The organism is Thioalkalivibrio sp. ALMg3 (genome assembly GCF_000381225.1).
GTDB classification, from domain to species: Bacteria; Pseudomonadota; Gammaproteobacteria; order Ectothiorhodospirales; family Ectothiorhodospiraceae; genus Thioalkalivibrio; species Thioalkalivibrio versutus.
Genome location: NZ_KB906224.1, coordinates 114,286 through 170,611 on the forward strand (window position 1 = coordinate 114,286; position 56,326 = coordinate 170,611).

A 56,326-nucleotide genomic window follows, 5' to 3' on the forward strand; every position below is an offset into this window, starting at 1 on the left:
ATTTTCGGTCTACATCCGCATCGGGCGGGTTCAGGCTGCGCAGGAGAGAATCGACTACCAGGGCGCGGTCCTCCACGGGTAGGGACTCGGCTTCGTCGATGAGGTCTTTGATCTTCATGTCATCATCCTCGTGACATCGCTGTGGGCGATGGCCGGAGCAAGGTGTCTGCTCATACTGGCATGGTAGTGCGAGAGGGCGCCATTGTGGCCGGCATGAAGCAGGTGGTTCCCGCTCCTGGGAGGTGATGATGCGACAGACACTGGCGTTCGATGTGTACGGGACGCTGATCGATACGCAGGGGATTGTGGCGACGCTCGAAGGCTGGATCGGCGAGCGGGCACCTGTGCTGGCGCGTGCCTGGCGCGAGAAGCAGCTCGAATACACCTTCCGGCGTGGGCTGATGGGGGCGTATGCGGACTTCGATACCTGTACCGAGCAGGCGCTGCGCTATTGCTGCCAGGCGTTGGATATCGAGCTCGACCCTGAGCAGGAGGTGGCGTTGTTGCTGCGCTATCGCCAGCTCCCCGCCTTTACCGATGCGGCTCCGGCCCTGGATCGCCTGCGCGCGGACGGCCACCGCCTGTTCGCATTCAGCAACGGCAGGGCCGAGACGGTGGATGAGCTGCTGCGCCACGCCGGTCTGGACGATCGCTTCGAGGATGTCGTCAGCGTGGACGAGATCGGCTGTTTCAAGCCCGATCCACGGGTGTACCGGCATTTCCTCCAGCGGGCGAATGTATTGCCGATGGCTGCCTGGCTGATCTCGGGCAACCCGTTTGACGTGATCGGCGCGCAGGCCGCGGGTATGCGCACGGCCTGGCTCGACCGGGCGGGGCAGGGGCTGTTCGATCCCTGGGGCGGGGAACCCACCGCTACCATCCGGGGCCTGGACGAGCTGGCCGGCGCGCTGGGTTTGTAGCGGCCGCGACCTCGGCAAGCATTCCCGTTGCAACGCGCTATTCGCACGCGGTGGTTGCGCTACGATGGAGATCGGGCAGCCGCCGGGAGAGGAGCGTGAGCCAGCACGTCAAGCAACGGGTCGCGCCCGCAACGGAATCGCCCCTGATCCGTGCGGCTACGCTGGAGGATCTGGAGGCGCTGGTGGCGCTGGAACAGGCGGCGTTCGAGGTCGATCGCATCTCGCGGCGGCAGTTTCGCTACCTCCTCACGCGCGGGCATGCGGCCACGCTGGTGGCGGAGGGGCCCGGCGGTGAGGGGCTGCTCGGCTACGTGATGCTGCTGTTCAGCCGGGGTACGTCGCTGGCGCGGCTGTACTCCATCGCGGTCAGCGAGCGGGCACGTGGGCAAGGGCTCGGGCGGCGCCTGGTGGAGGCGGCGGAGGATGTGGCGCGGGAGCACGGCCGGACCGATCTGCGCCTGGAAGTGCGCCGTGACAACGCGGCCAGTCAGGCGTTGTTCCGGGGGCTGGGGTATCGCGATTTCGGCACCATCGACGACTACTACGAGGACCACATGGATGCGCTGCGGCTGCAGAAGTCGCTGGCGCCCGGTCCCGATCCGGCGCTGGTGCGCGCACCGTACTACGCGCAGACGCTGGAGTTCACCTGCGGCCCGGCCGCGCTGATGATGGCGATGCGCGCCATCGACCCGGACCTGAAGCTGGACCGGCGCCTGGAGCTGCGCCTGTGGCGCGATGCCACCACCATATTCATGACCTCCGGCCACGGCGGTTGCGGTCCCTACGGGCTGGCGCTGGCGGCCGCCCATCGCGGGTTCGAGGTGGAACTGCTGGTGCGCGATCGCGGCGTGGCGTTTGCCGATTCGGTGCGCAGCGTGGAGAAAAAGGAAGTCATGCAACTGGTGCAGGAAGAGATGATCGAGGAGCTGGAGCAGCTCGGGGTCCCCGTGGTGCATGGTCCGGTGAACGTGGCCCAGCTGGCGGCACGCTCTGCCGAGGGCGGGGTGCCGGTGGTGTTGATCAGCAGCGTGCGGCTGTACGCCGAGCGCTTCCCGCACTGGGTCACGGTCACCGGGTTCGACGAGCGCTTTGTCTACGTGCACGACCCGTTCGTGGATACCGAGCAGGGCGGGCGCGCGCTGGATTCGGTCAACATGCCGATCGCCCGCGCGGCCTTCGAGCGCATGGCGCGCTATGGACGCGCGGGGTTGCAGGCGGCGGTGATCGTCGGCCCACGCAAGACGCCAGGGGTGGCGCATGCCTGAGCACCGCATCCTGGTCGAGCGCCGGGCGGACTGGAAGCCGCACTTCCCCGACCTGCCGGTGATGGCCATCGACGACTACCTGCGCGGCCCGGCCGTCGACGACCCGGCCAACCTGCGGGTGATCAACCTGTGCCGCAGCCAGCGCTACCTGTCGGCGGGCTACTACGGCTCGTTGCTGGCGGAGGCGCGCGGGCATCGGGTGATCCCCAGCGTGCGCACCCTGCAGGACCTGTCGCGCAAGTCGATCTACAGCCTGGACACCGAAGAACTGGATGAACGTGTGGCGCGCGTACTGGGGCGCAGCCGCCAGGGCACGCATCCGGAACGGCTGGAACTGACCGTGCTGTTCGGCCAGTGCGCCGAGCCGGCGCTGCAGGAGATCGCCGGGCAGCTGTTCGCCCTGTTCCCCGCGCCGATGTTCCGGGTGGAGTTCCGGCTGCAGGGCCAGTGGCAGATCCATGCCCTGCGCCCGTTCGCGCTCAACGCGCTCGAGCCCGAGCAGGAGCCGGCCTTCTTTGCCGCCCTGGAGCGCTACCTCTCCAAGCCCTGGCGCCGCCGGCGCGAGGCCCGCAGCGCCCGCTACGAGCTGGCCATCCTGCACAACCCGGACGAGGCCCTGGCCCCGTCCACGCCGGCGACGCTCAAGCGCTTCGTCCGCGCTGGACAGGAGCAGGGGATGGATGTCGAGCTGATCCAGGCGCGCGACCTGCCGCGGCTGGCGGAGTTCGATGCCCTGTTCATCCGCGAGACCACCGCGATCGACCACTACACCTACCGCTTCGCGCGCAAGGCCGAGGCCGAGGGCATGGTGGTGATCGACGATGCCGACTCCATCCTGCGCTGTACCAACAAGGTCTACCTGGCCGAACGCCTGGCCGCCCATCGCGTGCCCACACCGAAGACGGTGATTCTCAACCGCGAGACCATCCTGCGCGCGGAGGAATCGATCGGCTATCCCGTGGTGCTGAAGATCCCGGACGGCAGCTTCTCGCGCGGCGTATTCAAGGCGAACGACCGCGGCGAGCTGGAATCCATCGCCCGGCGCCTGCTCAAGGAGAGCGATCTGATCCTCGCCCAGGAGTTCGTCTACACCGAATTCGACTGGCGCATCGGTGTGCTCAACCGCCAGCCGCTGTACGCCTCGCAATACCTGATGTCGCGCAAACACTGGCAGATCGTCAACCACGACGCCAAGGGCGGCGCGCGCGAGGGCGGCTTTCGCACCCAGGCCCTGGCCGACGTGCCCGCGGCGGTGGTCAAGACCGCCGTCAAGGCCGCCAACCTGATCGGCGACGGCCTCTACGGCGTCGACCTCAAGCAGACCCCGCGCGGCGTGATGGTGATCGAGGTCAACGACAACCCCAACCTTGACGCCGGCATCGAGGACAAGGTCCTCGGCGAGACGCTCTATACCACCCTGATGCAGGACTTCGTCCGCCGCCTCGACGCCGCCCGCCGCCACCGCGCCGCACCCTGATGCGGCTTTCCGGCGCGCTCGTTACGGGCGAGGGGTATCGAGCTTGCTCGGATTCCAGGTCAGGCTGCCTCGGGCGGCTCGTGTTGCGGGTCGTGGAGTTCGAGGTCGACCATCAGTTCGTTGGCCAGTGCCTCGAGGGCGTCCTGCAGGGTGTCCAGATCCAGGTCCTCGGGGACGCCGAGCTGCGCCTGCGCGTGGAACATTGGTTCGCCGGTCATTGAGCCCGGCTTGCAGGCCGTATCCAGGGTTTCCACGCTGACGCCGTGGCGCGAGAGGATGGCGGTGATGTCCTGCACGATCCCCGGCCGGTCGTGTCCGACCAGATCGAGCATCACCCGGTGCCAGGGCGGTGCCGGAAGCTCACTCCCGCGCTGGATCTGGACCTGTAGACCGTCCCCCTCCAGCTCGCGCAGTGCGGCCTCCAGCTGGTCCGCGGCATCCGCCTCGGCCTCCAGCAGCACGACCCCGGCGAACTGACCGGCCAGCTGCGCCATGCGGCTCTCCAGCCAGTTGCCGCCCGCCGCCCGCGCCCGCGCCGCCACCGCGCTGACCAGCCCCGGCCGGTCCGGCCCGATCACCGTCAGAATCACCGAAGTCTTCATGCTCTGTCTCCCTGTTCCCGTTGCGATCAGACGGGTCATGCTACGGCATGGTTCCGGTTCGCAGGTACCGCGCCACTTTGGAGCCCTTGCCGGCACTGGCGCGATTCGGCGCTAGTTCAGCCAGTAGTCAGGCCAGTAGCCAGGGATGTGCTGCCCCATCTACGCCTTGGCGTAGGCCCCTGTGTGGGAGAGGTTTGATCTGCATCAAGAACCCGGCTGTCTCTAACCGCAGGACGTATCCTTTATGCTGAATTGAGAATATTCTTTAGTTGTTATTTCTGGGTTCGCCCGATGATCGTGGTGACTGTTCGGTGACTCCTCTTTCGGCGCATAGCGGCTCATGACCAAGGACAGCACATATGAAAAAGAAACAGCTTGCCGGAGGGTTGGCCCTCCTCCTCGGTCTCGGCCTCGCGGGGACGCCGGCACTGGCCGTCGATGGCCTTGAAGGTGATCCGCAGCGCGGGGAGGGTCTGACGCAGACCTGCGTTTCCTGCCATCAGGCCGATGGCTCCGGGCAGAACGTTCCGGGAGGCGAATCCTGGCCGCGCCTGGCCGGTCTGTCCGAAGGCTATATCGCGCGGCAACTGAAGGATTACCAGGAAGGCCGCCGCCGGAACAGCACCATGGCCGCGTTCGCCAATATGCTGGATGATCAGGCTGTAGCCGATGTCGCTGCGTACTACGCCCAGCTTCCGGTTACCCAGGCCGAGGGGGGCGACGACGTGGATGACGCCACCCTGGCGCGCGGCGAGGAGCTGGCGCGGCGTGGGGACTGGAACCAGTACATCGTCAGCTGCCAGAGCTGCCACGGCCCGGGCAATGCCGGGGCCGGTGATGTGTTCCCGGGCATCGCGAGTCAGCATGCCGGCTATATCGCCGGTCAACTGCGACAGTGGCAGGAGGGCGAGCGCGACAACGATCCGCAGGGCCTGATGGCTGCGATCGCCAAGCGCATGAGCGATGAGGACATCCGGGCCGTCTCGGCCTGGCTGGCCCGTCAACGTGTCACGTCGGCACAAGGGGATACGGAATGAAGATTCGCAAGCTCACGCTGACGACGGGCGCGGCCGTCCTGCTGGCCGGTGCCGCGAGCGCTGCCTGGGACGAATACAAGCCCCTGTTCGCCCTCGGTTATGCCGAGCCGGAGGAGGGCCAGCTCGTCCATATCCCGCCGACGCTTCAGGATCTCGAGGATGCCGCCATGAGTCCCGAACTCAAGGACGTGGTCCGGCGCGGTCATGACCTGTTCGTTGATACCCAGCAACTGCGCGGCCAGCATGTGTTCAACGACATGAATTGTGCCAGCTGCCACATGGATGCCGGGCGCCAGCCGTTCAGTGCCGCTTTGTGGCCGGCCGCGATCACGCTGCCGGATTACCGCGGCAAGAACTGGCAGGTGAACAGCCTCGAGGAACGCGTGGTCGGCTGCTTCACCTACTCGATGAATGGCAATCCGCCGGAGTACGGCAGCGACACGATGCTGGCCATCACTACCTACATGCAGTGGCTGGCCAAGGGTGCACCGGTCTACCCGGACCAGGAGATCTACGGGCGTGGCTATGGATCGGTGGCCGAGCCGGAACAGGAGCCTAACTACGAGCGCGGCAAGGCGGTCTATGCCCAGAGCTGCGCGATCTGCCATGCAGAGGACGGTCAGGGGTTGAAGCAGGACGGCCAGGTGGTCTTCCCGCCGTTGTGGGGAGATGGTTCCTACAACTGGGGTGCCGGGATGTCGCGGATCAATACCTCGGCGGCCTTCATCAAGCACAACATGCCGTTGGGCCAGCCGAACTCGCTCAGCGACCAGGAGGCCTGGGATGTGGCGTTCTACATGAACAGTCACGAACGCCCGCAGGACCCGCGCTACACCGGTGATGTTCACGAGACCCGTGAAAAGCACGCCAATTTCCACGGGCGCACCCTCTACGGGACCGTGCGCGAGGTGGACGGGCACTTGCTGGGCGATCACGACAACACCGGCGAGAAGGACTTCCTGCGCCCGGAGATCCTCCGCTCGCGCACCTTCGACTGACGCGATCGCCTCCCGGCTGATTCACTGGGAGGCCGTCAACGCCCTGGAACGCGGGTCGTTCCGGGGCGTTTTCGTTTCCGCTTTTGGGCGGGGGTCAGTCGGTGTAGATCATCCGGCGGGTCATCCCGCCGTCGACGGTCCAGGTCTGGCCGGTGACGAAGCCGGCGTCCGGCCCGAGCAGGAAGGCGGTTAGGGCGGCGATGTCGGCGGGCTGGCCGACGCGCCCGGCCGGGTGCTGGGCGTGGTCCTGTGCGGACAGGGGCTCGGCCTGTTGCTGGTCGGGGCTGCGGGCGTCGATCCAGCCGGGGCGGATGGTGTTCACGCGGACATCCGGCCCGGCGCTGATGGCCAGGGCGTGGGTGAAGGCGTCGAGGCCGCCCTTGCTGGCGGCGTAGGCCTCGGTGTGTGGCTCCGACTGCAGGGCGCGAGTCGAGCTGATGTTCACGATGGCCCCATGGCGGCGGCGCAGCAGCGGCAGGGCATGCTTGCCAAGCAGGAAGGCACCGGTGAGGTTGGTGTCCAGCCAGCGCTGCCAGTCGGCGAGTTCCAGTTCTTCCAGTGGCCCGGAGTGCGGGTCGCTGATGCCGGCATTGTTGACCAGCGCATCGAGTCCGCCGTGCCATTCCTCCGTGCGCCGAATGGCTTCGCGGACCTGTTGCTCGTCGCGGACATCCAGCGTCATCGCCCGGGCCGCGGGGCCGATGCGCGCGGCGGCCTGTTCGCATTCGGCGCCGTCGAGGTCGGTCAGTACCACCTGCCAGCCATACTGCACCAGGCGCCCGGCGATGCCGAGGCCGATCCCGCGCGCGGCGCCGGTGACCAGCGCCACCCGTGGCGTCGGGTCGTTGTCCGGTGTTTCAGACACCGGCGGTTTCGGGGAGGTTATAGAAGGCGCGGGCGGTGGCGGTGGTGTGGACGGCGAGGTCTTCGCTTGGCTCGTCGCGCAGCTTGGCCACGTATTCGCCGATGTGGGGGAGGAAGGCGGGCTCGTTGCGCCGGCCGTTGCCGATCTTCTTGCCGGTGCCCTTGGGCAGGCTGCGCGGCAGGAGGTAGGGGGCGTCGGTCTCGATCATCAGGCGGCCGCGCGGGATGCGCGGGACCAGCGGGTGCAGGTGGTGGCCGCGGCGTTCGTCGCAGACCCAGCCGGTGATGCCGATGTGGCAGTCGAGGTCGAGGTATTCGGCCAGGGCGTCGGCCTCGCCGGTGAAGCAGTGCACCACGGCCGCCGGCACCTTGTCGCGCCAGCGGCGCAGGATCTGGGCGAAGTCGTGGTGGGCGTCGCGTTCGTGCAGGAACACCGGCAGGCCGAGGTCGGCGGCCAGCTCCAGCTGGGCCTCGAAGGCGCTGCGCTGCTGCGGGCGCGGCGAGTGGTCCCGGTTGTAGTCCAGACCCATCTCGCCCATGGCGACCACGTTGGCGTCCGCACGGGCGAGGTCACTGAACCGGGCGGCGATCGCGTCGGTCCACTGTTTGGCGAGATGTGGATGCACGCCCAGGGTGGCGCGGCAGCAGTCCGGGTAGCGGTCGGCGATCTCCAGGCACTTTTCGCTCTGGTGGGCGTCGGCGCCGGTGATCAGCATCCAGGAGACACCGGCCTCGCGGGCGCGTTCGAGGACCTCGTCGCGTTCCTTGTTGAACGATTCGTGGGTGAGGTTAAAGCAGATATCGATCCATTCCATGCGCGGTATGCTAACGGATTGGACGCGTGGTGCCAGTTCCCGGGGCAGTCATTGCGAGGGGCCGCCGGCGCCGTGGCACAAAAGCGCGAAGCGCGTTGAACGGCCGCAGGCCGGCCCGAAGGGCGAACGCAGCGAGTCATCTCCGTCCGAGACCACTGGAGCTCTCGAACCCGACGCTTCGCGAGCTTCAGGAGATTGTTTCGTCGCCTTCGGCGCCTCGCAATGACGGGGGTAAGGAGCGGCGTCATCGCGAGGAGCGGAGCGACGTGGCGATCTCTGTGAGGAACCCCGGCGTTGCAATGGCGGGGTTGTGGTCCGGGTTTGGGGCTGAGGCCGCGGCGGCGTGTTAAACCTTGTGCAGAGCTTTTGATTTGGAGTTTGGAATGCGTGATGCGAGCCCCCTGGCGGTTTATCTGAACGACTATCAGCCGCCGGCGTTTGTGGTGGAGAGCCTGGAGCTGGACTTTGATCTGGCGGCAGCAGCCACCGAGGTGACGACGCGCATGGCGGTGCGGCGCAACCCGGAGGCGGTGGAGCCGGATGCGCCGCTGCGCATGTATGGCGATGGCGTGGAACTGGTCTCGTTCACCGTGGACGGCGCCAAGCCGGCCGAGGGTTTGCTGGAACAGGACGCCGAGGGGCTGCTGCTCCACGGCCTGCCGGAGGCCGCGCGGCTGGAGATCGTCAGCCGCTGCCACCCGGAACAGAACACCGCGCTGGAGGGCTTGTACGCCTCCAGCGGCAACCTCTGTACCCAGTGCGAGCCGGAGGGCTTTCGCCGCATCACGTTCTTCCCCGATCGGCCGGACGTACTGACAACGTATCGCGTGCGACTGGAGGCGGACCGGGTGCAATACCCGGTACTGCTGGCGAACGGTAACCGGGTGGAAGCCGGCGAGCTGGACGGTGGCCGGCATTACGCCGTGTGGGAGGACCCGTTCCTCAAGCCGTCGTACCTGTTCGCGCTGGTCGCGGGGGATCTGGCCTGCCAGCGCGACACCTTCACCACGATGTCCGGGCGTGAGGTTCAGCTCGAGCTGTACGTGGAGGCACACAACGCCGATCGCTGCGACCACGCGCTGGCCTCGCTGAAGCGCGCGATGCGCTTTGATGAGGAGGCCTTTGGCCGCGAATACGATCTGGATGTGTACATGATCGTCGCGGTGGACGACTTCAACATGGGGGCAATGGAGAACAAGGGGTTGAACCTGTTCAACGCCAAGTACGTGCTGGCCAGTCCCGACACCGCCACGGATGACGACTTCGTCGCCATCGAGTCGGTGATTGCCCACGAGTACTTCCACAACTGGTCGGGCAACCGCGTGACCTGTCGCGACTGGTTCCAGCTGTCGCTGAAGGAGGGGCTCACGGTCTTCCGTGACCAGGAGTTCACCACCGACTGCACCCTGTTCGGCGTGAAGCGGATCGACGACGTGGCCATGCTGCGCGCTTTCCAGTTCCCGGAGGACGCCGGCCCGCTGGCGCACCCGGTGCGTCCGGACCACTACGCCGAGATCAACAATTTCTACACCCTGACCGTGTACGAAAAGGGCGCGGAGCTGATCCGCATGCTGCGCACCCTGATCGGCCGCGAGACCTTCCGCCGCGGACTGGACGTCTACTTCGAGCGCTTCGACGGTCAGGCGGTGACCACTGACGACTTCGTGGCGGTGATGGCCGAGGTCAGTGGTCGCAACCTGACGCCATTCAAGCGCTGGTACACCCAGGCCGGCACCCCGCGGGTCACGGCCGCGACGTCGTTTGACGGCCCCGGTGGCCAGGCGCGCATCACGCTCACGCAGGAGACGCCGCCAACTCCGGGGCAGGAGCACAAGGAGCCTGTGGTGATCCCGATGCGGGTGGCCTTTCTGGATGCCGAAGGACGGCGCATCACGGCTCACCAGAAGGGTGGCGAGGTGCAGGACGAGTGGGTGCTGGAGCTCAGCGAAGGCGAGCAGACCTTCCGTTTCGAAGAGTTGTCCGACTCGCCAGCCGCGATCTCCTGGCTGCGCGGCTTCTCCGCCCCGGTGATCCTGAACGCCAACCAGGGCGTGGACGAGCTGGCCCACCTGCTGGCCTATGACGACGACGCCTTTGCCCGCTGGGAGGCGGCGCAGACGCTGTTCCGCCGCGCGATCCGGTCACGCATCGAGCACGATGCCGCCGACACCGCGCTGGAGGCGGCGATCGAGCATGCCCTGGCAGCGCTGTTGCGCGACGAGGCGATCGAGCCGGTGCTGTTGGCGACCATCCTGCAGTTGCCGCCGACCCGCGAGCTGGCCGAGCTGTTCGAGCGCGTGGACCCGGTGCGTCTGCGCAACGAGCGCGACGACCTGGAGAAGCGCCTGTACATGCCGCTGACCGAGGCGATGCAGCAGATTCAGCCGAAGCTGGATGACGTCGACAACGGTGCGTTCACCGCCGAGGCCATGGGCCGGCGCCAGCTGCGCAACCGGTTGCTGGCGCTGCGCGTCGCCGCGCGCGACCAGGCCGCGGTGCCCGAGGCCCTGGCGCAGTACCAGAAGGCCCGCAGCCAGACCATGCGCATGGGCGCACTGAACGCGGTCAACGAGCTGGACCATGAGGCGCGCCAGGTGCTGCTGGCGGACTTCGAAAAGCGCTACCGCGACGACCCGCTGGTGCTGGACAAGTACTTCGGTCTGCAGGCGGGCAGCCAGGTCGCCGGCGGTTTCGAGCGCCTGGACGCGCTGCTTGAGCACCCCGGCTTTCGCTGGACCAACCCGAACCGCGTGCGCGCGGTGCTGGGGCCGTTCATGGCGCGCAACGAACGCCACTTCCACCAGGACGACGGCGAGGGCTACCGCCGTATGGGCGGCTTCGTCGAGAAGCTGGACGCGATGAACCCGCAGACCGCCGCACGCCTGGCCCAGCCGCTGACCCGCTGGCGCAAGGTCGACACCGTGCGCAGTGAATTGATGCGAGCGGAACTCGAGCGTCTGGCCGCACTCGAAGTCTCGCGCGATCTGCGCGACGTGATCGAACGCGCGCTGGCCCCGTAGCCGATCGGGCGTTGGGGGTGAATGCAGGAGCGTGCTTGCACGCGAAGCCCCTGCCCGCGTCCGGCTTTGGCTGGGGCTTCGCGTGCAAGCACGCTCCCTACGGGGGCTGTGGGTTGTGGTAGGTTGATGTCAGGTTATAGGGGGCGCGACGCCCCTCGAGACGAGGTTCGGACCGACGTGAAGCGAGTCTTCTACCGACTGCTGTGCTGGATGCTGGTGCTGGCGATTGCCGGCCTGCCGGCGCTGGCGGCGGCCGTGGGAATGGAAGACGGTCACGCTGGGCACACGATGCATGGCGCCCAGTCCAAGGGCGATGCCGAGCACGGGGTGCACGATCACGGGCACGACGCTGCCCATCACCACCATGCGCATGGCGACCGGGCGGGCCACGCCGCGTCGCCGCATCATGGTTCGGACCATGCGTCTTCGTCGGGACACTCCCAGGTCAGCGAGCTGCTCGTGCATGCCGATTGCGTGGACGCGGCCTGTCTGGCTGCCTGCGCCGCCTGCAGCCATTGTCAGGGCATGCCGTCCATCACAGGCATGGTTGTCCTGACGACAGTGGCGCAGGGCGCAAGCCTGCATTCTTTCCAGAGCGGTCCTTCCGCGGTCGCGTTGCACCGCCCTCCAATCCTCTCCTGATCCCGTAATGCCGGCCGTTTGGCCGGTTCCTGCCCGAGTGCTGCCTGGGTGTCCCCCGGCAGCGGGTAGAAAGGCCGTGTCGTGCGCTTGAGCGCGGTTCGGAATCGAGTACGGAATCAAGGAGATTTTCACGATGCGAGCAACCCGATTGCTGCTCCCCGTGGTGTCGGTACTGTTTCTCGCCGGTTGTGCGGTTACCGCGCCCGAGCTGGACCGGTCCGATCTGATGGAGGACCTCTCGGTGCAGGGGATCGACCTGCCCGAGTCGGAGATGCCCCGACCCTCCGGCGAGCTGACGCTCGACGAGGCCATTCACCAGGCCATCTGGCGCAACCCGCGCATGCAGCAGGCTTATGCCAAGCTGGATCTGACTGCGGCCGACGTGGTCGAGGCCTCCCAGTTTTCCAATCCATCGCTGTCGCTGTCGGTCATGCGCCCCGAGGGTGGCGGTGGCAACGAGTACGGCGTTGGCCTGGCCTGGGGGATCTCCGGGCTGCTGATGCGCGGCTCGCGCCAGGAGATGGCGCAGTCCCACTGGGAATCCACCCGTCTGCAACTGGCCGAGGGGATGGTCGCGTTGGCCAGTGACACCGAACGCGCCTGGTATGACGCGGTGGCCGCGCGCCAGCGTGCCGAGGTGCAACGCCTGGAGAGCCGGGCCGCGGATCTGGGCGCACGTTTGGGCGAGCGCTTCTATGACGCCGGCAATATCTCGGACCTGCAGCGCGCCCACCTGCGCATCCGGGCGGCCGAGTCACGGCTTAAGCTCGAGGATGCCCGACAGCGCGAGCGCGAGGCGCGGCTGCGCCTTGCGCATTTGATGGGGCTGCCCGGACAGGTCCATGACTGGGAGTTGCCGACCGCGCTGCCGCTGCCGCTGGCAGAGGTCGAGGAGCGCCAGGCCCTGGTGGATCAGGCCCTAGAACAGCGCTTGGACCTGCGCGCGCTGGATCATGCCCTGGAAGGGCTGACCGAGGGTGTGGCCCTGGTACGACGGTATCGCTGGATGGGTGATATCGAGCCGGGGTTGGAGTTCGAGCGCGAGGGCGACGGGACCCGCCTGTGGGGTGGAGGTATCTCGTTCACGCTGCCGATCTTCAACCAGAACCAGTCCGGCATTGCCCGCGCCGAGGCCCGGCTGGCGGACGGCGAGGCCCGCCGCGCATCGCTGGTGCAGGTGATTACCAATGACGTGCACCAGCACTTCGAGCGTCTGACCCACCACCGCAACCGTTTCGGCGTGCTGCAGGACGACCTGCTGCCGGCTCGCGAGTTGGCGACCGAGCGGCTGCAGGAGCGCGTGAACTTCATGTTCGACGATGTGTTCGACCTGCTCGCGATCAAGCAGGAGGAGCTGGCGGACTGGCAGAAGGCGGTCGCGGCCCTGGGTGACTACTGGCAGGCGCGTGCGGCGCTGGCGCATTCCGTCGCCGGTGAATTGCCGGGCGGCGAACCGGGCAGTGCCGGCAAGTTCGACACCGCGCAGCTGGAGCACGACCCGGCGCCCATGGACCACGGGTCCATGGGGCATGGCGATCACGGCGCGATGGATCACGGTGCCCCTGGCGCCATGGATCATGACGGCGATGAAGGTCATTCCGGTATGGATCACGGGGCCCATGACGGGGTGGATCATGGCGAAGGCCACGAAGGCCACGAAGGCCACGAAGGCCACGAAGGCCACGAAGGCCACGAAGGCCACGAAGGCCACGAAGGCCACGAAGGCCACGAAGGCCACGAGGGTGACGAGGGTGACGAGGGTCATTCCGGCATGGATCACGGAGATCACGACACCCCTGAGCATTCCAACCACGGGCATGGAGGGCATCACTGATGAAACGCCGTAACTTTCTGATTGCCGCCAGCGCCCTGCTGCCGGCGACCACCCTGACGCGGGTGATGGCCGAAACCGGCCACGAGCACCACAACCAGGGCGATCACACGCCGGGCGAACGCACCGAGCAGGGCTACATGCCGGTGCACACGCCTAATGGCTGGACGCTGCCGTACCAGATGAACGACGGGGTGAAGGAGTTTCACCTGGTGGCCGAGGAGATCGAGCACGAATTCGCGCCCGGTTCGGTGGCCAAGTGCTGGGGCTACAACGGCACCACCCCCGGGCCGACCATCGAGGCGGTGGAGGGTGATCGTGTCCGCATCTACGTGACCAACCGGCTGCCCGAGTACACCTCGGTGCACTGGCACGGTATCCACCTGCCCTCGGGCATGGACGGGGTGAAGGGCGTGACCCAGCCGCCGATCCACCCGGGCGAGACCTTCGTCTACGAGTTCGAGCTGAACCAGCACGGCACGCACATGTACCACCCGCATGCCGACGAGATGGTGCAGATGGCGATGGGGATGATGGGCATGTTCATCATCCACCCGAGGGATGGCGAGATCGAGCCGGTGGACCGCGACTACGCGATCCTGTTGCACAACTGGGGACTGCATCCCGGTACGCGCACGCCGGATCCGTCGATCATGGTGGACTTTGACCTGTGGTCGATGAACTCGAAGGTGTTCCCGGCCATCGACTCGCTGGTGGCGAAGTCCGGCGAGCGGGTGCGTATCCGCATGGGCAATCTGTCGATGTGGAACCACCCGATGCACGTGCACGGGGTGTCGTTCGAGGTGACCGGCTCCGATGGCGGGCGCTGGCCACGCAGCCAGTGGCGCAAGGAGACCACCGAGATCGTGGCGGTCGGCCAGACCCGCGATATCGAGTTCGTCGCACCGCCGGGCGACTGGGCGTTCCACTGCCACATGTCGCATCACACCATGAACCCGATGGGCCACGGCATTGCCAACCCGCTAGGCGTGGATCAGTCCGGTATCGAGGAGGAGATCCGCTCGATCCTCCCCGGTTACATGGCGATGGGCGAGCACGGCATGGCCGATCACCAGGAGCATACCGACAGCGGTCACATGACCGGCCCGGAGAACACCCTGGCGATGGCCATGGGACAGGGGCCCTTCGGCAGCATCGGTATGGGCGGGATGTTCACCCTGATCAAGGTCCGTGACGACCTGGAGCCGGGTGACTTCCGTGACCCGGGCTGGTACTGGCATCCGGAGGGCGAGGTCGCCTGGATGGTCAGCGATGACCCGGACTTCGGCAATCCGGTTCGCCGCGGCAAGCTGGCCGGCGAGGGCTCGGATGCGCTGCCGACCCCCAGCCGCGACGCGAACGGCCATGGCGGTCACGGGGGGCATGGAGGTCACGACCACTAGTCTCCGGTATGGAACCGGCCGGAGGGTCCATTCGGACCCTCCGTGTTACCCACACCTGTTTCCACGCAACGTTTGCCACACAGCAAAACGACAAAACGACAAGAGGACACGACATGCAGACCAAGAGCACGATCCACAACACCACCCGAGCCGCCCTGGCGGCCCTGCTGCTGGCCCTGGCCATGCCGCTGCTGGCCCATGAGGGCGATTTGGGCAGCACGCCGGAGGACGGCGCCACCGTGCAGGGCTCGCCGGAGGAGATCGGCATCGAGTTCGATGGCGCGATGCGCATTACCCAGTTCGACGTGACCGGCCCCAACGGCCGTGTGAGGATGGCGAATCGGCCGGGCAACGAGCCGACCGAGCGCTATTTCGTGGAGCCTGCGGAGCCGCTTCCGGCCGGTAGCTATCAGGTGCGCTGGCGCGGTCTGGCGCGCGACGGGCACATGATGTCCGATGGCTTCCGCTTCACGGTGGAGGACTGATCCATGGCCTGGATGTCGGCACTCGCCGGGGTGGAGGCCTGGACCGTTGCGATGATTCTCGTGATGGCCGGGTTCTACCTCGGGGCCCTGCTGGCGACCGGGGCAGTGCTGTTCCGCCTGGCGTTTCCGGGGCTCCCCGATCCGGATCGCCGGGTGCTCGCCCGGACGGGGGCGGTCGCGGCCTGGGTGGCAATCGCCCTGGCCATGCTGCAGTGGCTGTTGCAGGCCGGGTATCTCGGGGGCGGCACTATCGCCTCCGCGATGGACCCCATGCTGCTGGGGATCGTGTTCGAGGGCGCGCAGGGCACCCGCTTGATCCTCGCGGTGACGGGCCTGCTACTGGTCCAGGCGATCCTGCTGGATGCCCGGCGTCTGCCGGGGGTGGGCTATGGCCTGAGCCTGGCCGGGGTACTGCTGGTGATGTTCGCCTTTGTGCAGGTGGGGCATACCGTGGGCGAGCCTCGTCTTCTGTTGGCCGGCTTGCTGATCGTGCATCTGCTGGCAGCCGCCTTCTGGGTTGCGTCGCTGGCGCCGCTGTACCGGCTGGCCGGGCACCCACCCAAGGCTGCCGATGCCGCGCGCATCCTCGCTCGTTTCGGGCAGGTCGCGATGGTTGGGGTCGGATTGCTGGTGTTGGCGGGGGTGGTTCTCGCCTGGTGGTTGCTGGGTGGCATCACGCCGTTGCTGACCACCGGCTATGGCCAGTTCCTGATCGGCAAGGTGCTGATCGTCGCACTGCTCCTGCTGCTGGCGGCCGCGAACAAGTGGCGGCTGGTACCGGCCTTCGAGCGCGGCGAAGCGGGAGCACCGCGGCGTCTGCGGCGCAGCATTGCGCTGGAGGGTGCCCTGGTGGCGTTGATCCTGCTGCTGACCGCGGTACTGACCACGGTCAGCTCGCCGGCCAACGGCTGAGAAAGACCCCGGGTGGGTGTTGCCTAGATCGGGCGCTGGACGACAGTCGCCGAGAGTTCGATGTCCTCGCCCTCACGCTGGATGTGGATGTCCAGGGTTGCGCCCGGCGCGGTGCGGGCGATCGCGTTGAGGGCCTCGCGCGGGGTGTTCACGCTGCTGTCGTCGAGGTGGGTGATGACGTCCCCCGGGCGGATGCCGGCGTCTTCGGCAGGGCCTTCGCGCAGGATGCCCGCCACCAGTACGCCGCGCGGGGCATCCAGGCCGAAGGATTCGGCCAGTTCGCGGTTCATCGCCTGGACCTCGATCCCCAGCCAGCCGCGGGCGACAAAGCCCTGTTCGATGATGTCGGTCATCACGCTGCGCGCCAGGTCCACGGGGATCGCGAAGCCGATGCCGTGGGAGCCGCCGGAGCGCGAGAAGATCGCCGTGTTAATGCCGATGACCTCGCCGCGGGCATTGATCAGCGCGCCGCCTGAATTGCCCGGGTTGATGGCCGCGTCGGTCTGAATGAAGTCCTCGAAGGTGTTGATGCCAAGCTGGTTGCGTCCGGTGGCGGAGACAATGCCCTGGGTCACGGTCTGGCCGACCCCGAACGGATTGCCAATGGCCAGGACCACGTCACCCACCTGCAGGTCGCTGGAGTGACCCACCGTGGCCACGGCCAGATCCGGCACCCGCACGCGCAGCACGGCGAGGTCGGTGTCCGCGTCGATGCCGATGATCTCCGCGGGATGGGCCTCGCCGCCGGGCAGCACGATGGCGATGGCATCGGCCTCCTCGATCACGTGGTGATTGGTGAGCACGTGCCCCTGATCGGTCATGATGACCCCGGAGCCGAGGCTGGACTGTTCCTGTTCGCCCGGTGGCAGTTGCTGGCCAAAGAACTCGTGCAGGCCGAAGCCGGACGGGCGATCGATGGTGCGCGAGGTCATGATGTTGACCACCGCGGGTGCGGCGCGGCGCACGCCGTCGGCATAGCTGGCCGGCGCGCCGGTTGCGGCAGGCGCAGCCACCGGCTCGGCGACCCGCAGCTCGGCACCTGGGTCGCCGCGGCCGAGGATCTCGGGGAAGAACACTGCGATCACCACCGCCAGGGCGATACCGGTCAGCGCAGCTTGCAGCAGGAAGCGGGAGAAATTCACCATATGCCGAATATACCGAATCATCGCTCAACAGGGGATCCCGCCGTGGTCGATCGCGACGAACTGATGCAGGCACTCAATGCGGAACTCGAACCGGAGCGCTTCCGCGACTACTGTCCAAACGGGCTGCAGGTCGAGGGACGGCGCGAGATCCACCGGATCGTCAGCGGGGTGACCGCCTCGCTGGCGCTGGTGGAGGCGGCCGTGGAGACCGGGGCCGACCTGATCCTGGTACACCATGGCTACTTCTGGAAGGGCGAGCCGCAGGAGGTGACCGGCATGAAGCGGGAGCGCCTGCGGCAGTTGCTTGCGCATGACATCAATCTGGTGGCCTACCATCTGCCGCTGGATGCCCATCCGGCACTCGGCAACAATACCCAGCTGGCGGGACGCCTGGGGTTCGCGATCGACGGCGTATTGCGCGAGGACGGTGTCGGCCAGATCGGAACCCCCGCCCGACCGCTGTCGGCGCCGGACATGCAGGCGCACATCAGCAATGTGCTGGGGCGCGAGGCCCTGTGCGTGGAGGCCGGCGATCACCCGATCCGGCGCATCGCCTGGTGTACCGGCGGGGCGCAGTCGCTACTGACCGAGGCGGCGGCCCTGGGGGTGGATGCCTATGTCAGTGGCGAGATCTCGGAACAGACCACCCACGAGGCGCGCGAGCTTGGGGTGCATTACTTCGCCGCCGGGCACCATGCGACCGAACGTTACGGGGCCCAGGCCCTGGGGCAGTGGTGCGGGGAGCGTTTCGGCCTCGAACACGAGTTCATCGAGATCGACAATCCCGCCTGAGCGATGTCGCCCTCACGGGCCGCGCGCTGCGAGATTGTGGTGCAGAATGTGCGGTTTCGGGGCGTTGGCAGCGCCCGGAACAAGCAAATTTATAATCAACTGCTTATAAGGTTTTCGGGGGCGTGAGACCGAGTGCAATGCTCGGTCTTAAGGCGGCAATCTACTTGACCTTATTAGCGTGTTCGGGAATTCTATCGCATTTTACAGCCCGCCCAGATGGGTATTCGCGCGTGCGGCAAGCCCCTTCGCGTGCCAGCCGCGCCTTCCTTTGCGGCCGCGGGAACACGATTTCAACACGTTGTTTGGAGAGACAAACATGGCAAACCAAGGCGTAAACCGAGGCCGTCGCCGGTTCCTCGTCGCCGCGACATCCGTCGTAGGCGGAGCCGGGGTCGCCGCAGTCGCGGCCCCGTTCCTGGCGTCCTTGCAGCCCAGCGCGCGCGCTCAGGCAGCCGGGGCCCCTGTCGAGTTCGACGTGGCCGCTGTCGAGCCGGGTCAGCGTGTCAGCGTCGAGTGGCGTGGCCAGCCGATCTGGGTAGTGCGGCGCACCGACGAGATGGTTGCCGGTTTGGCCGAGGTGGCCGATCGCCTGCGCGATCCCGACTCCGAAGTGGAAAGCCAGCAGCCGGAATATGCGCAGAACGAGTATCGCTCGCGCAAGCCGGAGATCCTGGTCGTCATCGGTATCTGCACCCATCTGGGCTGCTCGCCGAGCTACCGCCCGGAGATCGGCGATCCCGAGATGGGTTCCGACTGGCAGGGCGGCTGGCTGTGCGGTTGCCACGGTTCGCGCTTCGACCTGGCCGGTCGCGTGTACCGCAACATGCCCGCGGCGACCAATCTGGTGATCCCGCGGCACATGTATCGGAACGATACCTTGCTAGTCATTGGTGAAGATGAAGACGGGGAGGCGATCTGATGGCCAGCAATCCTGATACCAAGATCCAGGGCGGTGTGCTGGGCTGGGTGGACGCCCGCTTCCCGCTCTCCCAGATGTGGAACGAGCATCTGGCGCAGTACTACGCACCGAAGAACTTCAACTTCTGGTACTTCTTTGGTTCCCTGGCCCTGCTGGTGCTGGTCATCCAGGTGGTCTCCGGCATCTTCCTGACCATGTTCTACAAGCCCGACGCCGAACTCGCGTTTGCGTCGGTCGAGTACATCATGCGCGATGTGGAGTGGGGCTGGCTGATCCGCTATATGCACTCCACTGGCGCCTCGATGTTCTTCGTGGTCGTCTATCTGCACATGTTCCGGGCATTGCTCTACGGCTCCTACAAGAAGCCGCGCGAGCTGATCTGGATCTTCGGTGTGCTGATCTACCTGGTACTGATGGCCGAGGCCTTCGCCGGCTACCTGCTGCCGTGGGGTCAGATGTCCTACTGGGGCGCGCAGGTCATCGTGAACCTGTTCCAGACGATCCCGTACATCGGGCCGGACCTGGTGACCTGGATTCGCGGTGACTTCCTGCTGTCCGACGCCACGCTGAACCGCTTTTTCGCACTGCACGTGATTGCCCTGCCGCTGGTGCTGATCATGCTGGTGGCCGCGCACATCATCGCGCTGCACGAAGTGGGTTCCAACAACCCGGACGGCATCAACATCAAGGACCACAAGGACGAGAATGGCATCCCGAAGGATGGCATCCCGTTCCACCCCTACTATTCCGTGAAGGATCTGGTGGGCGTCGGCGTGTTCCTGATGGTCTTCGCCGTGATCATGTTCTTCTTCCCGACCGGTGGTGGCCTGTTCCTGAAGGCCGACAACATGATCCCGGCCGATCCGCTGGTGACCCCGGACCTGATTCCGCCGGTCTGGTACTTCACCTCGATGTACTCGGTCCTGCGTTCGGTGCCGGATCCGTTCCTGGGTGTGATGGCGATGGGCGCCGCGGTGGTGATGCTGTTCTTCATCCCCTGGCTGGATCGCAACCCGGTCCTGTCGATGCGCTATCGCTCGTTCGCGGCCAAGTTCAACCTGGCGGTGTTCGTGGTGGCCTTCGTGATCCTCGGATGGCTGGGCCTGCAGCAGGCCACCAGCGAGGTCAGCGAGATGAGCCTGCGCTTCTCCACGGTCTACTTCGCGTTCTTCTTCGTGCTGTGGTTCCTCAGCAAGGAACGGTCCATGGTCTTCAGCCTGATCGCGTTTGCCGTGGTGGTGGGTATCTACTCCTTCTACGACATCCTGCGCTTCGACCCCGATAGCGCGGGCCTGCTGATGTGGTCCTGGCTGATTCCGACCGTGTATCTGTTCGTGACCATGGTGGTCCCTGCCTTCGCACGTGGCCTGGGCCGTGACCGTGCCGTTCCGGAAAGGGTGACTTCGTAATGAAAACGCTGATTGCAACTACATTCCTGGCCGCTGCGGCTTTGTTCACCGTCCCGGCCGCCTCGGCGGCCGGGTACGACGGTGACCTGGAAAAGGCCAACATCGACGTGACCAACGAGGCCTCGTTGCAGCGCGGTGCCAACCTGTTCATGAACTACTGCATGGCCTGTCACTCGACCGAGTACATGCGCTACAACCGCGTGGGTCGCGATATCGGCCTGACCGAGCAGCAGGTGGAGGAGAACTTCATCTTCATCACCGACGAGGCCGGTGATCCCGTTGGCGTCGGTTCGCTGATGACCAACGCCATGAGCGAAGACTATGGCGAAGAGGCCTTTGGTGTGGTCCCGCCGGACCTGACCATGACCACGCGCATCAATGGCGAGGACTGGGTCTATACCTTCCTGAAGAGCTTCTACATCGACGAGTCGCGCCCGCTGGGCGCGAACAACGAGGTGTTCTCCAACGTCGGCATGCCCCACGTGCTGTGGGAACTGCAGGGCTGGCAGGAAAAGGTCGTCGACGAGGATGGTAACGAGCGTCTCGAACTGGTGCGCTCCGGCCAGATGACGCCCAGCGAGTACGATCGTGCCGTGCGCGACATCGTGACCTATCTCTCGTACATGGGCGAGCCGATGCAGTTGGACCGTCAGCGAATTGGCCTGTACGTACTGATTTTCCTCGGGATCTTCACGATTCTCGCCTACTTCTTGAAAAAGGAGTACTGGAAAGACGTACACTAGGCGGCATGAACCGTAACCGGCGCGCCGATCAGGGACGATCGCGCGCCGGTGTTATTGACCGTCTGCCCGGCACCGGAAACCGTTCGGCCGGGCTAGGGAGAAAGCCATGGCGCTGGTCGCCAACCGTCGTTCCGTTATGACCCTGTTTTCTGCTCACGACTGCGTGCGTTGCCACCGGGTGCGCATCATCCTTGCGGAGAAGGACATCGCCGTGGATGTCGTCAATCTCGGGCCCGATGAACTGCCCGAGGATCTCTCCGACCTGAACCCGTACAACGAGGTCCCGACCCTGGTGGATCGCGACCTGGCCCTGTACGGCACGCACGTCATCACCGAGTACCTGGATGAACGCTTTCCGCATCCGCCGCTGATGCCGGTGGATCCGGTCTCGCGGGCGGCGGCGCGGCTGGCGCTTTATCGCGTGGAGCGTGACTGGTACGAGGGTCTCGATGCCGTCAACCAGGCCTCCGGCTCCGGCTTGACCAAGGCGCGCAAGATCCTGCGCGAAAGCCTGGTCAGCTCGGCCGAGATCTTCGAGCTCAAGCCGTATTTCCTGAGCGACGAGTTCTCGATCGTGGACTGTGCCATCGCCCCGGTGATGTGGCGGCTTCCCGCCGTGGGCATCGATCTGACGGCGTTGCCGCAGGCGATTCAGGAATATGCCGATCGCGTCTGCAAGCGTGAATCGTTCCAGGTGAGTCTGACCGAGGCCGAGCGCGAGCTTCGCCTGTGACTTCGTCGCGCCCCTATCTGCTCCGGGCTCTGTGGGAGTGGGTTACGGATAACGGCTTCACGCCGCATCTCCTGGTCGACGCCACAGTCGAAGGGGTGATCGTTCCGGAGGCGTTCGTCGACCAGGGCAAGATCACGCTCAACGTCGGTCCGACCGCAGTGCAGGCCCTGAACATCGGTGACGAGGCGGTGGCCTTCTCGGCCCGGTTCGCGGGCAGCCCGATGGATGTCTTTGTGCCGATGCAAGCAGTGCTCGCGGTCTACGCGCGCGAGAACGGTCAGGGGATGATGTTCGGCAGCGAGCCGGGGCCCGGCCCCGACGACGACGGTCCGGGCACGCCTCCGGACGGCTCTGGTGATGACGGGGGCGGGGAGGATTCGCCGGCCCCGAAGCGCAAGGGTCCGGCACTGAAGGTCGTGAAGTAGGGCCCCTTCCGGGGCCCTTTTCTTTTCCGGGCCCTGCTGGGGAGGGGATTCCCTTGCCCGGTACCTGGCTAGGCGGGTCCGCCGGGCGCCTTGCCCGGGTTCAGGATGTTGTCCGGGTCGAACGTTCGCTTGATGCCGGCCATCAGTCCCAGTGCCACCGGGTCCAGTTCCCGGCTGATATACGGTCGCTTCACCAGCCCGATGCCGTGTTCGCCCGAGAGCGTCCCGCCCAGCGACAACACCAGGGTGAAGACGCCGTCCAGGCAACGCTCCGCCGCCGCGAGTTCCGCCGGGTCATCCGGGTTCACCAGCAGGTTTACATGAATGTTGCCGTTGCCGGCATGGCCGAAGTTCACGATCTTGATGGCGTGTTCCGCGGCCAGCCGGTCGAGCCCGGCAATCAGGTCGGGAATGCGCGAGACCGGCACGACCACGTCTTCGTTGATCTTTTTCGGCGCCACCGTGCGTAACGCGGGTGACAGGGCCTTGCGCACGGCCCAGAGCGCCTGGGCCTCTTCCGGGGTGTCGGCGCTGAGGGTCTGCACGCAGCCTTCGCCCTCGGCCGCGCGCCGGATGCCGGCGGTGGTGGCCTCGATGCCGGCTTCGGTGCCATCGGTCTCGATCATCAGGATCGCGCCGGCAGCGGCGGGCAGGGGGCAATCCGGCGCGTAGGCGCGGATCATCGTGATCGCGGAATGGTCCATGAACTCCAGCGCCGACGGGACCTCGGCGCGCGCCATCAGCCGGGATACGGCCCGGGCCGCGGCGTCGACATCGCGGTAGACCGCCTGGATCAGGCGGGTCGCTTCCGGCTTGGGTGTCAGGCGCAACGTGGCCTCGGTGAGCACGGCCAGGGTCCCTTCGGATCCGATCAGCAGACGGGTGAGGTCGTAGCCCACCACCCCCTTGGTGGTATGGACGCCGGTGCGGAATGCCTCGCCGGTTCCGGCCACGCCGGATAGGCCCAAGGTGTTGTCACGCGGGGAGCCGTACTTGACCGCGTGCGGGCCGGCAGAGTTATAGGCGAGATTCCCACCGAGCGTGCAATAGGCGCTGCTGGTAGGGTCCGGCGGCCAGAAGAAGCCCGTGGCGCCTGCCGCCTGCTGGATCTCGCCGTTGGTGGCGCCCGGCTCCGCGATCAGCCAGCGATTATCCGGATCCACCTCCAGGATGCGGTTCATGTGCTCGAATGACACCACCAGCCCGCCATGGTCCGGGACCGCGGCACCGGTGGTGCCCGTGCCGCGTCCGCGGCTGGTTAGGGCCACGCCGAGGCGCCGGCAAAGGCGCACCAGCTCGCGCACCATATCGGCGTCCCGTGGGAAGGCGACGGCGTCGGGCACCGCATGCAGCTTCGAGTTGTCGGCACCGTAGGTCCAGCAGTCCGCGGGATCGAGCAGACGATCGCCGGGCGCCAGGAGCTGTTCCAGTTCGCGAGCCAGAGGGGTCATCGGTGGGCGCTCACGGGGTGGATGCCTGGATGGCGTCCTGCAGCCATTCGATCCGGTCCTGGCCATCCAGGGTCATCACATCAAAGCGGACCGGGCCGTTCCAGGCGCTTTCCTGCAGATACGCCTCGGCCACCCGCAACAGGCGTTCACGCTTGCGCCGGTCGATGCTCTCTGCGCCGCCCCCAAAGCCCGGATGGCTGCGCTTGCGTACTTCCACCAGCACCAGGGTATCGTCCTCGAGTGCGACCAGGTCGAGCTCGCCGTAAGGGCGGCGGACGTTACGCGCACGGATCTGCAGCCCGTGTGCCTCCAGGTAGTCCGCGGCTCGCTTCTCGGCGGCCTGCCCCGAGGCACCCGGGCGAAACACTCAGGACCCTCCGGCGTGTACGTCGATGCGTCGGGGCTCGCCGCCCTCGAAGCGCGCCCAGGCCGGTTCTCTCACCCACTCGTGGTTGAAGGGGTTCAGGCTCCAGGTGCCAGCGCCGCCGGTTAGCTGATGATGGGGGGCGTTGCGAATCCCGTCCTGGCGCAGGCTCAGGCGCATCGCGTCCATGCCCAGGGCGACAAACCGGGGGAGTGCCTCGTCGCGCGCTTGTTCGTCGTCCGCCAGGGGGCTCACCCGGTCGAACAGCCGGGGGGTATCGGGGAACACGATCCCGTTGAGATCGGCGTCGCGATTGGCATCCGGGCGTCCGGAATAGACATGGGGCGTGGCCATCATCGGGAGTTGGCTGGCCCGGTGGAAATGGAGATGCGGCACGATGCGCCGAACTTGCGGCGCCGTGCCGGCAATGAAGATGTGGTCCACATCCGCGCGCACCTGAGGGTCGCCTTCCAGTTCCAGCCCGGTCCGGCGTGCCACATCGCGAATGCGCGCCTCGCTCTGCTGGATGCCGAGTGCGTTGCCAATGGTGGCGTTCAGCTCCCCAGCGCTGGGCTGGATGCGAATGACGTCTCGCGGGCGCCGGTCCTCGTCGGCCAATGCCGCCCGGAAGGCACTTGCCACGCGATCGCCGAAGGCCCCTTCCGGCAGGAGCACCAGCGGGTGATGCCAGCCGGCGCGGGCCGCCCGGTCGGCCACCGCACGGGCATCCTCTTCCGGATTCAAGGCCAGCGTTGTGAGTTCGCTGGGGGTCGAGACTTCCGTGCGGTTCAGCAGGATGGTCGGGAGGGTCTGATCGCTAGCGGCCACCTGGCTTACCGACTCACGCCGCAGCGGACCGATGATGCGCGCGACGCCGGAGTCCACGCCACGCCGGTACAGGGCGGCCGCGCCGTCCGGCTCGCCGCGCGTGTCGCGCACGATCAGCCGGCCGTTGCCGCCACCCTCCGCGTAGTAGGCGCGGGTGATTCCGTCGAGTATGGCGTTGCCCAGTGCGGCCAGGTCGCCCGACAGTGGCAGCAGCACCAGGGTGTCCCCAGGCGCGTCCGCGACCAGCGGGTGGCTGGCGACGAGTTCCGGTAGCAGGCTGTTGGCCGGATGCGCGGGATGGCGCTCGCGCCACAATCCGGCGGCCAGGTGCGCCTGTTCCTCGGTATCGGCGGCGCGCAGCAGTCGGAACAGGCTGACCCAGGCATCCCCATCCGGCGGGTGGTTGCCCACGATCCGGTCGCGCTGGGCCGGGCGCAGGGCTGCGAGCAGCCCCCATATGCGTTGCTGATTCTCGGCGTGTGTGTCGGGCTCCATGATCAGCAGGCGGTCCAGGCGCAGCCGGGTGTCCAGGGCCTGATACCATTGGCTCTCCTGTTCCAGCATCCGGGCGTGCAGGGCAAGCCCCTGGCGATAGACCTCCGGGGTTCGCGTGGGGTCGTCCGGGTCGTCTGCACCCAGTCGTTCGCGGGCGAGGTCCCAATCCCGTTGCGCTGCTGCGAGTCGCGCCCCTAGAAGGCGGGCTTCCTGGGTGTCACGCGCGGCGTCGGGAAGCTCGGCCCACAGGGCTTCGGCCCGGTCCAGCTGGTCCGGCGTCGCGGGATCGAGCGCCAGCACGGCCTCGATGGCGCGGCGCACGAGGTCGGGCTCCGGCCGCGAGCGGGCCTCGCTCAGCAGCAGGCTGGCGCGCACCTCGGGAGGCAGTTCGGCCAGGTCCGGCCGCACCTCGGCGTCCGGGGTCGGCTCCGGATCCGGGCGCGGCGTGGCACAGCCCGCCACGATGGCCGTGGCCAGCAGCAACAGGGCAAGACGGGACAGGGGCCGGGTATGCCCGGCGCGTTCGGGGATTCGGGTCACGATAGCGGTTCGTCAGCGAATGAGGAGTCAGTATTGAAAGCGCATCAGGCCGTGTCAACGAACTGGGGCACGTTGTGGGTGGTGGCTACCCCGATTGGTAATCTTGGAGATATGAGCCCGCGGGCGGGCGAGGTCCTCGGTCGGGTGCAGCGCATTGCGGCGGAGGATACGCGACACAGCGCCGGGCTGCTGGCGCATCTGGGCGTGCACACGCCGCTGGTCAGCCTGCACGAGCATAACGAGGCAGAGCGTATTCCCTCGCTGCTGGAGGCGCTGAGGGCGGGGGAGTCCGTCGCGCTGATTTCCGATGCCGGCACGCCGCTGGTGTCGGATCCGGGTTTTCGGCTGGTGAGGGCGGCGCGCGAGGCCGGGTTGGATGTGCGCGCCGTACCGGGTCCCAGTGCGCCTCTGGCTGCGCTGGCGGTTGCCGGGCTGCCGTCCGACCGCTTCTGCTTCGAGGGCTTCCTGCCGCATGCCGCCGGGGCGCGCCAGCGGCGGCTGGAGGCATTGCTGGTCCAGCCGGTCACCACCATTCTGTTCGAATCGTCGCATCGTGTTCGCGCGGCCGCCGCCAACCTGGCGCAGCTGGCACCGGGGCGGGAGGTCTTCCTGGCGCGAGAGTTGACCAAGCAGTTCGAGGAACACTATCGCGGCCCCGCCGGCGAACTGCCGGCCTGGCTGGATGCCGACAGCAACCGCACCCGCGGCGAGTTTGTGCTGATCCTGGGCCCGGCGCCCGCGCCCGACACGGGGGGCGAGGCCGACATGCCCCTGTCCGACGAGCACGAGCGCCTGCTCGCGGCACTGCTGCATGAACTCCCCCTTAAACGCGCGGCCCGCCTGCTCTCCGATGCCACCGACCTGCCGCGCAACCGCGTCTACGCCCGCGCCCTGGCCCTCAAGGACGCCGGAGGATAGGACGGTTTGGGTCCGCAATGAAGCGTGCGCAGACACGCAGCGGATCAAGGTAAGAAGCCATCGGCAGGAAGGTTTGGAAGAACGGAAATAATCATTGTTGGCGGGGATGGCTGGCTGCGTTCCGGCATCGTGGCGATAACCCTGTCGTTCGTTGAATTGATTGCCTTCCGATCGTCCCCTCTTCCTGGGGGCTGCTCTTGACGTCCTTCGTGTCTTGGTGTGCTTCGTTGTGGACGGAGGCCGGCAGGCCGTTGAAAAGGCTTGCGTTCGCGCACGCGGCGGCGTACAAGGAGCGCGGGAGTCGGCCAGGCAGTCGCTGCATCCTCGGATGTGGAGGAAAGTCCGGGCTCCATAGGGCAGGACGCCAGGTAACGCCTGGGCGGCGCGAGCCGACGGAAAGTGCCGCAGAAAATATACCGCCGATGGTCCGGTTCGCCGGGTACAGGTAAGGGTGAAATGGTGCGGTAAGAGCGCACCGCGCGACTGGTAACAGTTCGTGGCAGGGTAAACCCCGTCCGGAGCAAGGCCAAATAGGGGTGCATGGTGTGGCCCGCATCGCACCCGGGTAGGCTGCTCGAGGCGTCCGGTGACGGACGTCCCAGATGAATGACTGTCCTCGACAGAACCCGGCTTACGGCCGGCTCCCACTTTTTCCCACGATCAAGCCCCCGCGGCCGCCCCGGTCTGCGCGTACACGGCTGTGTGTGCGGCAAACTTGTAAGGTGATGCATTAAGTTTGAGCCTCAACGCGAGGCTTTTAATACCCTTCTCCCCGCTCTTTCGTCCGCCTCGGGGTGGATGCGCTAAGTCTCTGTGATTCAACGCTTATTTTTCGTTTTTCGGGGTCGATTTTCTTGACTCTGGAGGATGCCCGTACCTATAGTGTCGGAAAGTGGGTCAAAGTGGGGAAAGGTGGGTAACCACCGTTATCAGCGATGTTTCGAGGCGTTAGCCAGCTCAATCTGGATGCGAAGGGCCGCCTGGCCATGCCGGCGCGGTATCGCGACGACCTCGCTGCGAGCTGCAACAGTCAGCTGGTGATCACGGTTGATCCCTCCCGCTGCCTGCTCTTGTACCCGTTCCCCGAGTGGGAGCGCATTGAGCAGAACCTGATGTCCCGCCCCAACATGAATCCCAAGGTGCGCAATCTGCAGCGCCTGCTGGTGGGCCATGCCACCGAGTGCGAGCTGGACGGCAGCGGCCGCCTGTTGCTGCCCCCGCCCCTGCGTCAGTACGCCGGCCTGGAAAAGCGGGTGGTGCTGCTGGGCCAGGGCAAGAAGTTCGAGATCTGGGGCGAGGCCGCCTGGGAGGAGACCTGCGCCCAGGTGCTGGGGGGTGACGTGGATGATGAAGCGCTCGAGTCCATCGCGTTGTGACGGACATGGAAGCCGTCTCCCACATCCCGGTGCTGCGCGACGCGGTGCTGGAGGGCCTGGCCGTGCGCGCTGACGGCTTTTACGTCGATGGCACCTTCGGCCGCGGTGGACACAGCCGGGCGATCCTGGATCGCCTGGGCCCGGACGGCCGGCTGCTGGCCATGGATCGCGATCCGGAGGCCGCCACGGCGGCCGCCTCGTTTGCCGATGATCCGCGTTTTGCCTTCGAGGCCGCGCCGTTCTCGACCATGGCCGCCACGCTGGAACGGCGTTCGCCGGACCGGGGTCCGGACGGCGTCTTTCTGGACCTGGGCGTGTCCTCGCCCCAGCTGGATACGCCCGAGCGCGGATTCAGTTTTCAGCACGACGGCCCGCTGGACATGCGCATGGATCCGAACAGCGGCGAGAGCGCGGCGGAGTGGCTGGCGCGGGCCGACGAGACCGAGATCGCGAATGTGATCTATCAATACGGCGAGGAGCGCCACTCGCGGCGCATTGCCCGGGCCATTGTGGCTGCACGCACCGAGGCACCCCTTAGCCGCACCGGCGAACTGGCCGAAATCGTTCGCCGGGCGGTCCCGAAACGCGAGCCCGGAAAGCACCCGGCCACTCGAACCTTCCAGGCGCTGCGCATCTTCGTGAACGCGGAGCTGTCCGAGCTGGAGCAGTGGCTGGCGACGATCCCCGATGTGCTCCCGCCTGGTGCGCGGCTGGTGGTGATCAGCTTCCATTCACTGGAAGACCGACTGGTAAAGCAGGCCCTGCGCAAGCCGGTGTCCAGCGTGCGCCTGCCGCGCGGCCTTCCGGTGATGCCGGAGGAGCCGGAGCGCAAGCTGCGCCCGGTCGGCAAGCCGATCCATGCCGATCGCGAGGAGCAGCGCATCAATCCGCGTTCGCGCTCGGCCGTGCTGCGTGTCGGGGAGCGACTCTGATGGTTGCGCGCGGGCTCCTGGCGGTGGCGCTGGCAACCGGGGTGTTTGCCTCGGCGGTTGGGGTGGTGGCGGCCAAGCATGAGTCGCGCCAGGCCTTTATCGACCAGCAGCAGGCATTGAGCCAGCGCGATGTCCTGAATCTCGAGTGGACGCAGTTGCAGATCGAGCAATCGACCTGGGCGACCCAGGGCCGGGTCGAGGAGCAGGCGCGCGAGCGTCTCGACATGATTCAGCCCGATTCGGATCGCATCGTGGTGATCGGGGGTAGCTCGTGGGCGCGCTGAAGCGGCAGATCAGTGGTGGCCGTCTGAAGGTCGTGATCGCCGTGTTCGCCGTCGCGAGCGCCGCGTTGCTGTTGCGCGCCGTCGATCTGCAGGTCCTGGAGCGCGACTTCCTGACCAAGCAGGGCGAGCAGCGCCAGGTGCGCACCCTGACCGAGTCCGCGAACCGCGGCATGATTACCGACCGTCACGGCGAACCCCTGGCCATTTCGGCCCCGGTGCAGACCGCCTGGGCCAACCCGCAGGACTTGATGGGCCAGCGCGAGCGCTGGCCGGATTTGGCCGCGGCGTTGGAGGTGGAGCCGGACTGGCTGGCGGAGCGTATCGAGGCGCGTGCCTCGCGCGAATTCATCTACCTGCGCCGCCAAATGTTGCCGGATCAGGCCGAGCGCGTAGCGGCCCTGCGCATCCAGGGCGTCGGCCTGACCCGCGAATTCCGGCGTTATTACCCGCATGGCGAGGCCACCTCGCATGTGCTGGGCTATACCAATATCGACGATCAGGGCCAGGAGGGCGTGGAACTGGCCTTTGACCAGTGGTTGTCCGGTCATCCGGGCGCCAAGCGGGTGCTGCGCGACCGTTATGGCCGCAGCATCCGTGATGTCGCCAGTATCCGCCCCGCGCGTGACGGCAACACCCTGGCCCTGACCTTGGATCAGCGCCTGCAATATCTGGCGTACCGCGAACTGAAGACCGCGGTCGCCGAACACAATGCCCGTGGCGGCTCCGCTGTCCTTCTGGACGCCCGCAGCGGCGAGATCCTGGCGCTGGTCAATCAGCCCGGATTCAACCCGAACAATCGCGGTGCTATCCGTTCCGATCGCGCCCGCAACCGGGCCATCACCGATACCCTGGAGCCCGGTTCGGTGATGAAGCCGTTCACCGTGGCGGCCGCCCTGGATGCCGGGGTGGTGGACGTCAACGCCACCCTGGAGACCGGCCCGGGCACCATGCGGGTGGGGCGCCTGACCGTGCGCGACCTGCGCGACTACGGGACGATCGACCTCACCACCCTGATCGCCCGTTCGAGCAATGTCGGGGCCACACAGCTGGCTTTGGATACCCCCGCGGATCGTTTCTGGAAGACCCTGCATCAGGCGGGCTTCGGGCAGGCGCTGGGTACCCATTTCCCGGGCGAGGCCACGGGGCGTCTGCGCGATTTCACCACCTGGCGCGAGGTCGAACAGGCCACGCTCGGTTATGGCTACGGGCTGTCGCTGTCGCCGTTGCAGATGGCGGCCTCCTACACCGCCTTTGCCAATGACGGCGAGCGGGTGCCGGTGCGTCTGGTGCGCACCGCCGACGATCTGCGCGAGTCGGCGCAGGTGATGACTCCGCGTACTGCCCGCCAGGTGCTGGCAATGATGGAACATGTGATCGGTACCGAGGGCACCGCGCGCCAGGCGGCGATCGACGGTTATCGCGTGGCCGGCAAGACTGGTACCAGCCGCAAGAGCGGTCCGGGCGGTTATACCGAGGACCGCTATTTTTCGAGTTTCGTCGGCCTGGCCCCGGCCTCCGATCCGCGTTTTGTCATGGCCGTGGTGATCGACGAGCCGGATGCCGGCGTCTACTACGGTGGGGCGGTCGCGGCGCCGGTGTTCCGTAATGTCGTCGGTTCGGCCCTGCGCATGTTCAACGTGCGCCCGGACGCGATGCCGGAGGTCCCCATGCGCCTGGCCGCGGATCACGAGGGGACGCCATGATGGCCGCCCGTGATACCCGAGGCGGGGCCGGACCGGTGCTGGGCGATTTGTTGCCGGCCGATCTCCTGCGCCCCGACCTGGCGGACTTGCCGGTCGCCGACCTGGTTCAGGATAGCCGCCGGGTCGCGCCCGGCACCGCCTTTGTGGCCCTGGCCGGCACGCACGGCCATGGGCTGGCGCATGCTGCCGATGCCGTGGCACGGGGTGCCGGCGTGATCCTGTGGGACGAGGCCGGAACCCCGGAAACATTCCCTGCTGTGCCGATGCTCCATGTGCCGGGCCTGCGGGAACGGCTGCCGCAGATGGCGCGCGGATTGTTCGGTAGCTGGCCGGAGGCGGCCCCGCTGGTGGCGGTGACCGGTACTGACGGCAAGACCTCGGTCACGCACCTGATCGCGTTGGCCCTGGAGACCCTGGGTCGGCCCACCGGTCTGATCGGCACGCTCGGCGTCGGGCGACCGGGCCACTTGGTGGATACCGGACACACGACCCCGGGCGTACTGGACCTGCATCGCCACCTGGCCGAGCTGGCCGCGGCCGGTTGTGGTGCCGTGGCGCTGGAGGCCTCCTCGCACGGTTTGGCACAAGGGCGCCTCGCCGGAGCCCCGATCAGCGTCGGGGTGCTCACCCGGCTGAGCTCCGATCACCTCGATTTCCACGGTAGTCAGGAGGCGTATGCGGCAGCCAAGGCGCGGCTGTTTGTCTGGCCTGGCCTGCAAACGGCGGTCCTGAATATCGATGATGCCTTTGGACGCCAGGTCGTGCAGCATCTGCCGGCGGGCGTTCAGGCCCTGACCTACAGCGCCCTGGGCGCACTCGCCGATCTGCGCGCCCGAGACGTGGAGGCCACAGCCGAAGGGCTGCGTTTCACCCTCGAGGCCGACGGCCGGGCCTATCCGGTTCGTTCCACCCTGTTCGGCCTGTTCCAGGTCGGCAATCTGCTGGCGACCCTCGCCACCTTGCAGGGCCTCGGGGTAGAGCGCGAGGAGGCAATCGCGGCAGTCGCCGAACTCCCCGGCGTGCCCGGCCGCATGGAGCGCTTCCCGCTCGCTAACGGGGCCTTGGCGGTGGTCGATTACGCGCATACCACCCAGGCCCTGGAGGCTGCATTGCAGGCGCTTCGACCCCATGTACGCGGGCGCCTGAGCGTGGTGTTCGGCTGCGGCGGCGACCGCGATCGAGGCAAGCGCCCGGCAATGGGCCAGGTGGCCTGCCGGGAGGCCGACGTGATCTTCGTGACTGATGACAACCCGCGCGGAGAAGACCCGGCCGAGATCCGCGCCGAGATCCTTGCCGGCTGCGCCGATTCCGCCGAATGCCACGAGATTGGCGATCGCGCAACGGCGATTGCCAGTGCGCTGGCCGAGGCCGTTGCCGGGGATGTGGTGCTGGTGGCCGGTAAGGGTCACGAGACGACCCAGGAGATCCGCGGCCAGCGCTATCCGTTCAGCGACCGCGAACAGGTGCAGGCCCGGGCGTGCCGGTACCCGCAGGACATGCGTGGCCAGGACCGCGCGATCAGGGGGGAGGGACAATGATTCGAATGACCAGCCAGGAACTGGCCGAGGCGGTCCATGGGCGCCTGCAAGGGGTGCCCGACACGGCCTTCGAGGGCGTGTTTACGGACACTCGCGAGCCGCGCCCGGGAGCGCTGTTCATCGCGTTGAAGGGGCCGAATTTCGATGCCCACGCACAGGTCGGTGCCGACCTGCCGGCGGCCGTGCTGCTGGTGGAGCGGGCGCTCGATGTGCCACAGCCGCAGATCATCGTGGCCGATACCCGCGAGGCCCTGGGCCGCCTGGGCCGCCATTGGCGGCGCCAGAGCCGCGCGCGGGTGATTGCCCTGACCGGCTCCAATGGCAAGACCACGACCAAGGAGATGCTCCGCTGCATCCTTGAGGGGGTTGGGTCGGTGCATGCCACCGCGGGCAACCTGAATAACGAGATCGGCGCGCCGCTGACATTGCTGGCGATGCCCTGTGAAGTCGACTACGCGGTCATCGAACTGGGCGCCAATCATGCCGGTGAGATCGGGCGCATGGCGCGCTGGGTCGAACCGCAGGTCGCCATGATCACCAATGCCGGTCGGGCCCATCTCGAGGGCTTCGGCAGCGTGGAGGGCGTCGCCCATGCCAAGGCCGAGATCTACTCCGGTCTCCCGGCCCAGGGCGGCACCGCGGTCATCAATCTGGATGATCCGTTTGCCGACTACTGGCTGTCGCTGAACGAGCATCACCACTGCCAGCGCTTCTCGCTGGAGGGTGGCGGCGAGGTGGAAGGCATGTGGCAGGCCCCGGACCGGCTGCGTCTGTCCATCCTCGGCGCCGTCCGCGATCTGCGCCTGGCCGGCCCCGGTCGCCACGTCGCAGCCAATGCCGTGGCGGCCGCGGCCGCGGCGAACGCGGTCGGTATCGGGATTGACCGAATCGTCGACGGGCTCACCCGTTGGAAGCCGGTGCGCGGCCGTCTGCAGGAGCTGTGGCACGTCAGCGGCGCGCGGATTTGGGACGACAGCTACAACGCCAATCCGGACTCGCTGCGGGCCGGGCTCGAGGTGCTGGCGGCGATGCCCGGTCGGCGCATCCTGGTGCTGGGTGCCATGGGTGAACTGGGCGCCGCCACGCCGGCGTTGCACCGGGAAACCGGGCACCTGGCCCGCGCGGTGGGTATCGAACACTGCCTGGCGCTGGGCGATGCCGCGCGCGACAGCGCCGAGGGCTTTGGCGACGGCGGCGAGTGGTTTGCCGACCACGCCGCGCTGCGCTCGCGCCTGGAGGACCTCCTGGGGGAGGGCACCACGGTCCTGGTAAAGGGCTCGCGCAGCCAGCACATGGAACAGATCATCGAGGGGCTGGACCTGGCCTCGTCAGCGCCGGAGGTGGCGAATGCTGTTCGCGCTGACTGAATACCTGAGCCAGTTCTATTCCGGCTTCACGGTCTTTCAGTACCTGACCGTTCGCGCCATCCTCGGGGTGGTTACCGCATTGGCGATCGCGCTGTTGATCGGGCCGGCGATGATCCGCCGCCTTACGGTCGGCAATGTCGGCCAGCAGATCCGCGATGACGGTCCCGAGTCGCACCTGACCAAGGCCGGCACGCCGACCATGGGTGGTGCCCTGATTCTGGTGGCAGTGGCGGCGGCGACCCTGCTGTGGAGCGATCTGACCAACCGCTTCGTCTGGCTCGTGCTGCTGACCACCCTGGCGTTCGGCGCCGTAGGTGGCTGGGATGACTACCTGAAGCTGCGCTACGGCAACAGCAAGGGTCTGTCGGCGCGCGCCAAGCTCCTGTGGCAGACGCTGTTCGCCCTGGTCGCCGCGGGGGTGATTATGTACACCGCGCAGGGGCCGGTGGAGACGACCTTCTACCTGCCGGTGTTCAAGGACATCCAGTTCAGCCTGGGCTGGCTGTTCATCCCGCTGGTCTGGCTGGTGGTCGTGGGGTCCTCCAATGCCGTGAACCTGACCGATGGGCTGGATGGCCTGGCGATCATGCCGGCGGTGCTGGTGGCCGGCGCCCTGGGCGTGTTCGCCTACGCGGCGGGCCATGCGGTATTCGCCGACTACCTCGGTATTCCGGCGGTACCCGGCGTGGGCGAGGTGGTGATCTTTACCTCCGCCCTGGTCGGCGCCGGGCTGGGATTCCTGTGGTTCAACACCTACCCGGCGCAGGTCTTCATGGGCGACGTCGGGGCGCTCGCGCTGGGCGCGGCCCTGGGCATGCTGGCGATCATCACCCGTCAGGAGATCGTGTTGCTGATCATGGGGGGCATTTTCGTATTGGAGACGCTTTCGGTGATGCTCCAGGTCGCCTCTTTCAAGCTCACTGGGCGGCGAATCTTCCGCATGGCGCCGCTGCACCATCACTTCGAACTCAAGGGCTGGCCGGAGCCGCGCGTGATCGTGCGTTTCTGGATCCTGACCGTGGTGTTCGTTCTTGTCGGTCTTGCGACCCTGAAGGTGCGCTGATCCCATGACGCGAACCGGCGACAACAACCTGATCGTGGGCCTGGGGGCGACCGGCGTGTCGGTTGCCCGCTTCCTGCGTGCGCAGGGTGAGCCGTTCGCGATCACCGATACCCGCGTGGCGCCGGCCGCGCTGGAGACCGAGGGTGCCAAGGCCTGGCTGGCCGATGCCTGGGTCGGGCCGCTGGATCGACTGGACGCCGCGGGCTTTGCCCGCATCATCGTCTCGCCCGGGGTCGCACTGGAGCACCCGGTCCTGCAACGGGCGCGTGCCGCCGGTGCCCGCCTGACCGGAGACATCGACCTGTTCGCCGAGCAGGCGGGCGCCCCAGTCATCGCGATTACCGGCTCCAACGGAAAGAGCACGGTGACCGCGCTGGTCGGCGAGTTGCTGCGCGCCGCCGGCCTGCGGGTGGCGGTGGGTGGTAACTACGGCACCCCGGCGCTGGACCTGCTGGAGCAGGCCCCGGACCTGTACGTGCTGGAGCTGTCCAGTTTCCAGCTGGAGCGCAGCGACATGTTGGCGCCAGCGGCCGCCGCCATCCTGAATATCTCGCCTGATCACCTGGATCGCTACGCCGATCTGGATGCGTATGTGCGTGCCAAGGCCCGCATCCTGGATCGCGCCGAGCGTGGTGTGCTGAACCGCGAGGACGCCTGGCTGCGCGAGATCACCCTGCCGCCGCGTCTGAAGGTGATCTCCTTCGGTCTCGATGCGCCGGCCGGCGCGGACGATTTCGGAGTGCGCCCGTCCAGCGCGGATGCTCCGGACCTGGTGCGCGGTGACCAGGTCCTTCTCTCGACCGGCCATCTGCGTCTGCGTGGACAGCACAACTGGGCCAACGCCCTGGCCGCGCTTGCCCTTGTCTGGCCGTGGCTGGAGGCGGGCGAGCCGCGCGCACGCGCCATGGCGGCCCTGGCCGAGTTCGCCGGTCTGCCGCATCGCTCGCAGTGGATTGCCGAAGTGGGCGGTGTCGCCTACATCAATGACTCCAAGGGCACCAATGTCGGCGCGACCCTGGCGGCCCTGCGTGGTACGCCCGGGCCGCTGGTGCTGATCGCGGGCGGGCAGGGCAAGGGGCAGGACTTTACGCCGCTGGCCGATTACGTCCCGGGCAAGGTCCGTGGTGTGGTGCTGCTCGGCGAGGACGCACCGGCGATCGCCCGGGCCCTGGCCTCCGTGGTTCCGGTCCAGCGCGTGGACGATATGGCCGCCGCGGTTGCGCAGGCCGCTGCCTGGGCGGAACCCGGGGATACCGTCCTGCTGTCGCCCGGTTGCGCCAGCCTGGACATGTACCCGAATTATCAGGCGCGCGGCGACGACTTCGCGCACGCGGTGCGGGAGCTGGCAGCATGAGTATCTCCAGCACCCGCCTCGGACTCCCGGATCGCGGCCTCGTCGCCGGCCTGCGCGACCATGTGGACCTGCCCCTGCTCGCCGTCGCGGCGATCCTGCTGGGGATCGGCCTGGTGATGGTCGCGTCCGCCTCCATGGGGCTGGGCGAACGTTATTTCGGCAACACCTGGCACTTTTTCCAGCGCCAGGTCATTTTCGCCGCCATCGGGCTTGCGGTGGCGACCTTCCTCTGGGTGGTCCCGCTGGCGCGCTGGGAACGTTCCGGGCCGTGGCTGCTGATCCTGGTGATGGCGTTGCTGATCGCAGTGCTGATCCCGGGTGTCGGGCGCACGGTCAACGGCGCGACCCGCTGGATCCCGCTGGGGATGTTCAACCTGCAGGTCGCCGAGCTGGTGAAGCTGCTGGTGGTGATGTACCTCGCCGGTTACATCGTGCGTCACTATTCGACGCTCCGCCTGCACTTCCTCGGTTTTATCCGCCCGCTGATCGTGCTTGGGGTGGGCACCATCCTGCTGTTGCTGCAGCCGGACTTCGGCGGCGCCGCGATCATGCTGGCGATTGGCATGGGCATGCTGTTCCTGGCCGGTGCGAAGCTTTGGCAGTTCGCCGCGCTGGCGGGCACCATCGCGGCGGGGATGGCGGTCGTCGCGGTCGCGGCGCCATACCGCGTGGCGCGCCTGACGGCGTTCCTCGATCCCTGGCAGGATCCGTTTGCCACCGGTTTCCAACTGACCCAGTCGCTGATCGCGATCGGCTCCGGCGGCTGGTTCGGGGCCGGGCTCGGCAACAGTGTGCAGAAGCTCTTTTACCTGCCCGAGGCGCACAACGACTTCCTGTTCGCGGTGTTTGCCGAGGAGTTCGGCTTCGTCGGTGTGGTGGCCCTCATCGCGCTGTTCGGAGTCCTGGTCTGGCGCTGCATCCAGATCGGTTTGTACGCCGAGCGCGCAGGGCATGCCTTCGGCTCGCATCTGGCCTTTGGCGTGGCCATCTGGATGGGCCTGCAGGCGTTCCTGAACCTCGCGGTGAACATGGGGCTGCTTCCGACCAAGGGCCTGACCCTGCCGTTTCTCAGTTACGGCGGCAGTTCGCTGATCGTCTCGCTGGCGGCTATCGGCCTGGTGATGCGCGTGTACCGCGAGGCCCAGGTGCCGGCCCCGCGCGCCGCACCCCCGGCGCGCCGCCGGCGTGGGGGTGCCGCATGAGGGCCCCGCGCATCCTGATTATGGCCGGCGGCACCGGGGGCCATGTGTTCCCGGGCCTGGCAGTGGCCACCCTGCTGCGGGAACGCGGTGCCGAGGTGCGCTGGCTGGGCACGGCCCGCGGCGTGGAATCGCGGCTGGTGCCGGCGGCCGGGATCGAGCTGCATACGCTTCCAATCGCCGGCATCCGCGGCAAGGGCCTGGTCGGGCTGGCACTCGCACCCTGGCGGCTCGGCATTTCGCTGTGGGCCGCCCTGGGTCTGATGACGCGTCTGCGCCCGGACGCCGTGATTGGCTTTGGTGGGTTTGCCGCCGGCCCCGGGGGACTAATGGCGGCCGCCATGGGCCGGCCGCTGGCAATCCACGAACAGAACGCCGTGGCCGGTCTGACCAATCGCTGGCTGGCGAAGGTGGCGGACCGGGTCTATGCCGGCTTCGAGCACAGCTTCCCCGAGCGGGTGGCGGTCACGGTGGTGGGCAACCCGGTGCGCGCCGCGATTGCGGAACTTCCGGCGCCGGAGGCGCGCTTCGACGAGCGCGAGGGCGCCCTGAATCTCCTCGTCCTGGGCGGCAGCCTGGGCGCCCGTTCGCTCAACCGCACGCTGCCCGCCGGGCTGGCGCGCGTGGCCGAGGAGCAGCCGCTGAGCATCCGTCACCAGGCGGGCGAGCGCACCCTCGACGAGGCCCAGGCCGCCTATGCGGAGGCAGGTCTGGAGGCGGAGATCAGCGCCTTTATCGAAGACATGGCCGCGGCCTATGCCTGGGCGGACCTGGTGATCTGCCGCGCAGGGGCGCTCACCGTGGCCGAGGTGGCCGCGGCCGGCGTGCCGGCGATCTTCGTGCCCTATCCACATGCGGTGGACGATCATCAGACCGCGAATGCCGAGGCCCTGGTGCAATCCGGTGCCGCCTGGCGGGTCGCGGATGCCGAGCTGGACGCTCAGCGGGTCTACGAGCTGGTCGCCCCGCTGGACCGCGAGGCCCTGCGTGCGCGTGCCTTGCTGGCCCGCGCACAGGCCCGCCCCGACACCGCACGGCGCCTGGCCGATGCCTGCATGGAAATGGCGGGCGCCCGCCGGGAGGGATCGTCATGAATGCCCCGCGCCTGCCACGCCATGCGATGCGTCGTATCCGCCGGATCCATTGTGTGGGGATCGGGGGGTCCGGCATGAGCGGGATCGCCGAGGTCCTGCATCAACTGGGATATCAGGTCTCCGGATCCGATCTCGGGCAGTCGGCGATGGTCGAACGCCTGAAGGGCATGGGTATCCCGGTGGTGGCGGCCCATACCGAATCGAACGTGGCCGATGCCGACGTGCTGGTGGTTTCCAGTGCGATCAATCCGAGCAACCCCGAGGTCCAGGAGGCGCGTCGGCGCGGCATCCCGATCGTGCGCCGCGCCGAGATGCTGGCCGAACTGATGCGCTTTCGCTATGGCATCGCGGTCGCCGGGACCCATGGCAAGACCACGACCACTAGCCTGGTCGCCAGTGTGCTGGCGGAGGCCGGGATGGACCCGACGTTTGTGATTGGCGGACGCCTGAACAGCACGGCGAGCCACTCGAATCTCGGCGCCGGGGACTATCTGGTGGCCGAGGCCGACGAGAGTGACGCGTCCTTCCTGCATCTGCAGCCGATGATCAGCATCGTGACCAATATCGATGCCGATCACCTGGGGACCTATGGCAACGACTTTGGCCAGCTGCGGGCGACCTTCCTGGAATTCCTCCACCACCTGCCGTTCTACGGCATTGCCGTGCTGTGCGCCGACGACCCGCAGGTGCGTGATCTGTACCCGGAACTGGAGCGCCCGCGCCTGACCTACGGCATCGAACAGGACGCCGACGTGCGCGCCCTGAATGTGCGCCAGGAAGGCGTGCGCATGTACTTCGACCTCGCGTTGCCCGGTCAGGCTGCGTTCCCGGTGACGCTGAACCTGCCCGGGCGCCACAACGTGCTCAATGCCCTGGCGGCGGCGGCTGTCGCGCACGAGCTGGAGGTCGCCCCCGAGGCGATCCAGGCCGCGCTGGCGCGCTTCCAGGGTATTGGGCGGCGCTTCCAGGTGCAGGAGCTGCGGACCGCACAGGGGGCCCTGACCCTGGTCGACGACTATGGCCATCACCCGCGCGAGATTGCTGCCACTCAGGCGGCCGCGCGCGATGCCTGGCCCGGTCGCCGCCGGATCACCATCTTCCAGCCGCATCGTTATACCCGCACGCGTGATCTGTTCGAGGACTTCGCCGAGGCCCTGTCCGAGACCGATGTCCTGATCCTGCTCGAGGTGTATGCCGCCGGGGAGGACCCGATCCCCAGCGCCGATGGCCGCAGCCTGGCGCGCGCCATTCGTCTGCGCGGGCGGGTGGAGCCGGTGTTTGTCGAGCGCGCAGAGGATGTGATCGGTGTGCTCGCGGGGATGCTGCGGCCGGACGATGTCGTGCTCGCCCAGGGTGCCGGCGATATTGGCCGTCTGGCCGGGCTGCTCCCGCAGCAGCTGGGAACCGCCGGCGAGGAGGAATCATGATGGCTGCCCGCGCTGTGGACTCGCCGATGACTCCGTTCGCGCAGGCCACGCGTGGCCGGTTGCAGGCGCAGGTTCCGCTGGCCGGGCTGACCTCCTGGCGCGTAGGCGGCCCGGCCGACTGGCTGTTCCAGCCGGCGGACCTTGACGACCTGGTCGCTGCCCTGCGCGATCACGCGACGCACGCGCCGCAGATGCCGGTGACCTTCCTCGGCCTGGGCAGCAACGTCCTGATTCGTGACGGCGGGCTGGACGGCCTGGTCGTGCATCTTTCCGGAGTGCTGAACGAACGCCGGCTCCTGGAGGGCGATCGCCTGCTGCTTGGGGCCGGGCTGGCCTGCGCCCAGGCCGCGCGTTTCGGGGCCCGCGAGGGGCTGGTCGGGGCCGAGTTCCTGGCCGGCATCCCCGGGACCGTGGGCGGCGCGCTGCGGATGAACGCCGGCGCCTGGGGTGGCGAGATCTGGCCCCTGGTGGAGGCGGTCTCCACGGTGGATGCGCGCGGCGAACTGCATACCCGCACCCCCGCGGACTACACGATCGGCTACCGCAGTGTCCACGGCCCCGAGGCGGAGTGGTTCACCGGCTGCGTGTTGCAGCTGGCCGCGGGTGACCCTGACGTCGGGACCCGGCGCATCCGCGAGTTGCTGCGCGAACGATCCGCGAAGCAGCCGTTGGGGTTGCCGTCCTGCGGGTCGGTGTTCCGCAACCCGGAGGGCGATCACGCCGCGCGCCTGGTCGAGGCCGCCGGTCTGAAGGGACTGCGCCACGGGGCGGCGGAGATCTCCCCCAAGCACGCGAATTTCATCACCCACGACGGCAGCGCGCGCGCCGCCGATATCGAATGGTTGCTGCGTCATGCCCAGGACGAGGTGCAGCGGCAGTTCGGGGTGCACCTGGAGCCCGAGGTCCGGGTCCTGGGTCGGCCAGGGGCTACGCACGAGGCAAGCGAGGGAACGGCATGAGCAAGCGAAGTGCACAAGATTATGGCCGTGTCGCGGTCCTGATGGGTGGCTGGTCTGGCGAGCGCGAAGTCTCGCTGCACAGTGGTCAGGCGGTGCTGGCGGCACTGCAGCGCCAGGGTGTCGATGCCCATCCCCTGGACCTGACCCGCGAGACGGCGCGCTGCCTGGCCCTGGAGAACTTCGACCGGGTCTTCATCGTGCTCCACGGGGAGTGCGGCGAGGACGGGACCCTGCAGGGCTGTCTGGACATGGCGGGCATGCCTTACACCGGGACCGGCGTGCTCGGTTCCGCATTGGGCATGGACAAGCTGGCCTGCAAGCGGCTGTGGGCGGGGAGCAATCTGCCGAGCGCCCCCTATCGTCTGCTCACGCCGGGGTTCGACCCCGACGCGGTGGCCGATGCACTGGGCCTGCCATTGATCGTGAAGCCCGCGCGCGGCGGCTCCAGCCTGGGGATCACACGGGTGGATCGGGTGGCCGATCTGCCGGCCGCCTTCGAGGCCGCGCGGCTGCAGCCGGGGCAGGTGTTCGCGGAGCAGTGGATCAGCGGACGCGAGTACACCGTCGCGATCCTCGGCAACGAGCCGTTGCCGGTGGTGGAGATTCGCACCCCGGGCGGTTTCTACGATTACCACGCCAAGTACGAGGCCGACGATACCGGCTACATCTGCCCGCCGCCGCTGGATTCCAGCGCGTTGCTGGAGTTGCAGTCCATGGCCATCGCCGCCTTCGCGACGCTGGAGGGTTGCGGCTGGGGGCGAGTGGACATCCTGCAGGACGAACATGGCGAGAACTTCCTCATCGAGGTGAACACGATCCCGGGCATGACCGACCACTCGCTGGTGCCCAAGGCCGCCGCGCAGGCGGGCATCGACTTCGACGAGCTGTGCCTGCGCATCCTCGATTCCAGTTTCGAGTGTGGAGGACTGCGTTGAACGCACGCCGCACAACGCGACCCGCGCGCCGCCCGCAGGCGCGGGGACCGTCGCCGCTGCGCCGGATGGCTGGCCCGGGGCTGCGCCTGATGTCGGGCATGGGGCTGGCCGCGGTGCTGGTGCTGGGCGCGCTGGCCTGGTTGCAGTTCGACCCGGATGCCTGGTTGCCGATCGAGCATGTCGAGGTGACCGGCAATCCGCAGCATGCGGATGTCGCCGCGGTGCACGAGATGGTCCGGACCCATGCGCCGGGCTTCATCGGTGTCGAGCTCGAGCGCCTGCGCGTTGCGCTTGAGGGCCAGCCGTGGGTGGACGCGGTGCGCCTGCGGCGTCAGTGGCCGGACACCCTGGTGGTGGAGATTCACGAGCCGGTGCCGGTGGCGCAGTGGGGCGAGGACCATCTGGTCGATCGCCACGGGCGCCTGTTTGGCCCGGTGGCGCTGGATGACTGGGAGGGCCTGCCGGCACTCGCCGGGACCGACGGGCGGCAGGTGGTGCTGATGCATCGCTACCTGGAGGTCTCCGCACGCCTGGCCGATGCCGGGCTCGAGGTCGCCGGTCTCGAAGAGGGCGAACGCCACGACTGGACCATCCACCTGGCGGACGGCGTACGTGTGCTGATGGGGCGCGATGCCGATCTGGCACGACTGGGACAACTGGTCCGCGCGGCCCCGGCGATTCGCGACTATCGCGAGGCCCCGGTGGAACGGATCGACCTGCGTTACCCCCACGGGCTGGCCGTGGCCTGGGCGGATGCGGCGGATGACGGTGCGGGGAACGCCCGATGACACGAACGACAGGACGCAGAAAGATGATGGCAAAGAAGTCGGAACCCGGTCTGATCGTCGGCCTGGACGTCGGCACCTCGAAGATCGAGGCGGTGGTCGGGGAGCTGACCGAGGAAGGCGAGATCGAGATCATCGGCATCGGCTCCTCGCCCTCGCGCGGGTTGAAGAAGGGTGTGGTGGTGAACATCGAGTCCACCGTCCAGTCGATCCAGCGCGCGGTGGAGGAGGCCGAGCTGATGGCCGGGTGCGAGATCCACTCGGTCTATACCGGGATCGCCGGCTCGCACATCAAGAGCTACAACTCCACCGGCGTGGTCGCGATCAAGGACGGCGAGGTGGTCGCAGGCGATGTCGACCGGGTGATCGACGCCGCGCGCGCCATCGCCATCCCGGCCGACCAGCGCATCCTTCACGTACTGCCGCAGGAATACATCATCGACGAGCAGGAGGGCATTCGCGAGCCGATCGGGATGTCCGGGGTGCGGCTGGAGGCCAAGGTGCATCTGGTCACCGGGGCGGTCTCCGCTGCCCAGAACATCGTCAAGTGCGTGGAGCGCTGCGGACTGCGGGTGGACGACATCATCCTCGAGCAGCTCGCCTCCAGTTACTCGGTCCTGAGCGAGGACGAGAAGGACCTGGGCGTGTGTCTGGTGGACGTCGGCGGTGGCACTACGGACATCGCGGTGTTTGCCCACGGCGCGATCATGCACACCGCGGTGATCCCGATCGCCGGCGATCAGGTCACCAACGACATCGCGGTCGCGCTGCGCACACCGACCCAGTACGCCGAAGAACTCAAGATCAAGTACGCCTGCGCGCTGCGCTCGCTGGCCGATCCGAGCGAGAGCATCGAGGTGCCCGGTGTCGGCGATCGCGCCGCGCGCCGACTGTCGCGCCAGACGCTCGCCTCCGTGGTCGAGCCGCGCTACGAGGAATTGTTGCAGCTGGTGCAAGCGGAACTGCGCCGCAGCGGCACCGAAGAAATGATTGCCGCCGGGGTGGTGCTTACCGGCGGTTCGTCTCGAATGGAAGGTGTGGTGGACCTCGCGGAAGAGGTCTTTCACATGCCCGTACGCCTGGGGGTGCCGCAACGCGTCACCGGGCTCCTGGATGTTGTGAAGAATCCGATCCACGCGACGGGGGTGGGGCTGTTGCTCTACGCCCGCGAGTCGCGTGCGGAGCAGGAGGCCCGGCCCGTGAGCAGCGGGTTCCAGGGCGTATGGGCGCGCATGAAGCGCTGGTTTTCCGGACAGTTCTGATGATCGGGGCCCCGGAATTTTAGGAGGCCGGACCGCTCTCCGGCCATGACGCAGGTAAACAGAAGTTTATGTACTACACACGCAACGAGAGGACGCAATCATGACGTTCGAACTGATGGACACCTATAGCCAGAACGCGACGATCAAGGTCGTCGGCGTTGGGGGCGGCGGCGGCAACGCCGTGCAGCACATGGTCAACTCGCAGCTGGAAGGCGTCGATTTCATTTGTGCCAACACCGATGCCCAGGCTTTGAAGAGCCTGGATTCCAAGACGCTGCTGCAACTGGGCGGCGACATCACCAAGGGCCTGGGGGCCGGGGCGGATCCGTCGGTCGGTCGCGAGGCTGCACTGGAGGACCGTGAACGCATCCAGGATCTGTTGCAGGGCGCCGACATGGTCTTCATCACCGCCGGCATGGGCGGTGGTACGGGTACCGGTGCCGCCCCGGTGGTGGCGCAGATCGCCAAGGAGATGAATATCCTGACGGTCGCGGTGGTCACCAAGCCGTTCCCGTTCGAGGGCAAGCGCCGCATGCAGGTCGCGATGTCCGGGATCAAGGCGCTGACCGAACAGGTCGATTCCCTGATTACCATCCCCAACGAGAAGCTGCTGACGGTGCTGGGCAAGAACACCACGCTGCTGGATGCCTTCAAGGCCGCCAACGACGTGCTGTTCGGCGCGGTGCAGGGCATCGCCGAGCTGATCACCCGCCCGGGTCTGATCAACGTCGACTTTGCCGACGTGCGCAACGTGATGCGCGAGATGGGCATGGCGATGATGGGCACCGGCACCGGCACCGGCGAGGATCGTGCGCGCGAGGCCGCCGAAGCGGCGATCGCCAGCCCCTTGCTGGAGGACATCGACATCTCCGGTGCCCGCGGCATCCTGGTGAACGTGACCGGTGGCATGGATGTCGGGATCGGCGAGTTCGAGGAAGTCGGCGAGGCGGTGAAGGCCCTGGCCTCGGAAGATGCCAATGTCGTGGTCGGGACGGTCATCGACCCCGAGATGACCGACGAGCTGCGGGTGACCCTGGTGGCCACGGGGCTTGGCGCGCCAGCGACGCAGTCCGAACGGCCGCAGGTACGAGTGGTCGATGCCCAGCCGAAGAGGGCCGTCGGCTCCGATGTCGAAGTCGACCTCGACCAGCCGACCGTCAAGCGTCGCGGCGGTGACAACCTGGCGGTCGACTACAATCAGCAGCAAGGCATTGATGTGCTGGATATTCCGGCCTTCCTGCGTAAACAAGCCGACTGAGAGCGGCTGTACATGCAGGGCGAGCGGAATCCTGCAATAATGCGGTAATCGTTGTGTGCATGAGGAGCCCGGGAGGGCCCGGGCTCCCCTTATGCGCTCTCCTGGAAGAGAGAGGCTCAATTCGTTGATCAGGCAAAGAACGCTCAAGAACAGCATTCGGGCGACCGGAGTGGGACTGCATACCGGAGAAAAGGTGGTGCTGACCCTGCGTCCGGCTCCGGTGAATACCGGGATTGTGTTCCATCGCTGCGATCTTGATCCGTCCGTGGAGATTCGCGCCTGTGCCGACAATGTCGGCGACACGCGGCTGTCCACCACGCTGGTCAATGGAGACGTCCGGGTTTCGACCGTGGAGCATTTGCTCTCGGCCATTGCCGGATTGGGAATCGACAACCTGCATGTCGATGTGAGCGCCGCCGAGGTGCCCATCATGGACGGCAGTGCCGGTCCCTTCGTGTTTCTGCTGCAGTCCGCCGGGCTGAAGGAGCAGGACGCGCCCAAGGAATTCATTCGGGTCAAGCGCAGCGTGGAAGTCCGCGAGGACGACAAGTGGGTGCGCTTTGATCCTTACGAGGGGTTCAAGGTCGGTTTCTGTATCGATTTCGAACACCCGATGTTTACCGACGGAAGCCAGCGCGCAGAGCTGGACTTCTCGTCCACCTCCTTTGTGAAGGAGGTCTCGCGTGCCCGGACCTTCGGGTTCATGCGCGACATCGAGGCCCTGCGGGCGAATCAGCTGGCGCTGGGTGGCAGCCTGGACAACGCCGTGGTCCTCGATGACTACAAGATCCTCAACGAAAACGGGCTGCGTTACGACAACGAACTGGTCAAGCACAAGATCCTCGACGTCGTCGGGGACCTGTACCTGCTCGGTCACAGCCTGATCGGTGCGTTCACTGGCCACAAGTCCGGGCATGCGCTGAACAACCAGCTGATCCGTCAGCTCCTGGCCGACGAGACCGCCTGGGAGAAGGTGACCTTCGAGGACCCGAGCGAACGCCTGCCGATCTCCTTCGGTCAGCTGGCACCGACTCCAGCGGGCTGACCTCACCCTGGAACACATGTTCCAGGGTGAGGTAGGTCAGTCGCGCTTCGGTGACGGCCTGGCCGCCCGGGCGAGGCGTTCGAGGGCGCCGGCCAGCCCGGGGTCCTGGATGCTGCTGGCGGTATCGGCCAGGATGCGGCGGGCCGCATCCGGGATCTCGCGGCGCTCCAGTCGCCTGGTGGGCTGGGGGGGGCGTGGGGTGTTGGTCAGCCGGATACGTATCTGTTCGATGCCCTCGAAGCCCGCGGCACGCAAGGTCTTGAGCAGTTCGCGCTGCTGGAAGCGCAGTTCGGTGGCCAGCCCGCGGTTCGCGCAGATTGCGACCAGGGTGTCCTCGCGCAGGGTGAACGCCAGTCGGCCAGCCTGCAGGGCGTTGCCGACCAGTCCCTCGAGGGCGCGTTCCACGCCGCGGTCGCGGCTGGAGTGCGCGGAAAAGTCGCGGGCGATGAAGCGGGTAATCCGCTGCGGCGTCATCGAGGGACTCCGGCAGTCCGCGGCGGAAGGAGTGAGAGGAATCGCATGCAGCTGATCGTACTACGTCCGGATGGTCTTTGTGCACGTCTTCCGTTGTGGGGCGTGGCGCTGGCGGGCACCCTGCTCGCGCTGCTGGTGGTGGCGGCGGTTGTGACCGCCTACCTGGCGGGGCAAAGCCAGCGCGAGGTGGTCAGGATCCCGGTCGCAAACACGCTGGATCCGATCGTGGTGGAGACGGCCGAACGCGAGGCAGCACGTGAAGGTTTGAACTACCTGGTTGACCGTGTGGTCGCGCTGGAACGCCAGCTGACGCGGGTGGATCTGCGCCTCCGCTCGGTTGGCGACTCCCTGGGGCTGGACGTGGCCGCACTGGAGCCGGAAGTTGGCGGCCAGGGCGGCCCGCTGCTGGACGGACCGGGCTCTCCGCTGGAGATCCATGACCGCTTGCTGGCGCTGGAACACCTTCTGGGTCGTCGCAGCGCCGCCGTAGAGACGGTAGGTTCCGAGCTACGCCAGGAGGCGGCTCGCGAGGCCCTGTCCCCGCAGTTTCGTCCGGTGGAGGATGACGCCTGGATTAGCTCGGCGTTTGGTTATCGCGAAGACCCGTTCACCGGGAACCGCCGCTTCCACTCGGGGATGGATTTTGCCGGGCGGCCCGGCTCGGACATCCGCGCCGCGGGCGGTGGTCTGGTCGTATTCGCGGGCCGCCGGAGCAGCTACGGCAAGCTCGTCGAGATCGCGCACGGCGGCGGCTTGAATACGCGCTACGCACACAACGCGGAAATCCTGGTCGAGCCCGGGCAGCGCGTGGAGGCTGGCGAGGTGATCGCGAAAATGGGGCGCACCGGTCGCGCGACCGATACCCACCTGCACTACGAGGTGGTCGACGCCGGCCAGGCCCTGAATCCCTATCATTTTCTCCAGGATCGGGACTGACCCTCCGCGGTCCTTCTCGGCCCCGCAGGGGCATGACCGGCTGCGCGTCTCTTGGCCACAGCGTTTCCCTGACGGATCGTTTATCCTAGCCGAGTTTCAGCCAACCCTTTCGGATCCCCATGGTCAAGCAGCTCGTACAGAAGATTTTCGGTAGTCGCAACGATCGCATCCTCAAGCGCTACACCCGCGCGGTCGAGCGCATCAATGCCCTGGCCGACTCCACCGAGGCGTTGTCGCAGGACGAGCTGCGTCACAAGACACAGGAATTCCAGCGCCGCCTGGGCGAGGGCGAGAATCTGGAGAAGCTCCTGCCGGAGGCCTTCGCGGTCTGTCGCGCGATGAGTGCCCAGGTCCTGGGGCTGCGCCACTTCGACGTCCAGTTGATCGGCGGTATGGTTCTCAACGACGGTCGCATCGCCGAGATGCGCACGGGTGAGGGCAAGACCCTGGTCGCGACCCTGCCTGCCTATCTCAATGCATTGACCGGCGACGGCGTGCATGTGGTGACGGTGAACGACTACCTGGCCCGCCGCGATGCGGCCTGGATGGGGCGGCTCTACCACGCATTGGGTCTGACGGTCGGAGTGGTGAATAGCTCCGGCGGTCTGGGGGTGGATTCCGCCTCCTATCTCTTTGACCCGGAGTACCACGCAGAAGAAGGCGGGTTCGATCAGATGCGTCCGGCGACCCGGCGCGAGGCCTATGCCGCCGATATTACCTATGGCACGAACAACGAGTTCGGCTTCGACTATCTGCGCGACAACATGGCCTTCTCGGCCGATCAGCGCGTGCAGCGCGCACTCAACTTTGCGGTGGTCGACGAGGTCGACTCCATCCTCATCGACGAGGCGCGGACCCCGCTGATCATCTCCGGCCCCAGCGGCGACAGCTCCGAGCTCTACGAGCGGCTGAACACCATCCCGGCCCAGCTGACCCGTCAGGAAGACGAGGAGAGCGAGGGTGACTACTTCGTCGACGAGAAGGCCAAGCAGGTCTTCCTCAGCGAGGAGGGTCACGAGAAGGCCGAAGAACTCCTGCGCCAGGCCGGCTTGCTGGAGGAGTACCAGACCCTGTACGACTCTGCGAGCATCGCGGTACTGCATCACCTGAATGCGGCCCTACGTGCCCACGCGCTGTTCCACCGCGATGTCGACTATCTGGTACGCGACAACAAGGTCCAGATCATCGACGAGTTTACCGGCCGCATCATGGGTGGCCGGCGCTGGTCGGAGGGGCTGCACCAGGCGATCGAGGCCAAGGAAGGGGTTCCGATCCAGCGCGAGAACCAGACGCTGGCGTCGATCACCTTCCAGAACTATTTCCGCCTGTACGAGAAGCTCGCAGGCATGACCGGTACGGCCGATACCGAGGCCTACGAGTTCCAGACCATCTATGGTCTGGAAGTGGTCGTGATCCCCGGCAACAAGCCGCTGGTGCGCGACGACATGCAGGACCTGGTCTTCCTGACCCAGGAGGAGAAGTACACCGCCATCATCAAGGAGATCCAGTGGTGCGTGGATCGCGGTCAACCGGTCCTGGTGGGGACGGCCTCGGTGGAGAGTTCCGAGCGGCTGGCTGAAGCGCTGAAGAAGACCGGGATCTCGTTCGAGGTGCTGAACGCCAAGCAGCACGAGCGCGAGGCCGCGATCATCGCCCAGGCGGGTCGCCCGAAGGCGGTGACGCTGGCAACCAACATGGCCGGCCGTGGTACCGATATCGTGCTGGGGGGGGCGCTGGATGCCGAACTGGCCGAAGTCGACCCGGACGACAGCGCCCAGCAGGAGGCAATCCGGGCCGACTGGCAGGCCCGTCATGACGCGGTGATCGAGGCCGGTGGTCTGCACATCATTGGCTCCGAACGCCATGAGTCGCGACGGATCGACAACCAGTTGCGCGGGCGCTCCGGCCGCCAGGGTGACGCAGGCTCCAGCCGCTTCTTCCTGTCGCTGGAAGACAACCTGATGCGGGTGTTTGCATCCGAGCGTGTGCGCAGCCTGATGCAGCGCCTGGGCATGAAGGAGGGCGAGGCGATCGAGAACGCCTGGGTCTCGCGCGCCATCGAGAACGCGCAGCGCAAGGTCGAGGCGCACAACTTCGATATCCGCAAGCAGCTGCTGGAATACGACGACGTCGCCAATGACCAGCGCCGGGTGATCTACGACCAGCGTGCCGAATTGCTGACCACCGAGGACATCAGCGAAACCATCGACACCTTGGTGGAGGATGTGGTCAATGCCCTGATCAACCCGTACATGCCGCCGGGATCGATCGAGGACGAATGGGACATCCAGGGCCTGCAGCAGGCCCTGAACGGCGAGTTCGGGCTCGACCTTCCGGTCCAGCAGTGGCTGGACGACGAGGACGACCTGCACGAGGAGCCGTTGCGCGAGCGGATCATCGGGCATGCCCGCGCGCTGCTGACCCGGAAGCGCGAGCAGCTGGGTGACGAGACCATGAACCGCCTGCAGCGCGACGTGATGCTGCAGGTCCTGGACAGCCAGTGGAAGGAACACCTGGCGGCGATGGACTACCTGCGCCAGGGTATTGGGTTGCGTGGCTACGCCCAGCGCAACCCGAAGCAGGAGTACAAGAAGGAAGCCTTCGCGATGTTCCAGTCCCTGCTGGAACGCATCAAGCACGACGTGGTGAAGTTCCTGCTGCGCATGCAATTGCGCTCACCGGAGGAGGTCGAGGCATTGCAGCCGAAGAAGGCGGCCCCCGCCGAGGATGATCTGCAGTTCCAGCACCAGAACCCCGACAGCCCCCTGAAGGCTGGAGCCGAAGGTGACGCCGAGCCGCGCGAACCGGTTGCGAGCGGCGAGGCCCCCTACCGACGCGACGAGCCCAAGCTGGGCCGCAACGAGCCCTGCTGGTGTGGTTCGGGCAAGAAGTTCAAGCATTGCCACGGCAAGCTGTAGGGAGACACTGAGCCCATGGCCGTAGGATTGAACGCCCCGGAGGCGCTGCAACCGGTACCGGGGATTCGCGTGGCCGCGGTCGCGGCAGGGATTCGCTATCCCGGGCGCGACGATCTGGTGTTGATCGATGCCGGCCCCGACGCGACCGTTGCGGCGCTTTATACCAACAATGCCTTTCGCGCCGCGCCGGTCGTGGTTGCCGCGGAGCACCAGGCGGCGGGCGGGGCACGCTGGCTGCTGATCAATGCCGGTAATGCCAATGCCGGGACCGGCGCGCCCGGGCTCGCCGCCGCGCGCACCTGCTGCGAGGCCCTGGCCGCGGTTACGGGCGACCCGGCGGAGGCAGTCCTGCCCTTTTCCACCGGGGTGATTGGCGAGCCGCTGCCGGTGGAACGCATCATCGCGGCGCTGCCCGTGCTGCACGCGGGCCTGGCGCCCAATGCCTGGATGCAGGCGGGACGCGCGATCATGACCACTGACACCGTGCTCAAGGGTGTCAGCCGTCGGGTCGCACTGTCGCAGGGCGAGGTGACCCTGACCGGTATCGCCAAGGGTTCGGGGATGATCCACCCCGATATGGCGACCATGCTGGCGTTTATCGGGACCGACCTTGCCATCGAGGCGCAGGCGCTGGACGGTCTGCTGCGCGAGGCCAATCGCGACAGCTTCAACGCGATCACCGTGGACGGGGATACTTCCACAAACGACGCCGTGGTGGTGATGGCCAGTGGCGCGAGTGGGGCGGGGCTCGTCACAGCGGAGGACCGGGTCGCCTTTGCCGCGGCTCTGGACGCGGTCTGCCTGGAGCTGGCCCAGGCGATCGTCCGGGATGGCGAGGGCGCCACCAAGTTCGTGACCGTCGAGGTGGTGGGTGCGCGGTCGCGTGAGGAGGCGGCGCAGGTCGCCGAGACCGTCGCGCTGTCCCCGCTGGTCAAGACTGCGCTGTTCGCCTCCGATCCCAATTGGGGCCGCATCCTCGCGGCCGTGGGGCGCGCCGGGGTGCCGGATCTGGAGATCGAGCGCGTGGCGATCCGTGTGAATGACGTCGAGATTGTCCGCGACGGCGGGCGTGCCCCGGAATACGCCGAGGCCGACGGCCAGCGTGCCTTCGACGCCGAGGAGATCCACATCAGGATCGACCTGGGCCGGGGTGACGCGCGGACGCGCAAGTACACCTGCGACTTCTCCCACGAGTACGTGCGCATCAATGCCGAATACCGGTCCTGAGCCGGCGTCTTCCCCTCCGGTCGAGGTCGCGATCGGACTGATCCGCGACAACCAGGGTCGCGTGCTGGTTACGCGTCGCAGGGACGCGCAACACCTGGCCGGGCTGTGGGAGTTTCCCGGGGGCAAGGTCGAGAGCGGCGAATCCCCCACGGTGGCTCTGCAGCGTGAACTCGACGAGGAGCTTGGCGTCGCCGTCGATTCGGCGGTTCAGTGTCTGACGGTCGAACACGACTATGGGGAGTGCGCGGTTCGTCTGCATGTGTTCCGCGTGACGGCCTGGTCGGGTGCGCCCCGTGGCCGCGAGGCCCAGCCTATGGAGTGGCGTGCCCCGCTGGACCTGGACCCCGCGGATTTCCCGGCGGCGAATCGCCCGATGCTCAACGTCTTGCGCCTGCCCGAGCGTTATCTGATCACACCGTCACCGGACGACGCCGCGCAGGCCGCTGCCATCGCCGGCCAAGTAACCCAGGCCCTGCGTGCGGGCCAGGCTGACATGGTTCAGGTGCGTGCGCCGGACTTGGGCCGGGTCGACTATTGCGACTTTCTCGCGGCGATCACAGGGCCCGCCGATGCCCTGGGCATCCCGGTCCTGGCGAATGCGCCACCGGATTGGCTGGCGGATTTTCCGCGGGTGGGGTTGCATCTGCCCGAGCGGCGTTGGCGCGAGCTGGATGCGCGTCCGGCGTCCGCTGGCTGGGTGGCCGCCTCGGTTCACGACCGTGCCGGTCTCGAGCGGGCGGCGGCCCTGGGGCTGGATTTCGTGGTGCTGGGGCCGGTGCAGGCGACCGCAACGCACCCCGGTGCCGAGGCGCTGGGCTGGGGGCGTTTCGCGGACTGGGTGCGGGGTGCGGCGCTGCCGGTCTATGCGCTCGGCGGGATGTCTGCCGTCAGCCTGCCCCGGACGCGGGCGGCTGGTGCGCAGGGTATCGCGGCCATTCGGGGCTTGCTGGGCTGAATCCGGGCCTCCCAGGCAGGCGCCCAGGGCCCTGCCTCAGATCGCGCAGCAGCAGAGCCGGAACGGCACGTCGACATGCGCCGGTACGGGGCGTTCGCGGAAATCGCCGGGGGCGAAGAAGCGCACAGTAAAGCGCTGGCGCCCGCCGCTGATTTCCGGGTAGACCCCCAGAGCGGGGTCGACCGTCACCCGGATCAGTTGCCACGCGTGAGCGGTATCGAGATTGCGCTCGAAGTACCCGTCCTCGGCCGTCACCGGCTCCGCGTTGCCCGAGTGGCGCATGTAGCGCAGCACCTGGGCGGTCGCCTCGGCCACGGTGTTCAGCGGTTGGAACCATTCCAGAAGAAGCTCGGTACGCGCCTGATTCGGCTGGGCCAGCCAGTAGTGGTAGATCGGCAGGTCGAAGTCGAAGGCCCCGCCGGGCAGGGCCATTCGCTGGCGCACGCTGGAGAAAAACTCGCTGCCGCGCACGCGGTGATCGAGCGCGCCGGCTTGTTCTTCCAGGGCGTCGTGCAACCGCTTCTGTGCATCCATGGTCTCGCGAAAGCGATCGGCATCGATGCCCGGCTGGTTGGCCAGTCGGGTCAGGTTGACCGTCTGGCGCTCGATCTCGCCCATCAGCTCGCGCTTGATGTCTACCCGGGTGACCAAGGCATAGATGTCCACCAGCGAGACCAGGGCCTCGTGATGATCGAAGGCCCGCCCGGACTCCAGTGCATCCCCGAAGCGTGCGTTCAGGGCCTCCAGCCGCAGCAGGAGGCGTACACGTTCATGCAGCGGTTGTTCAAAGGTCAGGGATTGGCTCACGACGGACCCGTTGGGCAGGAGGACTGGAGGCGCATGCTGGTCCAGGAACTTCCGCAGTATCAGCTATTCGGGGGGCGGTTTTCCACCCGCGAGCGGATGGTGGTGGCCAGCTCGCGCAGGGCAGTGTCGCGTTCTGCTACCTGGTTCGCCAGTTCGGCATCCGACGTCTGTTCGGTATTGAGGATCTCGCTGTCCCCGCGTCGGCGGCGCTCGTCGGGGTTCATCTGGACCTCGAGGATGGCCTCTACCTCGGCGCTGCTGCGGCCATCCCGTTGGGTTACGCGTGCGATCTGTTCGCCGGGCTCGCAATGGACCACGACGACGTGATCGAAACGCGCCTCCCAGCCGGCCTCGAACAGCAGGGGCACCACGATCACGGCATAGGGTGTGGTCTCTGGTAGCGCGGCGAGGCGTTGTTCGATAGCGGCCTCCACCGCCGGGTGAACCAGTGCCTCCAGGGCCTGGCGTTCGGCCGGGTCGGCAAAGATCCGGCTGCGCAACGCGCCGCGGTCCAGGTGGCCGCGGGCATCGAGTATGCCGGGGCCAAAGCGGTCCACGATGGCCGCGTAGAGATCGTGTCCCGGCGTCTGGAGTTCGCGGTTCAGGGTGTCGGCATCCAGTACCGGTGCCCCGAGGCTGGCGAAGAGCCCTGCAACGCGACTCTTGCCGCAGCCGATCCCCCCGGTGAGTCCGACCCGCAGCATGACGTTCGCCTAAAACCCTTGCGGGAAGTAGAGGGCCAGCAGCTCGTCGCCCCAGATCAGGGCGAGCCACCCGGCAGCGGCGAGATAGGGTCCGAACGGGATCGGGATGTTGCGGTCGCGCCCGCGCAGCAGGATCAGGGCGATCCCGACCACCGCGCCGACCAGTGAGGCCAGTAGCAGGATGACCGGCAGTGCCTGCCAGCCGAGCCACGCGCCCAGTGCCGCCAGCAGTTTGAAGTCACCGAAGCCCATGCCTTCCTTGCCGGTCAGCAGGCGGAAGCCGTGGAAGATCAGCCACAAGGTCAGGTAACCGGCCGCAGCACCGATCACGGCGGATTGCAGGTCGGTGAAGGTACCGGGGATGTTGACCAGCAGCCCGAGCCACAAAAGCGGTAGGGTGAGCTGATCGGGGAGTAGTGTCGTCCGGGCATCGATCCCGGAGGCGGCGATCAGTACGGCCGTGAAGACCAGCGCCAGCAGCCCGGCGCTACCGGGCCCCAGGTGCCAGACCGTTACCACGAAGAGCAGCGCGGTGAGTGCCTCCACTGCGGGATACTGCCAGCTGATGCGGGTGCCACACCCGGGGCAGCGACCGCGCAGGAACAGGAAGCTGAGAATGGGCACGTTTTCCAGCGCCCGGATCGGGCGCTGGCATTGCGGGCAGCGCGAGCGCGGGCGGATCAGATCGAAGTGCTCGCGCTCGTCGGTCGGCGCGTGCTCGAGGATCGCGCGCGCCTCGGTCTCCCACTCGCGTTCCAGCATCACCGGGAGGCGCGCGATCACCACGTTCAGGAAGCTGCCGATCAGCAGCCCGAACACCCCGGCAACCGGCAGTGCCCAGCCGCCCAGTTGGGCTCCGATCTCGGCCAGCATCCCCTAGATCACCGCACCCATCTGGAAGATGGGCAGGTACATGGCGATGACCAGGCCGCCGACCAGCACGCCGAGGACCACCATGATCAGCGGTTCCAGCAGGCTGGACAGGCTGTCCACGGCGTTGTCGACCTCTTCCTCGTAGAAATCCGCGACTTTCGACAGCATTGAATCCAGCGAGCCGGATTCCTCGCCAATCGCGACCATCTGCACCACCATGTTAGGGAACACGGCGGTATTGCGCATGGACCACTGCAATTGGCCGCCGGCCTCGGTCTCGTCGCGCATGCGCAGGGTGGCTTCTCGGTAGACGGCGTTGCCGGTGGCGCCGGAGACCGAGGTCAGGGCATCCACCAGCGGGACCCCGGCGGAGAACATGGTCGACAGCGTTCGCGCAAAGCGGGCGATGGCGGCCTTGCGCAGGATCGGGCCGAAAGCCGGGGCCTTGAGGACCATGATGTCGAGGAAACGGGCGAAGCGTGGCAGCCGCCGCCGGGCCTGAACGAAGACGAATCCGATGGCGACCATGACCCCGAGGATGGCCCACCACCAGCTCTGGGTGAACTCCGAGAGGTCGACCACCATGCGGGTGAATACCGGGAGGTCGGCACCGAACCCGGTAAACAGGGCCTCGAATTGCGGGACCACGTAGATCAGCAGGATCGCGGTCACCACGATGGCGACCACGACCACCGCGGCCGGATAGAACAGGGCCTTCTTGATCTTGCCCTTCAGGGCCTCGGTCTTTTCCTTGTAGGTGGCGACCTTGTCCAGCAGGGTCTCGAGTGTCCCCGCCTGCTCGCCGGCCTCGACCAGAT

General features: G+C 67.2%; 53 protein-coding genes and 1 other RNA gene (2 of these 54 running past the window's edge). 40 read left to right on the plus strand and 14 right to left on the minus strand.

Annotated elements, in window-relative coordinates; translation table 11 throughout:
• Positions 1 to 118 carry the 5' portion of an addiction module protein gene (locus F622_RS13805; protein ID WP_081620867.1) on the minus strand. The gene continues 143 nt to the left of window position 1, outside the view, so the window shows 118 of its 261 coding nt (coding positions 1-118); it begins with the start codon at positions 116 to 118; its stop codon lies beyond the left edge, outside the window.
• Positions 119 to 248: 130 nt separating this feature from the next.
• Between F622_RS13805 and F622_RS0107880 the strand changes: the two genes are divergently transcribed.
• The 3 genes from F622_RS0107880 to F622_RS0107890 all read left to right on the plus strand — a co-directional run bounded on the left by F622_RS0107880 (position 249) and on the right by F622_RS0107890 (position 3,662).
• Entirely contained in the window at positions 249 to 920 is a 672-nt protein-coding gene (locus F622_RS0107880) for a haloacid dehalogenase type II (protein ID WP_026331555.1), read from the plus strand.
• A gap of 95 nt (positions 921 to 1,015) precedes the next feature.
• A complete protein-coding gene (locus F622_RS0107885) occupies positions 1,016 to 2,185 on the plus strand; it encodes a GNAT family N-acetyltransferase/peptidase C39 family protein (RefSeq protein WP_019571656.1) in 1,170 nt (389 codons plus the stop codon).
• Positions 2,178 to 3,662, plus strand: a complete 1,485-nt coding sequence (locus F622_RS0107890; protein ID WP_019568170.1) for a RimK family protein — start codon at positions 2,178 to 2,180, stop codon at positions 3,660 to 3,662. Before F622_RS0107885 ends, F622_RS0107890 begins: the two co-directional genes overlap by 8 nt.
• 59 nt (positions 3,663 to 3,721) lie before the next feature.
• Here the strand turns inward: F622_RS0107890 and F622_RS0107895 are convergent, their stop codons facing one another.
• Positions 3,722 to 4,264 (minus strand): glycine cleavage system protein R, encoded by a 543-nt coding sequence (locus tag F622_RS0107895; RefSeq protein ID WP_019563224.1) that lies wholly within the window; start codon positions 4,262 to 4,264, stop codon positions 3,722 to 3,724.
• Between the two features lie 359 nt (positions 4,265 to 4,623).
• Here F622_RS0107895 and F622_RS0107900 point away from each other — a divergent pair, with 359 nt between their 5' ends.
• On the plus strand, positions 4,624 to 5,301 hold the full coding sequence (locus tag F622_RS0107900) for a c-type cytochrome (RefSeq protein ID WP_019563223.1): 678 nt from the start codon (positions 4,624 to 4,626) through the stop codon (positions 5,299 to 5,301).
• Positions 5,298 to 6,299: a c-type cytochrome gene (locus tag F622_RS0107905; RefSeq protein ID WP_019563222.1), complete on the plus strand. Its 1,002-nt coding sequence runs from the start codon at positions 5,298 to 5,300 to the stop codon at positions 6,297 to 6,299. The genes F622_RS0107900 and F622_RS0107905 overlap by 4 nt, the downstream gene beginning before the upstream one ends.
• Before the next feature lie 94 nt (positions 6,300 to 6,393).
• On the opposite strand, the gene F622_RS0107910 is transcribed toward F622_RS0107905, so the two are convergent.
• Together F622_RS0107910 and F622_RS0107915 are read right to left on the minus strand one after the other, a co-directional pair.
• The gene (locus F622_RS0107910) at positions 6,394 to 7,164 is read right to left on the minus strand and encodes an SDR family oxidoreductase (RefSeq protein ID WP_026330488.1); all 771 of its coding nucleotides are present in this window, start codon (positions 7,162 to 7,164) and stop codon (positions 6,394 to 6,396) included.
• Positions 7,157 to 7,978 carry a TatD family hydrolase gene (locus F622_RS0107915; RefSeq protein WP_018168250.1) on the minus strand — a complete coding sequence of 274 codons (822 nt, stop codon included), beginning with the start codon at positions 7,976 to 7,978 and terminating at the stop codon, positions 7,157 to 7,159. Before F622_RS0107915 ends, F622_RS0107910 begins: the two co-directional genes overlap by 8 nt.
• 383 nt (positions 7,979 to 8,361) lie before the next feature.
• Here F622_RS0107915 and pepN point away from each other — a divergent pair, with 383 nt between their 5' ends.
• Entirely contained in the window at positions 8,362 to 10,998 is a 2,637-nt protein-coding gene (gene pepN / locus F622_RS0107920; RefSeq protein WP_019571657.1) for an aminopeptidase N, read from the plus strand.
• Between the two features lie 129 nt (positions 10,999 to 11,127).
• On the opposite strand, the gene F622_RS14290 is transcribed toward pepN, so the two are convergent.
• The gene (locus F622_RS14290) at positions 11,128 to 11,370 is read right to left on the minus strand and encodes a hypothetical protein (protein ID WP_332881455.1); all 243 of its coding nucleotides are present in this window, start codon (positions 11,368 to 11,370) and stop codon (positions 11,128 to 11,130) included.
• On the opposite strand from F622_RS14290, the gene F622_RS14120 reads away from it, so the two are divergent.
• The 5 genes from F622_RS14120 to F622_RS0107945 all read left to right on the plus strand — a co-directional run bounded on the left by F622_RS14120 (position 11,260) and on the right by F622_RS0107945 (position 16,271).
• Positions 11,260 to 11,640 (plus strand): hypothetical protein, encoded by a 381-nt coding sequence (locus F622_RS14120; RefSeq protein ID WP_332881454.1) that lies wholly within the window; start codon positions 11,260 to 11,262, stop codon positions 11,638 to 11,640. The two genes, F622_RS14290 and F622_RS14120, sit on opposite strands and share 111 nt — an antisense overlap.
• A 148-nt stretch (positions 11,641 to 11,788) precedes the next feature.
• Positions 11,789 to 13,474 (plus strand): TolC family protein, encoded by a 1,686-nt coding sequence (locus F622_RS0107930; RefSeq protein ID WP_019571658.1) that lies wholly within the window; start codon positions 11,789 to 11,791, stop codon positions 13,472 to 13,474.
• Positions 13,474 to 14,874 (plus strand): multicopper oxidase family protein, encoded by a 1,401-nt coding sequence (locus F622_RS0107935; protein ID WP_018168246.1) that lies wholly within the window; start codon positions 13,474 to 13,476, stop codon positions 14,872 to 14,874. The genes F622_RS0107930 and F622_RS0107935 overlap by 1 nt, the downstream gene beginning before the upstream one ends.
• 113 nt (positions 14,875 to 14,987) lie before the next feature.
• Positions 14,988 to 15,359, plus strand: coding sequence for a copper resistance CopC family protein (locus F622_RS0107940; RefSeq protein ID WP_018144488.1), 372 nt, complete (start codon positions 14,988 to 14,990; stop codon positions 15,357 to 15,359).
• A gap of 3 nt (positions 15,360 to 15,362) precedes the next feature.
• Positions 15,363 to 16,271 carry a CopD family protein gene (locus F622_RS0107945; protein ID WP_019571659.1) on the plus strand — a complete coding sequence of 303 codons (909 nt, stop codon included), beginning with the start codon at positions 15,363 to 15,365 and terminating at the stop codon, positions 16,269 to 16,271.
• 23 nt (positions 16,272 to 16,294) lie between these two features.
• On the opposite strand, the gene F622_RS0107950 is transcribed toward F622_RS0107945, so the two are convergent.
• Complete coding sequence (locus tag F622_RS0107950) at positions 16,295 to 17,416, minus strand: S1C family serine protease (protein ID WP_019568165.1); 1,122 nt, start codon at positions 17,414 to 17,416, stop codon at positions 16,295 to 16,297.
• A gap of 42 nt (positions 17,417 to 17,458) precedes the next feature.
• Between F622_RS0107950 and F622_RS0107955 the strand changes: the two genes are divergently transcribed.
• The 6 genes from F622_RS0107955 to F622_RS0107980 all read left to right on the plus strand — a co-directional run bounded on the left by F622_RS0107955 (position 17,459) and on the right by F622_RS0107980 (position 22,437).
• Entirely contained in the window at positions 17,459 to 18,208 is a 750-nt protein-coding gene (locus F622_RS0107955) for a Nif3-like dinuclear metal center hexameric protein (RefSeq protein ID WP_019568164.1), read from the plus strand.
• A 316-nt stretch (positions 18,209 to 18,524) separates the two neighbouring features.
• Complete coding sequence (petA, locus tag F622_RS0107960) at positions 18,525 to 19,127, plus strand: ubiquinol-cytochrome c reductase iron-sulfur subunit (protein ID WP_026287943.1); 603 nt, start codon at positions 18,525 to 18,527, stop codon at positions 19,125 to 19,127.
• Positions 19,127 to 20,536: a cytochrome b N-terminal domain-containing protein gene (locus tag F622_RS0107965; protein ID WP_018168241.1), complete on the plus strand. Its 1,410-nt coding sequence runs from the start codon at positions 19,127 to 19,129 to the stop codon at positions 20,534 to 20,536. Before petA ends, F622_RS0107965 begins: the two co-directional genes overlap by 1 nt.
• Positions 20,536 to 21,279, plus strand: coding sequence for a cytochrome c1 (locus tag F622_RS0107970; protein WP_018168240.1), 744 nt, complete (start codon positions 20,536 to 20,538; stop codon positions 21,277 to 21,279). Before F622_RS0107965 ends, F622_RS0107970 begins: the two co-directional genes overlap by 1 nt.
• Before the next feature lie 106 nt (positions 21,280 to 21,385).
• Positions 21,386 to 22,012, plus strand: coding sequence for a glutathione S-transferase N-terminal domain-containing protein (locus F622_RS0107975; RefSeq protein ID WP_018144481.1), 627 nt, complete (start codon positions 21,386 to 21,388; stop codon positions 22,010 to 22,012).
• A complete protein-coding gene (locus tag F622_RS0107980) occupies positions 22,009 to 22,437 on the plus strand; it encodes a ClpXP protease specificity-enhancing factor (protein ID WP_018144480.1) in 429 nt (142 codons plus the stop codon). The genes F622_RS0107975 and F622_RS0107980 overlap by 4 nt, the downstream gene beginning before the upstream one ends.
• Positions 22,438 to 22,505: 68 nt before the next feature.
• Here the strand turns inward: F622_RS0107980 and F622_RS0107985 are convergent, their stop codons facing one another.
• The 3 genes from F622_RS0107985 to F622_RS0107995 are packed head-to-tail and all read right to left on the minus strand — an operon-like array spanning position 22,506 to position 26,115.
• Positions 22,506 to 23,888, minus strand: a complete 1,383-nt coding sequence (locus F622_RS0107985; protein ID WP_019571660.1) for an FAD-binding oxidoreductase — start codon at positions 23,886 to 23,888, stop codon at positions 22,506 to 22,508.
• 10 nt (positions 23,889 to 23,898) lie between these two features.
• A complete protein-coding gene (locus F622_RS0107990) occupies positions 23,899 to 24,255 on the minus strand; it encodes a YraN family protein (RefSeq protein WP_018144478.1) in 357 nt (118 codons plus the stop codon).
• Positions 24,256 to 26,115 (minus strand): penicillin-binding protein activator, encoded by a 1,860-nt coding sequence (locus F622_RS0107995; RefSeq protein WP_019571661.1) that lies wholly within the window; start codon positions 26,113 to 26,115, stop codon positions 24,256 to 24,258.
• Positions 26,116 to 26,193: 78 nt separating this feature from the next.
• Between F622_RS0107995 and rsmI the strand changes: the two genes are divergently transcribed.
• From rsmI to lpxC, 19 genes are all read left to right on the plus strand, one after another.
• Entirely contained in the window at positions 26,194 to 27,033 is an 840-nt protein-coding gene (gene rsmI, locus F622_RS0108000) for a 16S rRNA (cytidine(1402)-2'-O)-methyltransferase (protein ID WP_026313091.1), read from the plus strand.
• 297 nt (positions 27,034 to 27,330) lie between these two features.
• Positions 27,331 to 27,682, plus strand: an RNA gene (gene rnpB / locus F622_RS13530) — RNase P RNA component class A.
• Positions 27,683 to 27,968: 286 nt separating this feature from the next.
• Positions 27,969 to 28,409 (plus strand): division/cell wall cluster transcriptional repressor MraZ, encoded by a 441-nt coding sequence (gene mraZ / locus F622_RS0108005; protein WP_018144475.1) that lies wholly within the window; start codon positions 27,969 to 27,971, stop codon positions 28,407 to 28,409.
• A 5-nt stretch (positions 28,410 to 28,414) separates the two neighbouring features.
• Complete coding sequence (gene rsmH, locus F622_RS0108010) at positions 28,415 to 29,341, plus strand: 16S rRNA (cytosine(1402)-N(4))-methyltransferase RsmH (RefSeq protein WP_018168235.1); 927 nt, start codon at positions 28,415 to 28,417, stop codon at positions 29,339 to 29,341.
• Complete coding sequence (gene ftsL / locus F622_RS0108015; RefSeq protein ID WP_018168234.1) at positions 29,341 to 29,625, plus strand: cell division protein FtsL; 285 nt, start codon at positions 29,341 to 29,343, stop codon at positions 29,623 to 29,625. The genes rsmH and ftsL overlap by 1 nt, the downstream gene beginning before the upstream one ends.
• Entirely contained in the window at positions 29,613 to 31,328 is a 1,716-nt protein-coding gene (locus tag F622_RS0108020; RefSeq protein ID WP_018939016.1) for a penicillin-binding protein 2, read from the plus strand. The genes ftsL and F622_RS0108020 overlap by 13 nt, the downstream gene beginning before the upstream one ends.
• Positions 31,325 to 32,866, plus strand: coding sequence for a UDP-N-acetylmuramoyl-L-alanyl-D-glutamate--2,6-diaminopimelate ligase (locus F622_RS0108025; protein WP_019571662.1), 1,542 nt, complete (start codon positions 31,325 to 31,327; stop codon positions 32,864 to 32,866). The genes F622_RS0108020 and F622_RS0108025 overlap by 4 nt, the downstream gene beginning before the upstream one ends.
• Positions 32,863 to 34,233: a UDP-N-acetylmuramoyl-tripeptide--D-alanyl-D-alanine ligase gene (gene murF, locus F622_RS0108030; RefSeq protein WP_038096236.1), complete on the plus strand. Its 1,371-nt coding sequence runs from the start codon at positions 32,863 to 32,865 to the stop codon at positions 34,231 to 34,233. Before F622_RS0108025 ends, murF begins: the two co-directional genes overlap by 4 nt.
• Positions 34,214 to 35,296 (plus strand): phospho-N-acetylmuramoyl-pentapeptide-transferase, encoded by a 1,083-nt coding sequence (gene mraY / locus F622_RS0108035; protein WP_018176146.1) that lies wholly within the window; start codon positions 34,214 to 34,216, stop codon positions 35,294 to 35,296. Before murF ends, mraY begins: the two co-directional genes overlap by 20 nt.
• A 4-nt stretch (positions 35,297 to 35,300) precedes the next feature.
• Positions 35,301 to 36,650: a UDP-N-acetylmuramoyl-L-alanine--D-glutamate ligase gene (gene murD, locus F622_RS0108040; protein ID WP_019571665.1), complete on the plus strand. Its 1,350-nt coding sequence runs from the start codon at positions 35,301 to 35,303 to the stop codon at positions 36,648 to 36,650.
• Positions 36,647 to 37,852 carry a putative lipid II flippase FtsW gene (gene ftsW / locus F622_RS0108045; RefSeq protein ID WP_019568157.1) on the plus strand — a complete coding sequence of 402 codons (1,206 nt, stop codon included), beginning with the start codon at positions 36,647 to 36,649 and terminating at the stop codon, positions 37,850 to 37,852. Before murD ends, ftsW begins: the two co-directional genes overlap by 4 nt.
• On the plus strand, positions 37,849 to 38,943 hold the full coding sequence (murG, locus tag F622_RS0108050; protein ID WP_019571666.1) for an undecaprenyldiphospho-muramoylpentapeptide beta-N-acetylglucosaminyltransferase: 1,095 nt from the start codon (positions 37,849 to 37,851) through the stop codon (positions 38,941 to 38,943). The genes ftsW and murG overlap by 4 nt, the downstream gene beginning before the upstream one ends.
• Positions 38,940 to 40,370 carry a UDP-N-acetylmuramate--L-alanine ligase gene (gene murC / locus F622_RS0108055; protein WP_018168227.1) on the plus strand — a complete coding sequence of 477 codons (1,431 nt, stop codon included), beginning with the start codon at positions 38,940 to 38,942 and terminating at the stop codon, positions 40,368 to 40,370. Before murG ends, murC begins: the two co-directional genes overlap by 4 nt.
• On the plus strand, positions 40,367 to 41,329 hold the full coding sequence (murB, locus tag F622_RS0108060; RefSeq protein WP_019563209.1) for a UDP-N-acetylmuramate dehydrogenase: 963 nt from the start codon (positions 40,367 to 40,369) through the stop codon (positions 41,327 to 41,329). Before murC ends, murB begins: the two co-directional genes overlap by 4 nt.
• Positions 41,326 to 42,264: a D-alanine--D-alanine ligase gene (locus tag F622_RS0108065; protein ID WP_018168225.1), complete on the plus strand. Its 939-nt coding sequence runs from the start codon at positions 41,326 to 41,328 to the stop codon at positions 42,262 to 42,264. The genes murB and F622_RS0108065 overlap by 4 nt, the downstream gene beginning before the upstream one ends.
• A 65-nt stretch (positions 42,265 to 42,329) precedes the next feature.
• Entirely contained in the window at positions 42,330 to 43,052 is a 723-nt protein-coding gene (locus F622_RS0108070) for a cell division protein FtsQ/DivIB (protein ID WP_019571667.1), read from the plus strand.
• A gap of 23 nt (positions 43,053 to 43,075) precedes the next feature.
• Positions 43,076 to 44,311, plus strand: coding sequence for a cell division protein FtsA (gene ftsA, locus F622_RS0108075; protein WP_018168223.1), 1,236 nt, complete (start codon positions 43,076 to 43,078; stop codon positions 44,309 to 44,311).
• A 100-nt stretch (positions 44,312 to 44,411) separates the two neighbouring features.
• Positions 44,412 to 45,569, plus strand: a complete 1,158-nt coding sequence (ftsZ, locus tag F622_RS0108080) for a cell division protein FtsZ (protein WP_018144460.1) — start codon at positions 44,412 to 44,414, stop codon at positions 45,567 to 45,569.
• A 124-nt stretch (positions 45,570 to 45,693) separates the two neighbouring features.
• Entirely contained in the window at positions 45,694 to 46,614 is a 921-nt protein-coding gene (gene lpxC, locus F622_RS0108085; protein ID WP_231362625.1) for a UDP-3-O-acyl-N-acetylglucosamine deacetylase, read from the plus strand.
• 36 nt (positions 46,615 to 46,650) lie between these two features.
• Here the strand turns inward: lpxC and F622_RS0108090 are convergent, their stop codons facing one another.
• On the minus strand, positions 46,651 to 47,088 hold the full coding sequence (locus tag F622_RS0108090; protein ID WP_018952156.1) for a DciA family protein: 438 nt from the start codon (positions 47,086 to 47,088) through the stop codon (positions 46,651 to 46,653).
• A gap of 45 nt (positions 47,089 to 47,133) precedes the next feature.
• Between F622_RS0108090 and F622_RS0108095 the strand changes: the two genes are divergently transcribed.
• From F622_RS0108095 to F622_RS0108110, 4 genes are all read left to right on the plus strand, one after another.
• A complete protein-coding gene (locus F622_RS0108095) occupies positions 47,134 to 48,024 on the plus strand; it encodes a M23 family metallopeptidase (RefSeq protein WP_018168221.1) in 891 nt (296 codons plus the stop codon).
• 119 nt (positions 48,025 to 48,143) lie between these two features.
• Positions 48,144 to 50,942 carry a preprotein translocase subunit SecA gene (gene secA / locus F622_RS0108100; protein WP_019571668.1) on the plus strand — a complete coding sequence of 933 codons (2,799 nt, stop codon included), beginning with the start codon at positions 48,144 to 48,146 and terminating at the stop codon, positions 50,940 to 50,942.
• Positions 50,943 to 50,957: 15 nt separating this feature from the next.
• Entirely contained in the window at positions 50,958 to 52,169 is a 1,212-nt protein-coding gene (gene argJ / locus F622_RS0108105; RefSeq protein WP_019568154.1) for a bifunctional glutamate N-acetyltransferase/amino-acid acetyltransferase ArgJ, read from the plus strand.
• Complete coding sequence (locus F622_RS0108110; protein ID WP_019571669.1) at positions 52,150 to 53,124, plus strand: Nudix family hydrolase; 975 nt, start codon at positions 52,150 to 52,152, stop codon at positions 53,122 to 53,124. Before argJ ends, F622_RS0108110 begins: the two co-directional genes overlap by 20 nt.
• Positions 53,125 to 53,160: 36 nt before the next feature.
• Here F622_RS0108110 and zapD read toward each other — a convergent pair whose 3' ends face one another.
• The 4 genes in view from zapD to F622_RS0108130 are tightly spaced (at most 59 nt apart) and all read right to left on the minus strand, a layout consistent with a single transcriptional unit that may run on beyond the window.
• The gene (zapD, locus tag F622_RS0108115; protein ID WP_018939032.1) at positions 53,161 to 53,931 is read right to left on the minus strand and encodes a cell division protein ZapD; all 771 of its coding nucleotides are present in this window, start codon (positions 53,929 to 53,931) and stop codon (positions 53,161 to 53,163) included.
• Between the two features lie 59 nt (positions 53,932 to 53,990).
• Positions 53,991 to 54,635 carry a dephospho-CoA kinase gene (coaE, locus tag F622_RS0108120; protein WP_019563203.1) on the minus strand — a complete coding sequence of 215 codons (645 nt, stop codon included), beginning with the start codon at positions 54,633 to 54,635 and terminating at the stop codon, positions 53,991 to 53,993.
• 9 nt (positions 54,636 to 54,644) lie between these two features.
• Complete coding sequence (locus F622_RS0108125; RefSeq protein ID WP_019571670.1) at positions 54,645 to 55,508, minus strand: A24 family peptidase; 864 nt, start codon at positions 55,506 to 55,508, stop codon at positions 54,645 to 54,647.
• Positions 55,509 to 55,511: 3 nt separating this feature from the next.
• Positions 55,512 to 56,326, minus strand: partial view of a type II secretion system F family protein gene (locus F622_RS0108130; protein ID WP_019571671.1) — the 3' portion only. 397 nt of this gene lie beyond the right edge of the window; 815 of the gene's 1,212 nt are visible here — the last part of the coding sequence; its start codon lies off the right edge, out of view; it ends in the stop codon at positions 55,512 to 55,514.

Excerpts from the sequence above, each read along its gene's own strand:
- ftsL (WP_018168234.1), top strand. The coding sequence starts at position 29,341 with ATGGTTGCGCGCGGGCTCCTGGCGGTGGCGCTGGCAACCGGGGTGTTT.
- F622_RS0108125 (WP_019571670.1), bottom strand. The coding sequence starts at position 55,508 with ATGCTGGCCGAGATCGGAGCCCAACTGGGCGGCTGGGCACTGCCGGTT.
- coaE (WP_019563203.1), bottom strand. The coding sequence starts at position 54,635 with ATGCTGCGGGTCGGACTCACCGGGGGGATCGGCTGCGGCAAGAGTCGC.
- F622_RS14120 (WP_332881454.1), top strand. The coding sequence starts at position 11,260 with ATGGAAGACGGTCACGCTGGGCACACGATGCATGGCGCCCAGTCCAAG.
- murF (WP_038096236.1), top strand. The coding sequence starts at position 32,863 with ATGATTCGAATGACCAGCCAGGAACTGGCCGAGGCGGTCCATGGGCGC.
- F622_RS0108025 (WP_019571662.1), top strand. The coding sequence starts at position 31,325 with ATGATGGCCGCCCGTGATACCCGAGGCGGGGCCGGACCGGTGCTGGGC.
- F622_RS0107965 (WP_018168241.1), top strand. The coding sequence starts at position 19,127 with ATGGCCAGCAATCCTGATACCAAGATCCAGGGCGGTGTGCTGGGCTGG.
- ftsW (WP_019568157.1), top strand. The coding sequence starts at position 36,647 with ATGAGTATCTCCAGCACCCGCCTCGGACTCCCGGATCGCGGCCTCGTC.
- F622_RS0107985 (WP_019571660.1), bottom strand. The coding sequence starts at position 23,888 with ATGACCCCTCTGGCTCGCGAACTGGAACAGCTCCTGGCGCCCGGCGAT.
- F622_RS0108065 (WP_018168225.1), top strand. The coding sequence starts at position 41,326 with ATGAGCAAGCGAAGTGCACAAGATTATGGCCGTGTCGCGGTCCTGATG.
- F622_RS0107895 (WP_019563224.1), bottom strand. The coding sequence starts at position 4,264 with ATGAAGACTTCGGTGATTCTGACGGTGATCGGGCCGGACCGGCCGGGG.
- F622_RS0108095 (WP_018168221.1), top strand. The coding sequence starts at position 47,134 with ATGCAGCTGATCGTACTACGTCCGGATGGTCTTTGTGCACGTCTTCCG.
- F622_RS0107890 (WP_019568170.1), top strand. The coding sequence starts at position 2,178 with ATGCCTGAGCACCGCATCCTGGTCGAGCGCCGGGCGGACTGGAAGCCG.
- murC (WP_018168227.1), top strand. The coding sequence starts at position 38,940 with ATGAATGCCCCGCGCCTGCCACGCCATGCGATGCGTCGTATCCGCCGG.
- rsmH (WP_018168235.1), top strand. The coding sequence starts at position 28,415 with ATGGAAGCCGTCTCCCACATCCCGGTGCTGCGCGACGCGGTGCTGGAG.
- F622_RS0107945 (WP_019571659.1), top strand. The coding sequence starts at position 15,363 with ATGGCCTGGATGTCGGCACTCGCCGGGGTGGAGGCCTGGACCGTTGCG.
- F622_RS0107975 (WP_018144481.1), top strand. The coding sequence starts at position 21,386 with ATGGCGCTGGTCGCCAACCGTCGTTCCGTTATGACCCTGTTTTCTGCT.
- murB (WP_019563209.1), top strand. The coding sequence starts at position 40,367 with ATGATGGCTGCCCGCGCTGTGGACTCGCCGATGACTCCGTTCGCGCAG.
- mraZ (WP_018144475.1), top strand. The coding sequence starts at position 27,969 with ATGTTTCGAGGCGTTAGCCAGCTCAATCTGGATGCGAAGGGCCGCCTG.
- F622_RS0107900 (WP_019563223.1), top strand. The coding sequence starts at position 4,624 with ATGAAAAAGAAACAGCTTGCCGGAGGGTTGGCCCTCCTCCTCGGTCTC.
- F622_RS0108110 (WP_019571669.1), top strand. The coding sequence starts at position 52,150 with ATGCCGAATACCGGTCCTGAGCCGGCGTCTTCCCCTCCGGTCGAGGTC.
- pepN (WP_019571657.1), top strand. The coding sequence starts at position 8,362 with ATGCGTGATGCGAGCCCCCTGGCGGTTTATCTGAACGACTATCAGCCG.
- F622_RS0107950 (WP_019568165.1), bottom strand. The coding sequence starts at position 17,416 with ATGGTGAATTTCTCCCGCTTCCTGCTGCAAGCTGCGCTGACCGGTATC.
- petA (WP_026287943.1), top strand. The coding sequence starts at position 18,525 with ATGGCAAACCAAGGCGTAAACCGAGGCCGTCGCCGGTTCCTCGTCGCC.
- F622_RS0107880 (WP_026331555.1), top strand. The coding sequence starts at position 249 with ATGCGACAGACACTGGCGTTCGATGTGTACGGGACGCTGATCGATACG.
- F622_RS0108070 (WP_019571667.1), top strand. The coding sequence starts at position 42,330 with ATGGCTGGCCCGGGGCTGCGCCTGATGTCGGGCATGGGGCTGGCCGCG.
- F622_RS0108090 (WP_018952156.1), bottom strand. The coding sequence starts at position 47,088 with ATGACGCCGCAGCGGATTACCCGCTTCATCGCCCGCGACTTTTCCGCG.
- F622_RS0107935 (WP_018168246.1), top strand. The coding sequence starts at position 13,474 with ATGAAACGCCGTAACTTTCTGATTGCCGCCAGCGCCCTGCTGCCGGCG.
- mraY (WP_018176146.1), top strand. The coding sequence starts at position 34,214 with ATGCTGTTCGCGCTGACTGAATACCTGAGCCAGTTCTATTCCGGCTTC.
- F622_RS0107905 (WP_019563222.1), top strand. The coding sequence starts at position 5,298 with ATGAAGATTCGCAAGCTCACGCTGACGACGGGCGCGGCCGTCCTGCTG.
- murG (WP_019571666.1), top strand. The coding sequence starts at position 37,849 with ATGAGGGCCCCGCGCATCCTGATTATGGCCGGCGGCACCGGGGGCCAT.
- ftsZ (WP_018144460.1), top strand. The coding sequence starts at position 44,412 with ATGACGTTCGAACTGATGGACACCTATAGCCAGAACGCGACGATCAAG.
- F622_RS14290 (WP_332881455.1), bottom strand. The coding sequence starts at position 11,370 with ATGCGCATGGTGGTGATGGGCAGCGTCGTGCCCGTGATCGTGCACCCC.
- argJ (WP_019568154.1), top strand. The coding sequence starts at position 50,958 with ATGGCCGTAGGATTGAACGCCCCGGAGGCGCTGCAACCGGTACCGGGG.
- ftsA (WP_018168223.1), top strand. The coding sequence starts at position 43,076 with ATGATGGCAAAGAAGTCGGAACCCGGTCTGATCGTCGGCCTGGACGTC.
- F622_RS0107970 (WP_018168240.1), top strand. The coding sequence starts at position 20,536 with ATGAAAACGCTGATTGCAACTACATTCCTGGCCGCTGCGGCTTTGTTC.
- F622_RS0107915 (WP_018168250.1), bottom strand. The coding sequence starts at position 7,978 with ATGGAATGGATCGATATCTGCTTTAACCTCACCCACGAATCGTTCAAC.
- murD (WP_019571665.1), top strand. The coding sequence starts at position 35,301 with ATGACGCGAACCGGCGACAACAACCTGATCGTGGGCCTGGGGGCGACC.
- secA (WP_019571668.1), top strand. The coding sequence starts at position 48,144 with ATGGTCAAGCAGCTCGTACAGAAGATTTTCGGTAGTCGCAACGATCGC.
- F622_RS0107940 (WP_018144488.1), top strand. The coding sequence starts at position 14,988 with ATGCAGACCAAGAGCACGATCCACAACACCACCCGAGCCGCCCTGGCG.